Raw genomic sequence first — 57,671 nt, 5'->3', positions numbered from 1 at the left:
GCATCACAACGCTGATGACACGAACTATCCTCACCATACTTTCCCAGGTTTTTAACAAACCCATTGAACAACTGATCTAACTGCTCTTTCGCTGTATATTGCAGCATGGTGCTTACCTTGTCCTTATTTAAATCAAATACATTATCGAGATCAATAGTAATCTCGCTAATATTTTTATCACTCATAAACACTCCATGCCATTAAATTATATTGAAATAATAAAGAAGATACTCTGATTTTACGGCCGAAGTTATTACACTCAGATAATTGAAAGTCAATAAAAGCAGGATAAGTAGTAGGCGATATTACTAACCGGATGACAGCAATGTGATGGAATTAAAAAAGCCGGGAATTCCCGGCTTTGAGAGAGAACGGATAAATAAACCGCTCCTGATGTTTGAACTTTACGCCTCCAGCGCCTTGGTAATCTTCTCAAACAGATCGCCCGACAGGTTTTCCAGCCCTTTGAGGGTTTCCAGCGCCTGGCGCATCAGCGCCTGACGGGCCGAATCGTAGCGTTTGAGGCGAATCAGCGGTTCAATCAGGCGTGAGGCCACCTGCGGGTTGCGGGTGTTCAGCTCGGTGAGCATCTCGGTGAGGAACTGATAACCGCTGCCGTCTTTGGCGTGGAACGCCGACGGATTACCCGCACAGAACGATCCTATCAGCGAGCGCAGCCGGTTCGGGTTGTTCAGGCTAAAAGAGCGGTGGTTAAGCAGTTCACGCACCCGGTCCAACACATCACTGGCCGGGCTACCGGCCTGCAGGACGAACCATTTGTCCATCACCAGACCATCCTGATGCCAGCGTTCATCAAAAGCCGCCAGCAGTTTATCCCGGCACGGTAACTGCGCCTCTACCGAGGCCGCCATTGCCGCCAGCGAATCCGTCATGTTGTCGGCCCCGGCAAATTGCGCCGCCACCAGCTTGTCGGCCTGTTCTCTCTCGGCAAATGCCAGATAGTGCAGGCACACATTGCGCAGCGCGCGTTTCGCCATGTCCTGCTGGTCAACACGGTAGGATGCCGGCTTGTTGGCACGATATACCGCCAGCAATTCGTCCGCCATTTCCTGCGCCAGCGTCTGCGTCAGCGCATGACGAACCGCAGCAATGGCGTCCGGATCGATCACGTCAAACAGTTCGGCCATCTCGTTTTCGCCCGGCAACGACAGAATCTGCGAGGCCAGCATCGGGTCCAGTTGGTCATCCAACAGCACGCCGCGGAACGCGTCCACCACATGCATCGGCAACGACAACGGCTGTTGCTGCTGATGGCGCGCCACATTCAGGCGAATATAGTTTGCCAACAGGCTCTGGGCGGCATCCCAGCGGGAAAACGCATTGCTGGCATGGCGCATCAGGAACGTCAGTTGCTCATCGCTCCAGGGGTAATTCAGTTTGACCGGCGCGGAGAACTCACGCAGTAGCGACGGCACCGGCTGGCAGGGAACGTCATCAAACACGAACGTTTGCTCGGCTTCGGTCACGTTCAGTACCGATGCCAGCTTCTGGCCTTTCTGACGCAGCGGGATCACCCGCCCTTCGCCGTCGTACAGTTCCACATCCAGCGGAATATGCAGCGGCAATTTGGGTTGTTTATCGGCGCCGACCGGCGTCATCTGGCTGACATGCAGGCTGTACCGGCGGGTTTCGGCGTCGTAATCGTCGCGCACCGTCACCACCGGCGTGCCGGACTGGCTATACCAGCGGCGGAACTGAGACAGATCGACGCTGGAAGCGTCCTCCATCGCCTGCACAAAGTCATCACAGGTAGCGGCACTGCCGTCATGACGATCAAAATAGAGCCGCATTCCGGCCTGGAATTTCTCTTCGCCCAACAGCGTATGCATCATGCGAATCACTTCCGACCCTTTTTCATACACCGTCAGAGTATAGAAGTTATTCATTTCGATAACCTGATCCGGGCGGATCGGGTGGGACATCGGGCTGGCGTCTTCAGCGAACTGCGCGCCGCGCATCACCCGAACGTTGTCGATACGATTGGCCGGGCGAGAACCGATATCGGAGCTGAATTCCTGGTCGCGGAATACCGTCAGCCCTTCTTTCAAACTCAGTTGGAACCAGTCGCGACAGGTCACGCGGTTACCGGTCCAGTTATGGAAATACTCGTGGGCGATCACCGCTTCGATACCGAGATAGTCTTTGTCGGTGGCGGTTTCGGCTTTAGCCAACACATACTTGGAGTTGAAAATGTTCAGCCCTTTGTTTTCCATCGCCCCCATGTTGAAGAAATCCACCGCCACGATCATATAAATGTCGAGGTCGTATTCCAGACCAAAACGGGTTTCATCCCACTTCATGGCGTTTTTCAGCGAAGTCATCGCCCAGTCGGCACGATCGAGATTACCGCGGTCGACAAACAGCTCGAGCGCAACCTCACGGCCGGAACGGGTAATAAAGCTGTCGCGCAGCACATCAAAATCACCGGCTACCAGCGCAAACAGGTAGCAGGGTTTCGGGAACGGGTCCTGCCATTCTACCCAGTGACGCCCGTTGTCCGCCTCGCCTTGGCCGATACGGTTACCGTTGGAAAGCAGGTACGGGTAATGCGCTTTGTCGGCGGTAATGCGGGTCGTGAAACGCGCCAGAACATCCGGCCGGTCAAGATAGTAGGTAATATGGCGGAACCCTTCGGCCTCACACTGCGTACACAGTGCTTCTCCCGACTGGTACAACCCTTCCAGCGCACTGTTGGCCGCCGGGTTGATTTCCGTTTCAATCCGCAGAGTGAATTTTTCCGGCAGCCCGGTCAGCTCCAGACCGTCTTCCAGTAAGCGATGTGCCTGCCAGTCTTGTCCATCGACCTGAACGCTCAGCAATGTCAGCCCTTCGCCGTCCAGTTTCAGCGCTGCGCCCTTTTCCCCTTGCAGCACGACCTGACTGACGGCGACCACCCGGGTCTGTTCCGGATGCAGATCAAAATCCAGTGCGATATCGGTAATGGTGTAATCCGGCGCGCGGTAATCGTGCCGGTATTTGACTTGTGGTTGTTGACTCATGACTGATTACCTTAATGACAGCAGTAATGATGGCGGTACGGCATGATGCGGTAGAGTATCCGCGTCGCCTTTTATCTACTAAGGGCGGAAGATCCGTGATTAACACACCGAAGGTTATCGAATTTCCGTCACGCCGTAACACTCGCCGGACGACGATATCCGTCTTTATCTAAATTCACACAGTAAACAAGGGTAAACAGCACCCGTTCATACCCGCTTTTCTCTGCGAGTAGCCGGGCCGCCGCATAATACGACTGATACCGTCTACTTTGTGCGCAGTTCCGTTATTCAACAGGCTGTTACGTCTATTAAAGGGGAGTGACTGTCGGAATGCAAACTTTCCTGCCGGCGCGTCGCTGCCACGGCGGCGGGACAATTTTTCCGGCATTTTTGTTTAGTATAAAAAACATTATAATTCAATTACTCATGGTAAACAGCACGTAAAAACAGCTACTTTTTTGTCACAATCGCACGATTGAATCTCGCCTTCATCCGCCCAATATGGTGTGATAAGTCCCATTGAACAGACAGTTGGCTCTCGCTGTCGATGACCATGACGGTCACTTGTAATTAGCTTGTAAATCGTATTAAACGAGGATGCGGTAACGCATTATGACTTTACACACAGCCCCCATACTAACCTCATTGCTGGATACCGACGCCTACAAATTGCATATGCAGCAGGCGGTATTTCACCACTACTATGATGTCCATGTGGCGGCGGAGTTTCGCTGTCGCGGCGACGAGTTGTTAGGGCACTACGCGGATGAGATTCGGGCGCAGGTGGAAGCCATGAGCCGCTTGTCGCTGCATGACGATGAACATGCCTACCTCGCCTCTCTGCCGTTTTTCAAAGCCGATTACCTGGACTGGCTGAAAAGCTTCCGTTTTGATCCCTCGCAAATCCGCATCGGCAATCATCAGGGCAAACTGGATATCCGCATCACCGGGCCATGGCGTGAAGTGATTTTGTGGGAAGTTCCGCTGCTTGCCGTCATCAGTGAAGTGGTTCATCGTGCCCGTACACCCGGCGTACATGTCGAGGCCGCTATCGACCGGTTACAGACAACACTGGCCCACTTTCGCCGGCAAAGTGCCGATGTCGATCTCAGCCGTTTTAAACTGATGGATTTTGGTACTCGTCGCCGTTTCTCTCACGACGTTCAGCACCAGATCGTCCGCACCCTGAAAGCGGACTTCCCTTATCTGATCGGCAGCAGTAACTATGATCTGGCGCGCCGCCTGCAACTGACGCCGGTTGGAACGCAGGCGCACGAATGGTTTCAGGCTCATCAGCAAATCAGCCCTACGCTTGCCAACAGCCAACGCGCCGCGCTGGATGCCTGGCTGCTGGAATACCCCGATCAACTCGGCATCGCCCTGACCGACTGCATCACTATGGATGCCTTCCTGCGCGACTTTGACCGGCATTTCGCCCGTCACTATCAGGGGTTGCGCCATGATTCCGGCGATCCGATCGAATGGGGCGAAAAAGCCATCGCGCATTATCATGCGCTGGATATCGACCCAATGGGCAAAACGCTGGTATTTTCCGATAACCTTAACCTGGAAAAAGCACTGCATCTTTACCGCCACTTCGGCCAACGCATTAATGTTGTCTTCGGTATCGGCACCCGGCTGACCTGCGATATTCCCAACGTGAAGCCACTGAATATCGTCATCAAATTGGTGGAATGCAACGGCAAACCGGTCGCTAAACTGTCGGACAGCCCGGGGAAAACCATTTGTCAGGATCAGGCATTCGTCAGCGAACTGCGCAAGGCGTTTGATCTGCCACTCGTGAAAAAAGCCTCCTGAGTCGTCCCCATCCCACACGACTGACTACTCTTTAAGCCAGCAGCACCGGAATCGCATAAAACTTGCAAGGTTCCGGTGATTTCTACTTGTGTCCTGCCCGACGACAAGTAACATAACGAAACGCCCATTTATGGGCAGTGACAGTTACCCATTAAATTTCACCAATAGAGAGAATGTTATGAGCGTAGTGCCTGTAGTCGACGTACTGCAAGGCCGTGTCGCCGTTGACAGTGACGTCACCGTGCGCGGCTGGGTACGTACCCGGAGAGACTCTAAAGCCGGTATTTCCTTTATTGCCGTCTATGACGGTTCCTGCTTTGATTCGCTACAGGCTGTCGTCAATAATAATCTTGCCAATTACCAAAGCGATGTGCTGCGTCTGACTACCGGCTGCTCAGTGGAAGTCACCGGCAAGGTGGTGGAATCTCCCGGCGAAGGCCAAAGTTTTGAACTGCAGGCAACCGAGCTCAAGGTGGTCGGTTGGGTGGAAGACCCAGACACCTATCCGATGGCCGCCAAGCGCCACAGTATCGAATACCTGCGTGAAGTGGCGCACCTGCGCCCGCGCACCAACCTGATCGGCGCCGTCGCCCGAGTGCGTCATACGCTGGCCCAGGCTATCCATCGTTTCTTTCATCAGAGCGGTTTCTATTGGGTATCCACCCCGCTTATTACCGCCTCCGATACCGAAGGCGCCGGTGAAATGTTCCGGGTATCCACGCTGGATCTGGAAAACCTGCCGCGTGACGATCAGGGCAAAGTCGATTTCAGTGAAGACTTCTTCGGTAAAGAAGCGTTTCTGACCGTATCCGGCCAGCTTAACGGCGAAACCTACGCCTGCGCGCTGTCTAAAATCTATACTTTCGGCCCCACCTTCCGCGCGGAAAACTCCAATACCAGCCGCCATCTGGCAGAGTTCTGGATGATCGAACCGGAAGTCGCGTTCGCCACGCTGGACGATATTGCCGCGCTGGCGGAAAACCTGCTGAAGTTTGTGTTCAAGGCCGTGTTGGAAGAGCGTGCCGACGACATGAAATTCTTTGCTGAACGTGTAGATAAAGACGCCGTCAGCCGTCTGGAGCGTTTTGTCAGTTCTGATTTCGCCCAGGTTGACTACACCGATGCCATCACCATTCTGGAAAACTGCGGGCAGACTTTCGAAAACCCGGTGTCCTGGGGTATCGACCTGTCTTCCGAGCACGAACGCTATCTGGCTGAGAAGCACTTCCAGGCCCCTGTCGTCGTCAAAAACTACCCGAAAGACATTAAAGCCTTTTATATGCGCATGAACAGCGACGGTAAAACCGTGGCGGCGATGGACGTGCTGGCGCCGGGGATTGGCGAAATCATCGGTGGCTCTCAGCGCGAAGAGCGTCTGGAACAACTGGACACCCGTCTGGAAGAAATGGGGCTCAGTAAAGAGGACTACTGGTGGTATCGCGACCTGCGTCGTTACGGCACCATCCCTCATTCAGGTTTCGGCCTCGGTTTTGAACGTTTGATTGCTTATGTAACCGGTGTACAAAATGTGCGCGATGTTATTCCGTTCCCGCGCACACCACGCAGCGCCACCTTCTAAGCAAAAAATAACATAAGAAAAACAGATATATGTAGTAAGAAGGGCACCTTATTGGTGCCCTTCTTATTTTGTTTTAGACGTTGCTCACAAAGTTCCCTGATTTTTACAAATTGAAACACATATTTTCCAATGGTTACTCGAATTAGAAATTAGTATCATTTAAAGGGTAGATTAACGCGCGGGTGAATGGAAAACTGCGTGCAGACACAGGAAGACAACTGTATTCGCAATAAAGTTCCGTTAAGGTTTTTTTACTGTGATCCAGATGTCTTAATAACACCAATGAGGGTAATTAATAATGATGAAGCGCAACGTTCTTGCAGTGGTAATCCCTGCTCTGTTGGCTGCCGGCGCAGCTAACGCGGCTGAAGTGTACAACAAAGACGGCAACAAGCTGGACCTGACCGGTAAAGTTGTTGGCCTGCACTACTTTAGTAACGACAAAGATAACGATGGTGACCAGAGCTATGTGCGTCTGGGTTTCAAAGGCGAAACCAAGATCAACGACGATCTGACTGGTTATGGCCGTTTCGAGTACAACTTTAATGCAAATCGTACAGAAGAAATTGAACAACGCCATAATCCATCTACTCAGGCGGGTAATACGCGTTATGCTTATGCTGGCTTAAAACTCGGTGATTTTGGTTCCATTGATTACGGTCGTAATCGTGCTATTGGTTATGATGGTATTTCTTACACCGACGTATTGCCTGAGTGGGGTGGTGACCAGTCCAACACTGATACAATCACTGGCCGTAATGCTGGCGTAGCAACCTACCGTAACAAAGACTTCTTCGGTTTAGTTCAAGGTTGGGACTTTGGTCTGCAATATCAAGGTAAACATGAAGACTCTACAAGACGTTCCAAACAAACCGGTGATGGCTGGGGTGTCTCTTCTTCTTATACCTCTCCTGTTGGTGTTGGTGTAATTGCTTCTTATGAATCTGTAGACCGTACAAATCTTCAGCTCGCTGATAGTCATGGTAGCAAGGCTGATGTTTGGGCTACTGGCCTGAAATATGATGCAAACAATGTTTATGTAGCTGTGACTTATGGCGAAGCTCGTAACCTGAGTGTTATCGATAGCGCTGCGACTTCTTTTGCTCCAGCAACAAGCACTGCTGATAAGACTAAAATCTTTGAAGCTGTTGCACAATATACGTTTGACTTCGGTTTGACACCTTCATTAGGCTACGTTACAGCTAAAGCGAAGGATGATTCAAACGGCAACAATGATTACATCACTAAATATGTTAGCTTGGGTGCAAACTATGCATTCAACAAAAACATGGCGGTTTATACCGAATATGATATCAATCTGTTAGATAGCAACAACAAATACAGTCTCGCTAACGATGACCGCGTTGCTGTTGGTATTGTTTACCAGTTCTAATCTAAACAGGCTGGCTATTGTTGCATGATTTTATTGTAGCAATATCATCTATACCGTCGATTAATGTATTTTGGTCGGCGGTTTTTTCTTGAACGCCTGAAATAGCCTTCATATTTATTATACATAGGCATGACGTAACAAAAATCCCCCCGTTTGAATACATTTCATCGTCCATCTAAACTATTACCGCCACATGGCAGAAAAATTTATTTTTTATTAAATTAAAACAATAAATTACTACTCCAATTATAAGCCACAACCCACATTAATGAGCAAAACTCCATCACTTACATGTCGAATATATTGCTTTTTTATTTCATTTTTATAAAAAGCAATATGATATTAACTTTTGGATACGCGTTTTTTTTAAATGTTTCTATTTGATCATGTCAGTAGCATATTCATTGTAGATAAACCCTATACCTGATGAAACACTGCCTGCGGACACAGAACGACACCTGCTTAGACGAGAAGTTCCTTACAGATTTTTCTGTAATACCAGCGCAGGTGATATAACACAACGAGGGTATTGATAATGATGAAGCATAATATTCTGGCAGTGGTAATCCCGGCGCTGTTGGCCGTTGGTGCAGCTAACTCGGCTGAGATCTATAACAAAGATGGCAACAAGCTGAATCTTAACGGTAAGATTGACGGCTTACATTACTTCTCCAAAGATAATACCGGTAACAACAATGGTGACCAAAGCTATGTTCGCCTTGGCTTCACTGGTGAAACCAAGATCAACAGTGATGTGACCGGTTACGGTCGTTTTGAATATCAGTTTAACGCCAATCGCAGCGAAGAAAGAGAAAGCCTAAATAACAGTGCCGCTGGTCAGACTCGTTACGCTTATGCAGGCCTGAAACTTGCCGATTTCGGCTCTATCGACTATGGCCGTAACCGCAACGTATCTTACGACGGTATGTCCTACACCGACGTACTGCCGGAATGGGGTGGTGACTCATCTTACACTGATGGCTTTACAGGCCGTAACTCTGGTGTTGCCAACTATCGAAATAAAAACTTCTTTGGTCTGGTTGACGGTCTGAATTTTGGTCTGAGCTATCAGTCTGCTCATTCTGATTCGAGCAGTATTAGAAAAGATACTGGTGCTGGCTGGGCCATGTCGACCTCCTATAATTCACCACTTGGCATAGGTATTACTGGATCTTATGGTCACGCTAACCGTACAACCACTCAGACAACTGATGGTCATGGCCCCGATACTGAAATGTGGGCAACTGGTCTGAAATATGATACCAACAACATCTATATAGCTGCTACCTACGGTGAATATCGTAACATGACCTATATCAACAGCTATAAATTTAACCTCGGTGCATCCACTATGCCGACATCTAACGCCTTTGACAAAACCAAGGTGTTTGAAGCGGTTGCCCAGTACAACTTCGACTTCGGCTTAAAGCCATCTATCGCTTACGTATCAGCTAAAGTAGAAAATGATACTGCAGCCACCGCCATGGCTAACACTAGCGGTTACTTGGACAAGTACGTCAGTCTGGGTCTAACCTATTCCTTCAATAAAAATTTCTCGACTTATACAGAGTATGACATCAACCTGATGGATAGCGATAACATCTACCGACAAGCAACCAACGACCGCGTTGCCGTAGGTATGGTCTACCAGTTCTAATTGCTTTTGCTTTATTGAGTACCTGTGTCAAGCCGGGAACCCTCTCTCCCGGCTTTTTACATTCATGAATACTTACCACGTACCGCTTTTATCACACCGCTCTGCCATGCCGCCCTGCCCCAACCTTTCTCATAAGGTATTTGTACCATCACTTTATCTTCTGCCATTATTTCCGTTTCTTTTGATGCAAACGGTTGGCAAAGCCAGACGCTGGCGTTAACCTGCTATTTCTGTTTATTCTCTGTCATGGATTACTTCGCAATGTTTGAAAAAATCTCTGCCGCACCTGCCGATCCGATTCTGGGTCTGGCTGATTTGTTTCGCGCTGATGAGCGTCCTCACAAGATCAATCTGGGAATCGGGGTCTATAAGGATGAAACCGGTAAAACCCCTGTACTCACCAGCGTAAAAAAAGCAGAACAACTGTTACTGGAAACAGAAACCACTAAAAACTACCTGAGCATTGACGGCATCCCGGAATTCGCCCGCTGCACTCAGGAGTTGTTGTTCGGCAAGCAGAGTGAAATCATTGCGAATAAACGCGCACGGACCGCACAGACGCCGGGCGGCACCGGTGGTTTGCGTGTGGCGGCCGACTTCATCGCCAGCCAGACCAGCGCCAAACGCATTTGGGTCAGCAACCCGAGTTGGCCGAACCACAAAAATGTTTTCTCGGCCGTCGGCCTCGAAGTCTGTGATTACACGTACTATGATGCCGTTAACCACAAGCTGGATTTTGACGGGTTGCTGAGCAGCCTCAGCGAGGCTCAGGCTGGTGATGTGGTCCTGTTCCACGGCTGTTGTCATAATCCGACCGGTATTGATCCGACCAAAGAACAGTGGGAACAGCTGGCCGCACTGGCGCTGGATAAAGGCTGGTTACCGCTGTTTGACTTTGCCTATCAAGGTTTTGCCCGCGGTTTGGATGAAGATGCCGAAGGTCTGCGTATTTTCGCCGCCAAACACCAGGAACTCATCGTCGCCAGTTCTTACTCCAAGAACTTTGGCCTGTACAACGAGCGTGTCGGCGCCTGCACTATCGTAGCGGCAGACGCAGCAGTTGCAGATACGGCATTCAGCCAGGTCAAAGCGGGGATCCGTGCCAACTACTCCAACCCACCGTCACACGGTGCGGCCGTGGTGGCGACGGTGCTGTCCAATGAATCGCTGCGTAATATCTGGGAACAGGAATTAACCGCGATGCGTGAGCGCATTCAACGTATGCGTCATTTGTTCGTCAGTACCTTGCAGGAAAAAGGCGCGAATCAGGATTTTTCCTTCATCATCAACCAGAATGGCATGTTCTCCTTCAGCGGGTTGAATAAGGACCAGGTACTGCGTCTGCGCAATGAATTTGGTATTTACGCCGTGAACTCAGGCCGAATCAACGTAGCAGGTATGACACCGGAAAATATGGCGCCGCTGTGCGAAGCCATTGTCGCCGTACTGTAATGTGGATGACGCCCGCGGCCTTTTAATGTCACCATAGAAAGGTCAGCGCACCGGTTTAATGCCAGTCAGTCAGAGCCTATCCCACCAGGCTCTTAATCCTGACTGGCAATCCTGACTGGCATTGTTTTGTTCGTTTTTTACATTCTACGTCTGCGCTACACCACGCTGTCAGTATTCACCGATATGTTACGAGGTCTGGGCGCGTCCTAACGAGGAATCATCCTCTTGGGCGCTTACTTTGAGTGCCCGACTTACCCGCCCCTGTGCGGGTCGATGCCTTGCCTGTGTTTGCCGGCATGGCTTGAGCCGGTTTGGCATTGCCTGGCCCACGCGGGGTTTGACCATTACCGCGCTGATAATTGATATCACTATGTCGGGTCAGCGCCGGCCTTGCACCCTTGCCGGAGGCCCGAGCCGTACGTTCGCCGCGGCTTTCTGCCGGGACCAGACACTCGGTGCCGGAACCAATCAGATAGCCTTTGCCCATGCCCAGCAACGCTTCACGAATAATCGGCCAGCCTGCCGGATCGTGGTAGCGCAGAATCGCCTTGTGCAGACGGCGGCGGCGCTCGCCCTTGGCCACAAACACGTCGCCATCGGTCCGGCTCAGTTTGGAAAGTGGGTTTTTCTCGGTGTAATACATGGTGGTCGCGTTGGCGAGCGGCGATGGATAGAAGTTTTGCACCTGATCGAGCTTGAAGCGGTTTGACTTGAGCCACAGGGCCAGGTTCACCATGTCGTCATCGGTGGTGCCAGGGTGCGCAGCAATAAAATACGGGATAAGGTACTGCTCTTTGCCCGCCTCTTTCGAGAACTTGTCAAACAGCGCCTTGAACTTGTAGTAAGTCCCCATACCCGGCTTCATCATCATCGCGAGCGGGCCCTCTTCGGTGTGCTCCGGCGCAATCTTGAGATACCCCCCCACATGATACCTGGCGAGCTCACGCACATAGCGCGGATCTTCCACCGCAAGGTCATAGCGCACGCCGGAGGCGATCAGGATCTTCTTGATGCCTTTGAGGTCGCGCGCCTTGCGATAAAGATTGATGGTCGGCGTGTGGTCAGTGTTCATATGCGGGCAGATGCCCGGCCAAACGCAGGAAGCACGGCGACAGGTTTGCTCTGCTCTCGGGCTTTTGCAGCGCAGCTTGTACATATTGGCGGTCGGGCCGCCGAGATCGGAGATGACGCCGGTAAAACCCGGCACTTTGTCGCGGATCTCTTCGATTTCCGTCAAGATCGACGCTTCCGAACGGCTCTGGATAATACGCCCTTCGTGCTCGGTGATGGAACAGAACGAGCAGCCGCCAAAACAACCACGCATGATGTTGACCGAGGTCTTGATCATGTCATAGGCCGGGATCTTCTCCTTACCGTAAGCCGGGTGCGGCACCCGCTGGTACGGCAGGCCAAACACCCCGTCCATTTCGTCGGTTTCGAGCGGGAATGCCGGCGGATTAACCCAGATGATGCGATCGCCGTGTGCCTGAGCCAGCGCCCGGGCGCAACCAGGGTTGGTCTCGTGGTGCAGGATGCGCGACGCATGGGCATAGAGCACCTTGTCTTCTTTGACCCGCTCAAAAGCCGGCAACTTGACGTAGGTTTTCTCCCAGGGCTTGGGTTTGGCCGGCTGAACCCGCACCGGTCTGGCTTCTTGTGCGGCCGGTGCGGCGTCGCTGGCATCGTCCGAGCAGGGTGCCCCTTCCATGTAAGGATTGGGGATAGGGTCGATACGGCCAATCTGATCGAGCTTGCTCGAGTCGACTCCGCTCCAGCCCGGCAGCGGCTCGCGGCGGATGACGGCGGTGCCGCGAATGTCCTGCATGGTTTCGATGCTTTCGCCTGCGGCGATACGATGCGCCACGTCGATAAGCGGTCGCTCGGCGTTGCCGTAAATCAGAAGGTCGGCTTTGGCATCAAACAGGATGGAGCGGCGAATCGTTTCGGACCAATAGTCATAATGGGCGATACGGCGAAGCGAAGCCTCAATGCCGCCGATGATGACCGGTATCTCCTTGTAGGCCTCCTTGCAGCGCTGGGTATAGACCAGCGTTGCGCGATCGGGCCTTTTGCCGGCGACGTTGCCGGGGGTATAAGCATCATCGTGGCGCAGCTTTTTATCCGAGGTGTAGCGATTGATCATCGAGTCCATATTGCCTGCCGTTACCCCAAAAAAGAGGTTAGGCTTGCCCAGACGCATAAAGTCCGCTTTGGAGGACCAATCCGGCTGCGCGATGATACCGACCCGAAAGCCCTGGGATTCGAGCATACGGCCAATCACTGCCATCCCAAAACTCGGGTGATCCACGTAAGCATCACCGGTTACCAGAATGATGTCGCAACTGTCCCAGCCGAGCTTGTCCATCTCGTTGCGCGACATGGGCAGAAAGGGCGCGGTACCATAGCATTCAGCCCAATAGCGGGGATAGGAAAAGAGCGGGGTTATCGGTTGCATTTTGACCACCTGGAAAATTCTGGTCGCGCATTATACCGGCTGGCAAGGGTTGCGGCGATGGCTTTTTATCCCTGTACATCGTGGAAATTAGCGAAACGGGAGCAACAGGCGGAATCGCTTGTTTTGTCAGTTATAAAGAGGGTGGGTTTCCCAGTGTCTGCGAGAGAATCCACAAAAATACTATTTCCACAAAAACACAGCATGAGAAAACGGACAAAAAATAATGCCAGTCAGGTTCACTGGCTGGCATTAGGCAGACTCGCAGGCCTTTTTATTGCGTTGATACGCAAATCACTCGGTATCACGCACAAACGGATTGGTACGACGCTCTTCACCGAAGGTAGACATCGGCCCGTGGCCCGGAATAAACGCGATATCATCACCGAGAGGAAATAACTTATTGCGGATGGATGCTATCAGTGCCTGGTGATCGCCCTGCGGGAAATCGCTACGTCCCACGCCGCCACGAAAAATGACATCCCCGACCTGAGCGAAACGCGATAACTTATCCACGAACACCACATGCCCCGGTGTATGCCCAGGGCAATGCAGAACAGACAACTCTGACTCGCCAAGGGTGATGGTATCGCCGTCCTCCAGCCAACGCGTCGGCGTCAACGGCGGGCAATCACTCAAACCAAACATGCGGCTCTGGGCCGGTAATCCGTCAAGCCAGAACGCGTCGGCACGTTGCGGGCCGACAATCGGCGCCTGGAAGTGCTCAGCCAGCGCCACCGCAGCGCCCACATGGTCCAGATGACCATGCGTCAACAAAATCTGGGTTATCGTCACCCCCGCCTGCGCAACGGCCTGTTTGATTTTGTCTGCTTCGCCGCCAGGATCGACAATAGCGGCCTGCAAGGTTTTCTCGCACCATAACAGGGTGCAATTTTGACCGAAGGCCGTAACAGGAATAATTTGGTACTTCATACCACTCCGTCTTTACTCCAAATCCTTATTCGAGGGAAAACACTCCGCCCCGCCTATCTATCCCCTGTATTACCAGGTACGGATCGCGCCGGTATCGATGTGCACGAAATTGCTCTGCGGATAATAGCCAACGCCACCGGCACGCATTTTTACCGCTGCTTTGCGTATATTCGCCAGTTGGACGCCTTCAATATGGAAATCCATGGCCTTACCCAAGGTATGATAGCTCTGTTTCGCCACGCCCTTACTGTGCGACCGCAGATCTTCATTGGTGCTGTAAGAACGGTAACCCGAGATCAGCTGTACCGGCTTGGTCGTACCTAACATCACCTGCAGGCGGTAGAGCTGATCAAACAGCGAGGGGTCGATGGTTTTAACTTTATTTGCCCGATAATCACGGAAAAAGTGGTTCAACCGGGAGAGTTCTTCTTTGTTATAGCGACGGCCATCAAAGAATTCGACTTTAATGCGTTCACCGGTGTTGAGATTGTTTAATGTCAGAATGCGCGGACGAGCCGTAGATAATGAAGCGAATGACTGACCCGGCAAGAGTGCTATCCCTAACGCTGCGCCGCCGAGCGCCAGCCATTTGCGTCGATGATTATCAATGTATTCCATAAAGATCGCGTACCCTGGGCTAAAAAAGCGAAGAGAAAAACAACAAATGAAGCGGTACGTAAAAGCACCGCTTTGCACCTTAACTGCCTGAGAGTAGCCCGTCAACCCACGTGATTGAGGCTATTATGCGCCGCCGCCGCGGTTTTCGCTCTGCCCGCTTATCGACGTAATCCGGGAATTGCCCGGATTACGGATAGTTACTGTAATAATAATCCGGCTCGGGACAATGCCAGCGCACCGGTTTTTACCGTATCATCATAATTGTAAATATCTGTGCGGAACTGTGGCTTACCGTCATCGGCCACCCAGGCGGTGAGATAATAGAAATTCACCGGCACGCGTTGGCGCACAGCGACATAGGTGGTATTCCCCTGCTCCAGCGTTGACGAGATACGAGCATTGTTCCAGCCGGCATCCTGCAACAATAATGCCGCCAGCTCCGACGCTTTATTGACGCGCACGCATCCCGAACTCAACGCCCGAATATCTTTCTGGAACAGATTGTGGTTCGGCGTGTCATGCAGATAGATAGAGTCCGTATTAGGCATATTGAACTTGTAGCGCCCCAGAGAATTACTGTCTCCCGGTGCCTGACGCAAACGATATGGGAAGTTACCGGCCGACATCATCGGCCAGTCGATCATTGACGGGTCAATGGGCTGGGCGCTGTCGGTCCAGCCTGATAACACGGTGTAACCGTGGCGCTGCAAATACCCCGGGTCTTGAATCACTTTAGGAATAATATCCTGACGGGTCAGCGTGGTGGGCACATTCCAGGGCGGATTCATCACCACATTGCTGAGCGAACTGCTCATCAGCGGCGTTTTTCGTTTAGGCTGGCCGACAATCACCCGCGACGACAGGATCTCCGCGCCATTCTGGTAATAGCTAAGCGAATAATTGGGGATGTTCACCACAATGCCGCTGCTGACTTTATCCGGCACCAGGCGCAGGCGCTGGATATTCAACGCCAGCAACGCCGCGCGCATCTGCGAAGACACATTGAGCCAGTCCCGCGTGCGTTTGCCAATGACACCGTCGTCTTGCAGACCTTGTGAATGCTGAAAACGTTTTACGGCCTCCACCATTTCGCCGTCATAACGCAATGCGGCTGTATTGCCGGCGGCCGTCGCATCGTTAAACAGCGGCATAGCCGCGCTATCCTGACTCAGCATTCCGGTTCGCAACAAAATTTCTTGCAATACCGGCAGCGCATTACTTTCATCGCCGGGGCGTAATGAATCCGCCAACACCAGTTTCGGCCAGGGGCGATTATCCGTCAGCATGTTTTTCAATGCCGTGTGCATTTTTTCATACTGAGAATGACGAGGCGCCAGTGAGGCAATAAACGCCGCACCATTGCCGGAGGTTATCGCCTGCTGCCACTGTTCAATCATCGCCGCCGACGGCGCCGCCAGCTTATAAGGAACGCTGCCATACAGCCAGTTGCCGCCGTTTTTTTCTACCCCGGCAACAAATTGGAGATAGCCCAACATGGCATCTGATAACACCACATCGCGGGAAAAACCGCTTAATTTTGGATCGGTCAGCCAGGTCACCCAGGTGTTAAATTGCGGTTGTACCCCAGAGAGCGCCACTTCCGCCAGTTGTTGCTGAAAAGCTTTAACTAACTGGGTATCACTCCACATCGGCCGACTATGTTGGCGCGCATAAAGTGTGGTCAACTCGCCGAGATAATAAGGCGTAATACCGGCAGGCAAACCGCTTGTAACAGAGGAGTGATTTTTTATCGACGCCGACGCCGCCACACTGCCGGGCGCCGCCGATGAAGCCGCCTGAACAGAAAACGAACTCAACACGCTACCCAGCCAAATCGAACCGGCTACGCCCAAAAGCAGTTTTTGTGTATTTCGTTTAACTACCAACATCCATTTATCCCCTGTACATAAAATGACACTGCTTTTATTACACCGTGTTTTATCTACCGGCCTGTTTCTGTCGGCCAATACGGTTTTCGCACCCGGTATTTCAAATACCGCTCTGCGCGTTACAACAAATCTGCGCGTTACAACAAACGGCAATCATTACGCCCCGGAGTTATCCATCCTGTCGTGCGGCTCTACATCACGAAAAATGGTGGGATGCAACGCTGGCTTATTCTGATTTTACGGCGCGACAGGGGAAATAACGAGACCTGATGCACCGGTAATTTAAATATCATACCGTCAGTTATCACGTTTTTCTTCACTCATGTTGCATACCGGGCACGCGCAATCTAGCTTGAACAGGAGATAGCCAGATGTTTTCCCCAGTCTGGCGGCAAACCGGCCAAATCAGCCCTTTCGGGTTGATCATCATACGGCTGACACAAGGTTTGATGCAGGCGGGCAAGCAAACCGACATCCCCCGTCTCAGCCCGTTCAATCGCCTGTTGCGCCAGATAGTTACGCAAGATATAACGCGGGTTGGCCAGCTTCATCTGTTGCTGACGCGCAGCATCGTCGGTGCTTTCCAGCATCAGCCGTTGGCGATACAAACTGAACCATTCATCAAACGCCGCCCTATCGATAAACACGTCCCGTAATGGTGAGTGGCGGCTATGCTGTTCCGTTTCCGACAACAACCGAAAAATATGGCTATAGTCGGCTTGTTCCCGCGTCATCAGTTGTAATAATCCGACTAACACATCATTGTCTTGCGCCAGCGGCGTAGTAAACCCCAGTTTGGCGCGCATCAATTCGCCGAACCGTTGCATCAACGCCGGCTCATAGCGATTCAGCGCTTGCTGTAGCTTATCTGCGGATATCAATCCCGAGAGGGTCTGTGCCAAGCGATGTAAATTCCACAAAGCCACCGCCGGCTGATTATCAAACGCGTAACGTCCCTGATGGTCTGAATGATTGCAGATATAACCGGGCTGATAGTCATCCATGAATCCGAACGGGCCGTAATCAATCGTCAGGCCAAGAATAGACATATTGTCGGTATTCATGACGCCGTGTGCAAAGCCCACCGCTTGCCAGTGGGCAATCAGCCTTGCGGTCCGCTCCACAACATCGTTGAACCACAGATAAAAGCGATCAATCTCCTGCTGCCAGTGCGGCCAATGGCAGGCAATCACGTACTCGGCCAACTGACGAACTTTTTCAGGCTCACGACGATAATAAAAATGCTCGAAATGACCGAAACGGACATGGCTGTCCGCGACCCGCAATAACATCGCCCCCCGCTCCTCTTGTTCACGCTGAACGGGGTGGTCGCTGGCGACGATCGTCAAGGCTCGCGTGGTGGGAATATTAAGATGATGTAACGCTTCAGAAGCCAGAAACTCACGCACAACAGAACGCAGCACCGCCCGCCCGTCACCCATACGTGAATAAGGGGTCAATCCCGCCCCTTTGAGATGCCAGTCTTGTGTTCGACCATCGGCCAGTTGCTGCTGTCCAAGTAAAATCCCGCGTCCGTCTCCCAATTGCCCGGCCCAGACGCCGAACTGATGGCCGCTGTATACCTGAGCCAACGGCGCCATTCCCGGCAATGTTTTTTCCCCGCTCCAGATACGGCGGTTATCCCCCTCAAAGTAGTCAGCGGATAACCCCAGCGTCTCGGCCAAGGGGGCGTTGTAATAAAGCAAACGCGCCCCGTGTAATGGCGTGGGCGTCAGTTCGGTATAAAAACCCGGCAATTGTTGATGATAGTGGTTATTGAACAGCAGGTGATGTGGCATAACTCCCCCTTTTCTCCTCAGTGTAGAACTGCATCAGGAGAATTAACACGGAGTAACCACAGGGGCATTAACCGATATTCCTTGCCTACCTCAGCTTGCAGGTTAAGTTGCGTTGTTCAACACGCGAGCGTGTTGCCCTGCAACTCGAATTATTTTGGGTGTAGCAACAATCAGCCAGAAAAACATACCGTGCACGCGGCACAAAAACAGCAGGCACCGACGGTTGTCGAGCGCCTGTATCAGCCAACCCTTAACTGTAACAAGCCACCGGAATTAACACAGTCTCCAGCGATTCCGGAGACAAAGACGGCCATAATTGCCCCTGAACGGCATTAATATCAAGCTCGAGCGCCCTCTCAAAACCGGCAACCGTATCCACCCCTTTCGCGACTACATTCAGTGAAGGGCACTGTTTTTTCATCGCATGTAACATGGGGTTAATAATAGAAACCGAGACAGGTCGCGTTAATAGTTTACCGATAAATGCTGCGTCCATTTTTACGCTGGAAATAACGCCATCATAAAATGGCTTCATATTTACGTTACCGGCACCAAAATTATCCAACCACAAATGAAAAGATTGGCTTAATTTCATCAGCAGAGCATTATCTCGCCCACACGATATATCGGGGAAATTTTCATTGATTTCAAGTTGCAGAAAAGAGAGTGAGCGGAATTCACGCCCCAGCGACGTATCGTCAACCAGAAATTCCGTCAATGTATGATCGATTTTCAACACAACGGCGATACGATGATTGATAAACCATGCTGATTTATCCTTCAAGATCGCCAGTTGCTCTCTCAGCAGCGTTTGCTTCTGCCGATGACTCAACACCCCCAGGAGAATATTCTGGGGTATGGACAGCCCGGCTTCGCTCTGAAAGCGGCCGTTCATCTCCAGTGCTAGTAACCGTGAATCAAGGCGATAAATCGGAGAAAAATGGTACTGACTGACATAGTCAACTTCAAGTTGGATACGCATAGTGTTATAGCCAGAGTTAAAAGATTAAACCCGCCGTAACGAGCCGTCAGGCAGGAAAACATGCCTGACCAGATCCTATTCGCTGCTACCACTCCTGACACATTAAGAGAAATTAATAATAATCAAACGAAGTGCGTACTTTATCGACTCAGCCCGCCAGCATCCGTAAGAAAATATAATAAATTGCTCTCATCCTTTTTCACGCGAATACCATTTGGTTACTGCCAAAACCAACGCTAATCTATAATTTGCCTCTACCGGAAAACAATCCGTTTTTCATTTTTCAGACAAAGCCCTAATACAGATTTCAAATTATTAACGAATGCTTTCCGACAACCAGACAATTAATGTGTTTATTTCGTGATGATGTTGAGGGTAATCCGTCTGTAATTGCTCGCCGACTGTGACCAATGCAACAGGCCGCAGTCAGGCGGCCAAAAATCAGATACGGCGGGCCTGCCAGTAGGCCCGTTTCCAGTAAACGTTGTTTAGCGACGAGCGCATCACCCCGCGGCTGGTCGAAGCATGAATAAACTGGTCATGGCTATCATAGATGCCGACATGCAGCCCATTCTCACCGCTACCGGTACGGAAAAAGACCAGATCGCCCGGCAGCAGGTCACCACGATCGACACGCGTGCCGACTGCCGTCTGCTCCTCGGTCGAACGCGGCAACGTCAGGCCGAATCTATCTCGAAACGTCAGATAAACGAAACCAGAGCAATCAATGCCATCGTGATCCAGCCCGCCATAGCGGTATGGTGTACCATGCCACTGTGCCAGTTGCTCATGCAGTTGCGCGCTCACCTCACTGGTATCACCCAAGCGGGTACTTTGCGGCACATGGCTACTACACCCTGCCAGAAACAATGCCACCAGTATTAGCCAGACTCTCCAGAACCTCATGCGCTTATACTCACCATTGACGGGATCGCCCCACAAAACCGAATTACGTCATATTATCATTTACGCTTTGACGTTAATCGCCAGAAAACAGAGAGTTTTTCTGCCATAACGCCAGATTACGGTGAATATCGCCGCTATATCGCAGGCATACAGTCGGTAACAACGCATCACCCGTCCGCTGCGTTATCCTCTATGGGGCATTATTCCTGTTGCGCCAGCATCCAGTGCCGCCCTTCCAGCACATAATCCGTAAATGCCACGCCAAACACCGCAGATAGCCTATCCGGTTGCATCACATCGGCGACCGTTCCCTGCGCCGCCACCTCACCAGCGGACATCAGCCAGACACGATCGGCATGATGCAAGGTATGATTCAAGTCATGGCCTGAAGCTATCACCGTCAGCCCCGCCCGACATAACTCCGCCAGCAATGAATCCAGCGCAACACGTTGGGCAATATCCAGACTGGCGACGGGTTCATCCAGCAGTAATAACCGGGCTGACGGATTCAGTGTCGGCCAGGCCTGCAACAACACCGCCGCCAGCCTGACGCGCTGCCATTCGCCGCCGGATAGCCGGGTCAGCGGGCGTCGCAATTTATCCGCCAACGATAGCCGCTCCGTCAGCCGCTGCACAACCGTATCCACCGCATGAGCATCACCAGATGAGGGTTGATGCAACTGCAAATACTGAAACACCGGCATCAGCGCCAGTGCGCGGTGATGTTGCGGCAGATACGCCCGCACCCTCGCCAGCTCACCCGCCGCCCAGTCCGCTATCGGCCGCCCAAGCAGCTGCGCCTCGCCTTCCCCCGGCTGCAAACCGGCCATCAATGCCAGCAACGTACTCTTACCCGCGCCATTAGGACCAATAATATGAACCTGTTCACCGGGATAACAGTTAAGACACACCGAAGATAGCCGCCCGGCGACACTGACATTTCGCAGACTGAGTAAGGGTTGAGCCGTCACGATTACTGCGCCAGCGCCTGTTCAACGGCTTTGATAATCACGCTGTCATCCGGCGTCATATCAGGTGAAAAGCGCGCTATCACCTCACCACGGCGATTAATCAAAAATTTTTCAAAATTCCACAGAATATCGCCAGGATGTACGGGCGCCTGGCCTTTGCTGACGCGGCGCTCATAAAATTCACTCCCCTGCGGCCGCAACGCTTGCGGTTGTGACTGAATCAATGCCTGATACAAGGGGTGGCGATCACTGCCGTTGACCGCTATTTTGCCAAACATCGGAAACTGTACGCCGAAAGTCCCGCGGCAAAACGCGCTTATCTCCTCGTTGCTGCCCGGCTCTTGCCCGGCAAATTCATTGGAAGGAAAACCCAATACGGCAAACCCGCGATCACGATACGTTTCGTACAGATTTTCCAGGGCTTCATATTGCCGGGTCAGCCCACACTGCGAAGCGACATTCACTACCAGCAGCACGTTATTACGCCAGTTTTCCAGTGTTGTCTGACGGCCATCGATGGTTTGCAGGGGAATTGCGTAGATGTCATTGCTCATTGTCTGTTCCTGTTATTCAAACTACTTATCATTGTCGAACTGCCTATCGTCGCGAACCGGCGTGTCCGCCGGTCGACGTTGTTAGCAGGTCGATGTTGTTAGCCGGTCGACGTATGCACCTGAATGATTGCGCCTTATCGCTGTATCCTCGTAGGAATCACACCTGATGGCGCAACAACAGCCAGATAAACCAGGGAGCCCCCAGTGTGGCGGTCACTACACCGACCGGCAGTTCTGCCGTCGCCAGCACAGTGCGCGCCAGCGTATCCGCCAGCATCAGCACAACAGCACCGGCCAGGCCGCATCCGGTTAATAGATAGCGCTGATCGGTCAACCCGCACAAGCGCAAAATATGCGGGATAACCAGGCCGACAAAACCGATCACGCCGGCCAGCGCCACACTAAGGCCAACCAGCGCGCCCATTGCCAGAACCAGCGCATTGCGCCAGTACAACACCGCAACCCCTAACTGCCGGGCCGCCGATTCGCCCAACGCCAGTTGGTTGAGCACGCCGCCACAGCGCGCCAGCCACACCAGTAGAGGTAATATCAGCAGCATTAACCCGCCGTAGCGCCAATCCACACCGCTGAATCCGCCCATCATCCAATACATTAACTGGCGCAGATCAACGCTGGTACTGAAATAGACCGCCCAAGTCATCAAGGCGCTGCAAATAATGCCGAGGGCGACGCCAATAAGCAGTAACCTGGCGTTAGAAACCCCGGCCCGGGAAAAGTGCAGCAACAGCAACGTCACCAGCAACGCACCGGCAATAGCGCATACACTGAGGCTCCAGACCGGCAACGCGCCTTGCCCGAGCAACACCGCAACGACCAGCGCCACGCCCGCACCGTTGGAGACGCCAAGCAGCCCCGGCTCAGCCAACGGGTTATCGAATACGGCCTGCATAACCGCGCCGCCCATTGCCAACCCTGCCCCCACCAGCATCACCGCCAGCGTACGCGGCAGCCTGAGCTGCCAGATAAAGAGTGAAGACTCAGGATCCAACCAATGCGTCGGCCCAATCCAGCGTTCGCCGGCACACAGACTCACCACAATACCGGATACCAGCAACAGCCAGAGAACCAGCAGGCGCTGGCGATCTCGCTGTTGCTGACGTTGTTTCAGTTGGGTATAGCCTAACGGGGTTAATTGCATGAGAAAGCCTGCAATAAAAAAGTCGGATAATGACTCATGATGCGTATATCCACAGTGATATCAAGCTGATGCGGGAAAATTCCGCTAAAGAATGGAAGACGGCTCGAAAAATCCGCCGCAAAGAACGGCGACGAATACCCATCGAGGTAAGGTATGAAATGTGATTACCCCATCCAATTTGATTATTTTTCGATCTATCAAATCTCAACTACCCTAATAGAAGACCATCACCGATCATCCCACGAGGTAATATTATGCTGGTATCTTTTTTGCGCAGGCTGTATCGCGCCCGACGTAAAGACAAACACCGAGATAGCGCCGCCACCCACACCTGCGTCGAATGCGAATACAGCTTCTACAACCACGAAGCCTGCCTGCCGTTCGACCAGCTCGAAGAGTGTTTACGCGCCCGTCGTGATGCGCTGATGCAGGAACGCCCGCCGGTAGCCGAATCGATGCCCAGCATCATTCATCCACGCCGGGCGGGCAAATCATCAGATTCAGGTTGACGTCGCGGCATACCGCGCAAGCCAGTTGTGGACAAACTCCACCACAACCTTACTGGCGGGGCCATAAATATGCTCATCGAACTGGCTTTGGATTTGGCTTGGCTCCAGATTCAGTTCCACGGTATGCGCGCCGTGTACGTGGGCTTCGTGAACAAAACCCGCGGCCGGATAGACATGGCCCGATGTTCCGATAGCGATGAAAAAATTCGCTTCCGACAACGCATGATAGATGCGGTCCATCCCCAGCGGCATCTCGCCGAACCACACCACATGGGGGCGCAACGGCGCCGGAAACTGGCAGCAATGGCAGCGGTCATCCACGGACACATCATCCGTCCACTCAAATACCTGCCCGCTGTGGCTGCAACGGACTTTCAGCAACTCGCCGTGCATGTGAATGATGCGCTTGTTGCCGGCACGCTCATGTAAATTGTCGATATTCTGGGTGACTAACAGAAAATGATCGCCGAGCGCCGCTTCCAGCTCCGCCAACGCCAGATGCGCCGCGTTAGGCACAATCTCCGGTTGCTGCAACTGGCGACGACGCTGATTGTAAAAGTTCTGCACCGTTTGCGGATCGCGATGAAACCCTTCCGGTGTGGCGACATCTTCCACCCGATGCTCTTCCCATAGCCCATCCGAAGCACGGAACGTGCGAATACCGGACTCAGCAGAAATCCCTGCTCCGGTAAGTACAACAACACGTGGTTTATTCACGTTTTTGACCACCAGATAATCAAGATGAAAAATGCGGGCACACAAACGCTGATGACGGAGGCGTTTTCGCTGCCGAAAACGGTGTAATCGCTGACGCGAGTGCATGTCTGCTCCTTAGCATGTTTTAAGCGCACCTCGGCAACCCACCGAGGCTTTGCTCCAGGCCCGCGCTGACCGCGGGGTATCAGTGTGCCGCCCTCAGAGTTCGGGCGGTAACGGCTGATTTATCAAGTGTAGCAATGCTGCGCCGCGCACGCCGCCCGCATCGCCATGGCGCGCTTTTTCAATGCGCGGAACACGCGCCACCGGTAACAAACTGCCGGGCAGCCGCTGAGGCAACTGCCGGTAAATTTCATCGAAATTCGACAAACCGCCGCCAAAAACAATCAGATGCGGGTCAACCAACGTTAACAGATTCCCCAGGCACACGGCCAGCAAAGCCAGATAACGCTCCACATGTTGCTGCGCCTGGGGTTCGCCGGCATAGAATGCCGCGATAATCTCCGGGGCTGATAGCGTGCAATGGTAAAAATGCGTGTATAGCCATTCGAACCCGCGCCCGGAAAGGTAGTTTTCGACACAACCACGACGGCCGCAGCCGCATGTTACCCGAGGAATGGACTCACCGAGAATATCCAGCGCATCGACCGGCAAACGGAAGTGCCCCAACTCGCCGGCAACGCCGTTCTTCCCGTGTACTACCTGGCCATTCACTACCAGACCGCCCCCCATGCCGGTGCCGAGAATAATCCCCAACACCACCGGGTAAACGCGAAATTCATCGTCCCAGGCTTCTGATAGCGCAAAACAATTGGCGTCATTACTGAGGCGCACTTCACGTGCCAATAACCGGCTGAGGTCGGCGCGCAACGGGCGCCCCAGGGCAGCAGGCAGATTGGCGGCAAACAAGGTGCCGTCATCCGCGCTTTCCATCCCCGGCACGCCAACACCGACCGAGCCGCGACCGCCGATCAGCGCATCGGCCTCTTGCGTTAAGCTCAGCAATGCCTGCAACAGGCAGTCATAATCGTCCCGGGGGGTGGCAATGCGTTTTTGCCAGATGCGCCGTAGCCCGGCGTCGAACACCGCCAGCTCTGTCTTGGTACCGCCAATGTCAAAACCGTAATACATAGGCGCGCCCTCAGCTTCATTCAGACAAGAGAACGGCGCCACGGCGTCCTCGCCATGACGCCGTGGATTACTGGCCGCTCAATATCCGGGCCGGGTCGATACGGCTGGCGCGGCGAGCCGGATACCAGCTGGCTATCAAACTCAACACCAGTGAGGTGCCCAACACGATGACCACATCCAGCATATGCAGTTCCGAGGGCAGAAAATCGATGAAATAAATATCGCCGGACAAAAAATGGTGACCCGTCAACGTTTCGAGACTACGGATAATCGGCGTCAATTGCAGTGTCAACACAATCCCCACCACGGTGCCGACTACGCTGCCGAGCAACCCGGCCAGTAACCCGTACCAGACAAAAATCGCACGGATCAGGCCATCGCCCGCTCCCAGTGTGCGCAATACCGCGATATCGCTGCTTTTGTCCTTCACCGCCATCACCAGCGTGGAAACGATGTTGAAACAGGCCACGCCAATCACCAGCACCATCGCCAGATACATAATGGTACGGATCATCTGAATATCGCGATACATGTAGCCGTAAGTGCCGATCCAACTACGGATATAGACAAAGCGGTTAGTCGCTTCACCCGCGTCATGCACCAGCTTCTGAGCGGCGAACACATCCTGGGCTTTGATGGCGATCCCCGTAATGCCATCGCCCAAATCCAGATACTGCTGCGCATCCGCCAGCGGCACCAGCGCCAGGCTGTGATCCAACTGACCGCTTAACTGCAATATCCCCGCCACCTGCAAGCGGATTCGCTTCGGCTGCAACAGCTTCATCTGCGGGTCGCTGTTGGGGATCATCACCGTTACCCAGTCGCCGCTTTTCACGCCCAGCGTGTCTGCCACGCCCTTACCGATAATCACTTGCTGCGTACCGGCATGAAAGCGCGACCAGGCGTTATCCTGCACGAACTGCGGCAACGCGCTGAGTTTCAGTTCCTGTTGCGGGTCCACGCCTTTGAACTGAATCGCCTTCAGGCTGGCGCCGTTCTCCAGCAACCCGGTAAAACTGACGTACGGCGCCGCCGCGGCAACGCCGGGCACTTGTTCAACCTTCGGCAGCAGCGGCTGCCAGTTTTTGAACGGCTGCTCGCCGGCTTCAATCTCGCCATGCGGAACGACAGCCAAAATACGGTTGTTGAGTTCGCGCTCGAAACCGTTCATCGCACTCAGGCCGACGATCAATACCGCCACGCCCAGCGCAATGCCGAGGGTGGAGATGACCGAAATCAACGACACCATACCGCTGCGACGACGGCCGCGGCTAAAACGCAACCCAACCAGCAGCGAAAGCGGAGGAAAGGTCATTGCGACGCCCCCATCAGGGTTAACTCCTGCTGCAACTGGCCGTCGCGCATTTCCAACTGCCGGCCGAGACGGCCGGCCAGACGCAGGTCATGCGTCACCACCAAAAATGCCGTCCCCTGACGGACGTTCAGCTCGCCCAACAGTTCAAAAATCGCATCGGTAGTACGCTGATCAAGGTTGCCGGTCGGTTCGTCCGCCAGCACCAGCGATGGGTTATTCACCAGCGCACGGGCAATCGCCACACGCTGGCGCTCGCCGCCGGACAGTTCCGAGGAGCGGTGCTGACTGCGCTGCGCCAGGCCGACCGCCGCCAGCATGGTCTGCGCCCGCTCTTTGGCCTCTTTCGGCGCCACATTGCCGATCAGCAGCGGCATCGCCACATTTTCCAGCGCGCTGAAATCCGGCAGCAGATGATGAAACTGATAGATAAACCCCAGTTCGCGGTTACGCAGCGCAGCTTTCGCCGCCGCCGACAGTTGATTCAACGTCTTACCCTGAAACACCACCTCGCCGGAGGTCGGCGCATCCAGCCCGCCCAGCAAATGCAACAAGGTACTTTTACCTGAGCCGGAACTGCCGACAATCGCCATCATTTCGCCTTTCTGCATGTCGAACGACACATCACGCAGCACATCGGTAGACAGGTTGCCTTCCTGGTAGCGTTTACACAGCTGACGGCACTGTAATAAAGGTGAATTACTCATAACGTAAAGCCTCTGCGGGATGGGTGGCGGCCGCGCGCCAGGAAGGATAAAGCGTGGAAAGCAGCGCCAGCAGCATCGCCACCAGCGCAATCGCGATCACCTGCAACGGCTGAATCTGTACCGGCAGCGCGCCACCGTCAATCAACAACCCCAGCATCGGTATCAGGGTGTTCAACTGGCTGGCCAGCACCATACCCAGTATCGCGCCGACCAACGCCCCCACCACACCGGCGCCGCCGCCCTGAACCATAAAGACCGCCATGATCTGCCGCTGGGTGAGTCCTTGCGTCTGCAAAATCGCGACTTCTCCCTGTTTTTCCATCACCAGCAAACCCAGTGAAGTAATGATATTGAACGCGGCGACAGCCACAATCAGGCTCAATAACAGCCCCATCATGTTTTTCTCCATCCGGACCGCCTGGAACAACTCGCCTTTGCGCTCACGCCAGTCTTTCCATGCCGTCCCTGCCGGCAACGCCTGCTGACTCAGCGTATCCACCGTCAGCGGTTGGTCAAGCCACAGCCGCCAGCCGGTGATGCCGCCGGGCGCATAGCGCATCAGGCGCGACGCATCCTGCTGGTTAACCAACAGTTGATAACCATCCACTTCGCTGTGGGCGTAAAACGTCCCGGCGACGGTAAACAACCGTTGGCTCGGCACACGTCCCATCGGCGTCAACTGGCTGGCGCCGGTCACCATCAATCGCACGTGATCGCCCGGCTTGACGCCGAGCTGGTTGGCCAGTTGCTCACCGAGAATCACCTGATATTGACTCGGCTGCAGTTGCTGTAGCGACGCCGCCTTGGTCAAATAACTCGCCAGCGGTTCCTGCTCGTCCGGATTGATACCGAGCATCACCCCCACCGCCACGCTGCGGGCGCTTTGCAGCACGACATCGCCGGTCGTGAGCGGCGCGATACGGTTCACGCCCTTCAGCGCAGAGAGCGAAGAGGCCGGTAACGTCTGTGGATTAAGGGAGCCTTGCGGCGTCGTGATCAGGGCCTGAGGCATCAGCCCCAGAATGCTGTTTTCCAGTTCCCGCTCAAAACCGTTCATTACCGACAGCACGGTAACCAACGCCATCACGCCGAGGGTGATACCAATAGCGGATAACCAGGAAACAAACCGCCCAAAGCGGTCCGCGGCCCGCCCTCGCATATAACGCAGGCCAATAAAAAGTGCGACAGGTTGATACATGAAATCCGTCTGGATGAGGTTGCTAAAGCAAAGTGAACAAGGATAATAAAGGGTAGTATCGCTTTATGGAACCCTAAGCCCCTCTCTTCCCGACTTTTTCTTAGTGGATATCGAGACCTGATAATCGGATGATGCCTGAACAATATCGCTATACCTTGCCTGGCAAAGCCGGCGAACAACGCCTGCTTGGTCAGCTTACCGGCGCGGCTTGCGCCGTCGAATGCGCAGAAATCGTTGAACGTCATGCCGGACTGGTGGTGCTGATTACGCCCGACATGCAGAACGCCCTGCGGTTGCGTGACGAAATTCAGCAGTTTACCGGGCAACCGGTCATCACGCTGCCCGATTGGGAAACCCTCCCTTACGACAGCTTCTCACCTCACCAGGAAATTATCTCCGCCCGTTTATCCACGCTCTACCAGCTTCCCTCGCTGACGCGCGGCACCTTGATCCTGCCGGTCAATACCCTGATGCAGAAAGTGTGCCCGCACGCGTTTTTGCACGGCCATGCGTTGATGCTGAAAAAAGGGCAACGCCTGTCGCGCGATACGCTACGCAACCAACTGGAGCAGGCCGGTTACCGTAGCGTAGACCAGGTGATGGAGCACGGTGAATTTGCTACCCGCGGCGCACTGCTCGATCTGTTCCCGATGGGGAGCGAAGAGCCGTTCCGTATCGATTTTTTCGACGATGAAATCGACAGCTTGCGGTTGTTCGACGCGGATACCCAACGCACGTTGAATGAAGTCGAACACATTTATCTGTTGCCGGCGCGGGAATTTCCAACCGACAAAAACGCCATCGAGCTGTTTCGCAGCCAATGGCGCGAGCAGTTCGACGTCCGGCGCGACGCCGAGCACATCTACCAGCAAGTGAGCAAAGGAACCCTGCCCGCCGGCATCGAGTATTGGCAGCCGCTGTTTTTCAGCCAGCCGCTGCCGGCGCTGTTCAGCTATTTGCCGTCCGGTACGTTGCTGGTCAATACCGGCGACATTCAGCAGGGTGCGGAGCGTTTCTGGCAGGATGTTCAGCAGCGCCACGCCAGCCGCGGCGTCGACCCGATGCGCCCATTGTTGCCGCCGGACGCGCTGTGGTTATCCGTTGAGGGCTTTTTTGCCGAACTCAAACACTGGCCGCGGGTACAACTGCGCCAGGATACGCTGCCGGACAAAGCCGCCAACCTGAATCTGGGCTATCAGCCGTTGCCTGACCTGGCGGTCCAGCATCAGCACAAATCGCCGCTGGATACGCTGCGCCGGTTCGTCGAGCAATTTAGCGGGCAGGTGGTGTTTTCCGTGGAGAGCGAAGGTCGCCGGGAAACCTTGCAAGAGTTACTGTCCCGCATCAAGTTATCGCCAACGCCGGTAAAACGCCTTGAACAAGCCGCGTCGTCGGGTTGCTATTTGATGATAGGCGCCAGCGAGCACGGTTTTATTGATACCCTGCGTCAACGCGCGCTGATCTGCGAAAGCGACCTGTTGGGCGAACGCGTCAGCCGCCGCCGTCAGGACAGCCGCCGCACCATCAATACCGATACGTTGATTCGCAATCTGGCGGAATTGCGCCCAGGCCAACCGGTGGTACACCTTGAACACGGCGTCGGCCGTTACGCCGGGCTGACCACGCTGGAGGCCGGCGGCATCAAGGCGGAATACCTGATTCTGCATTACGCCGGCGAAGACAAGCTGTACGTACCGGTATCCTCATTACACCTTATCAGCCGTTATGCCGGCGGTGCGCAAGACAGCGCACCGCTGCACAAGTTAGGCGGCGACGCCTGGACGCGGGCACGGCAGAAAGCGGCGGAAAAAGTCCGCGACGTCGCGGCCGAGTTGCTGGATGTTTATGCCCAGCGCGCTGCTCATATCGGTTTTGCGTTCAAACACGATAGGGAACAGTACCAATTGTTCTGTCAGGGCTTCCCGTTCGATACCACGCCGGATCAAGCGCAGGCCATCAATGCGGTACTGAGCGATATGTGCCGCCCGCTGGCGATGGACCGATTGGTGTGCGGCGATGTCGGTTTCGGCAAAACCGAAGTGGCGATGCGCGCCGCGTTTCTGGCGGTAGAGAACCACAAGCAGGTGGCGGTACTGGTGCCGACGACCTTGCTGGCGCAGCAGCACTTCGACAATTTTCGCGACCGTTTCGCCAACTGGCCGGTGCGCATTGACATGCTATCCCGCTTTCGCAGCCAGAAAGAACAGGCTCAGGTGCTGGAACAAACGCAGGACGGCAAAGTGGATATCCTGATCGGCACGCATAAATTACTGCAAAGCGATGTCCGCTGGCGGGATTTGGGATTGCTGATCGTCGATGAAGAACACCGATTCGGCGTGCGTCACAAAGAGCGCATCAAAGCGATGCGCGCCAACGTCGATATTCTGACGCTCACCGCCACCCCGATTCCACGCACCCTGAACATGGCGATGAGCGGCATCCGTGATTTGTCGATCATCGCCACGCCGCCGGCGCGCCGCCTGGCGGTGAAAACCTTTGTGCGCGAGTACGATAGTCTGGTGGTGCGCGAGGCGATTCTGCGTGAAATTCTGCGCGGCGGCCAGGTGTACTACCTCTACAACGACGTCGAAAATATTGACAAGGCCACCCAGCGACTGAGCGAACTGGTGCCGGAAGCACGCATCGCCATTGGTCACGGCCAAATGCGTGAGCGCGAGCTGGAGCGGGTGATGAACGACTTCCACCACCAGCGCTTCAATGTACTGGTGTGTACCACCATTATTGAAACAGGTATCGATATTCCCAACGCGAATACCATTATCATCGAACGCGCCGACCATTTCGGCCTGGCGCAGTTGCACCAGTTGCGCGGCCGCGTCGGGCGTTCCCACCATCAGGCTTACGCGTACCTGCTGACCCCAAATCCCAAAGCGATGAGCAGCGATGCGCACAAACGCCTGGAGGCTATCGCTTCACTGGAAGATTTGGGCGCAGGGTTTGCCCTCGCCACCCACGATTTGGAAATTCGCGGCGCCGGCGAATTGCTGGGGGAAGACCAGAGCGGCCAGATGGAAAGCGTCGGCTTTTCGCTATACATGGACTTGCTGGAAAGCGCGGTGGAATCGCTCAAAGCCGGTCGGGAACCGTCGCTGGAAGACTTGATCAGCAGCCAGACCGACGTCGAGCTACGCCTGCCGGCGCTGTTGCCGGACGATTTTATTCCCGACGTCAACACCCGCCTGTCGTTCTACAAGCGTATCGCCAGCGCCAAAAACGATGGTGAACTGGATGACCTGAAAGCGGAACTGATCGACCGTTTCGGCAAGCTGCCGGATGCCGCTCGTCACTTGTTGCTGGTGGCGGCACTGCGTCAACAGGCACAAGTGCTGGGTATCAAGCGGGTTGAAGGGAATGACAAAGGGGGGTTCATCGAATTCAGCCAGCATAATCGCGTCGACCCGACGTACCTGATCGGTCTGTTGCAACGCGATGCTAAAGTATATCGATTGGATGGCCCTACCCGATTGAAATTCATCAAGGATCTGGCGGGATATCCGCAACGGCTGACGTTTATCACCCAGTTGTTGGAAGAGATGACGAAACACACCAGTGCCGCCTGATTATATTTTCTGCCCTAAATTGTGATGGCCAGACTAAAATCAAAGGAATAACCGCCGATATACCCTAAATAATTCGAGTTGCAGGAAGGCGGCAAGAGAGTGAATCCCGATGAGCTTACTCCGGTAAGTGATTCGGGTGAACGAACGCAGCCAACACACCTGCAACTTGAAGTATGACGGGTATATATTCCGATTAATTAACGTTGCAGAAAAAAACGTCTTGCGTTTTGAACAACACGCCATGTTACAAACGCCGTTCAGAGGCTTGTAACATGGCAACCGGGAAATCTTCGGCGCTTATTGTCATGAAGCACCGGAGAAAAGCGACGGCACAGCCTAAAACTGTGCCGAGCGCGGTTTGCCTTGCGCCCCAACGGGCGAGGCCCATGGATGGTCAGGTTATATCGCCAACATACCTGTAACATTGACGATGACGGATAGAGAACAACTATAAGGTCAGAGCAAGGGCCATACCAATGAATAAACTAATCGCTTTATTGACCTTTGTAGCGATGTTCGCCATGGGCTTATGGGCAATTTACTATCAGGACTATCGTGCTGATCGTCAGGGCGCTTACGCCAATGCGGAAAGAGCGGTCAAAAATATCGAAGAAATTCTCGACGAGGCCAAAAATGCGGTGGAAGACAGCAAACCGCTACTGGCCCTTTCCTGCACGCCTGAAGTGATCCGGCAGTTGAATATGACGGCGGCGGTTGCCAGCCATCTGCGTACCGTGAGTCTGATCAAACGTGACGTGGTGTACTGTTCATCGTTATACGGCGTGGATAATCGCCCTGCCGCGCTGGAACGTTTCCATATGCGTGAGCTGGCGCTGCTGGCGGGCAATTCCGTCACGCCGGACAGAACCCTGATTATGTATCTCGGCAACACAGCATTCGGCAGCGTCGGCGTGGCGATACACGGTCAGCACCTGACCAGTGTGCTGGATCTCCTCAGTAAGCGACGCAACCTTTATTTATTAGTCGGCAACACCTGGATATCCCGCGAGAATCAAGTATCGACATTTAATCCCACAGATCTACCCAATTTCGTTATCATCCCTTCAGGTCATTACCATTTTTCTATTCTGTACTCTCTCAACGAAAAGTATTCTCTTGCCGATTTTTGGTATAAAGAAAAAATGACGTTTCTGATAGTCTTTCTTATTGCCCTTGGCTCCGGATTCTTGGCTTACAAATATTCGACGCGTATTAATTCGCCTTATGATGGTATTCGGCGCGCGATTGAAAACCAGGAAGTATTGCCCTATTACCAGCCGGTTATCTCCACAGTGTCGCGGGAAATTTACGGTGTAGAAGTGCTGGCCCGCTGGCATCACCCGAAAAGCGGTTTTATTTCTCCCGATATTTTTATTCCGCTGTGCGAACAAAGCGGGCTGATCATTCCGATGACGCGTTCGCTGATGAGTAGTGTGGTGCGTGATTTAACGCCCCATCTCAACACCCTGCCGGACAATTTGCATATTGCCATCAATATCAGCGCCCAGCACTGCCAGTCCGACGATTTCATTACCGACTGTCAGAATTTTATCGCTGCTTTCGGCGATAAAAACGTGCATTTGATGATCGAAATTACCGAGCGGGAAAAAGTCGATATTACGCCGGAAACCATCGGCTTCTTTAAGAAGCTTAGCGATGCCGGTGTGTTGATCGCGCTGGACGATTTCGGCACCGGTTATTCCAATTTCGACTACCTCAGAAAACTGCATGTCAATGTCATTAAAATCGACCAGTCGTTTGTCAGTATGATTGATGAGAATGATCCGCAATCCAGCACGTTGGTGAACTGTGTTATCGATCTGGCGCAACAGATGAAGCTGATGACGATCGCCGAAGGGGTGGAAACCGAATTTCAAACCGAATTCTTGTCCCGCAAACACATCAATTTCATGCAAGGGTATTTCTTCTCCAGACCACTGCCGTTTGATGAACTGGCGCAAACCTGGCTCAACAAACGCTGAGCCAGGTTTGGCGGGGCGATGCCTTGAGTCTGTTGGACGAGGTGCTTAGCGACAAGCGATTTTTATCCGTCTTATCTCTTTACAACCCCCTGAGCAAGCGGTAAATTCCCGCCCCTTCTCTACTGGCATGGGGATAACAATCATGTTTGTCGGCTTTGACTACGGTACGGCCAACTGTTCGCTGGCCGTTATGGAACACGGAACGCCACGCTTGTTGCAACTGGAGCAACAATCGTCTTATTTGCAATCGATGCTATGCGCGCCCAGCCGCGAAGCCGTCAGCGAATGGTTGTGGCGGCATCATCAGGTAGCGACGGAGGGAGAAAACGCCCGTCTGTTGCAACGCGCCATCAGCCACAATCGCGAAGAAGATATTCAGGTGCAGCCAGACAGCGTGCGATTCGGATTGGCCGCGCTGGCGCACTATATGGATGACCCGGAAGACGTCTGGTTCGTTAAATCGCCGAAATCATTTCTCGGCGCCAGCGGATTAAAGCCGCAACAAATTGCGCTGTTTGAAGATCTGGTCTGCGCCATGATGCTGCATATTCGCCGGCAGGCGGAACAACAACTCGACCAGCCGATTGAACAAGCGGTCATCGGGCGGCCGATCAACTTTCAGGGAATGGGCGGCGAAGAGTCCAACCGTCAGGCGCAAGGGATCCTGGAACGGGCCGCGCAGCGCGCCGGGTTTCGTCAGGTGGCGTTTCAGTTTGAACCGGTCGCCGCGGGGCTGGATTTTGAGGCCACACTGCAACAGGAAAAGCGGGTGCTGGTGGTGGATATCGGCGGCGGCACCACCGACTGTTCGATGCTGTTGATGGGCCCTGACTGGCGCAATCGCCGCGAGCGTGCGGAAAGTTTACTGGGCCACAGCGGCTGCCGGGTCGGCGGTAACGATCTGGATATCATGCTGGCATTCCGGGAGTTCTGCCCGTTGCTGGGCATGAACGGCAACACCGAAAAAGGCACGGCGCTGCCGATATTACCCTGGTGGAATGCGGTCGCCGTCAACGATGTACCGGCGCAGGCGGAGTTCTACAGCAGCGCCTGCGGCACCTTGTTGCGCGGGTTGATCCGCGATGCGCGCGAGCCCCACAGGGTGGAGCGCCTGCTGACCGTATGGCGTCAACGGCTTAGCTATCGGCTGGTGCGGCTGGCGGAAGAGCAGAAAATCGCGTTGTCGCAATCAGATACTTCGCTGGCTTGTCTGCCGTTTATCACGCCCGGTCTGGAAACCCACGTCAGCGTCAGCCAACTGGAAGAGGCTATCGTCCAGCCGCTGGACCACATCAAACAGCAACTGATTCAGGCGCAACAAAACAGCCAGACACGGCCGGACGTGATTTATCTGACCGGCGGCAGCGCCCGCTCGCCGTTATTGCGTGCTGCCATCAGCCAGTGTCTGCCTGACGTTCCTATCGAAAGCGGCGACGATTTCGGTTCCGTGACCGCGGGCCTGACTCGCTGGGCGCAGACGCTGTTCCGTTAAACACTGTTCCTTTAAGCATAAGTCACCAGGCTAACGCCTCAGGAAACCGCTGTCGTCAGACGTTCAAACCAGTGCTGGCTGTCGTAGCCGTCCGCCAGCACAATGCCAAAATGTTGTTGCAGACAATCCAGATAATCGCGATGACTGCCGATAAGACGCTCACTTTTCTGGCCCTGTCGGGTTACGATTAGGCGGTTATCCGACAGTGTTAACCGCCCTTCCGAGGTGACGCGAGTACACAGCGACTTGGTGGTGAACGGCGATAACGGCGAGGTTTGATGGTAGTGCGCCATCCCGGCGTACTCCGTTAGTTGGTGAGATTGCAGCGTAAACTTGTATTGCGTCTTCCATGCTTTGCCGGGCTGTTGCTGCTGTAATTGCTGTTCTCCCGCTTCCGTCGCCACCCGGTAACGGGCAAAAGCCTCGTCGGACACCGTCCCCGACAGCGGCACCGGCACGCAAAATGAATCGCCAAAACTGATATCGGCAATCACCGCCGACTGCGGTAATTCCACTTTTAAAAATAGATGGTCAAAAGGCTGCCCATAGTGGCCGTCCTCGTTCCACACCTGGCCGGCCAACAGCTGTACCTCAAACCCTAACGCCTGCAGCAATAAATAAAAACCGTAGTTGAGCTCGTAACAAAAACCGCCGCGCCGATCCTCCACGATTTTACGATAAATAGCCGATTGATTAAGGTGTATCGGTTTTCCGAATACCACATCCAGGTTTTCAAACGGAATATGCATGAGGTGGGCGAGATGAAGTGTGCGCAGTTGTAAAGCCGGTTCAGCAGGCAATGCACTGACGCCAATGCGCTGCAAATAGCGTTGAACTTCCGAATGATTCAGCATATGTCTTCCCGGTGCCTGAATAAAAGCCGATACCTTTCATACGTCAAGTTGCCGGTGTGTAGGCGGCATTGGCAATATGCCGTCGATAATACCCCTTCGCTGCCTATTGATAAACGGGGCGTCCTATTCGGCTGATAATAAAGGCGATAACGGTCACGAAGCGGCGTAGCCGACAAGGATGCGCCGCGCGTCCCGCTAACCGTGGGAAGACAACCGATACTGCGTGGTGCGCTCGCCGTTGATATAGAGTGCTCGCCGCTCATCAGGCGGCAACTGTACCGTCAATTGTTGCCAGGCCGGGATAAATGCCCCTTCGGCGCGAAAGGTCACGTCGATGCGTTGCGCACTGCAACAGACTTCCCAGCGCAGCCATAATGCCTGTCCGTCACGCCAGCGGTGTGTTTCGCCGTCATCCTCAAACAGCACCCCTTGCCGGATGCCGTTGCCTGTCTGCGGGAACAGCAGCATGGTGCGCTGATCGTCGCTGGCCGGGCAGACAAAATCGGTACGCACCGACAACGGTATCATGGCGCCGGCGCGGACCAGCAGCGGCAATCGTTCCAGCGGCGCATCCAGCGTCACTGTTTGGCCGCCGCTGAACCAGTCGCCACGATAAAAATCATACCAGCCGTCGTCATTATCCGGCAGGTAGACCTCCCGCTGGCGCTGCCCCGGTTCCACCACGCTCGCCACCAACAGATCCCTGCCGAGCAGGAAGTCATCGGTTTCCTCGAAGGTTTGCGGGTCATGTTCATGATCGAGAAACGTCGGGCGCAGCATCGGCTCGTCATCGGCGTGGGCCTGCCAGAGCAAGGTATACAGATAAGGGAGCAGCCGATAACGCAATTGGATGGCATCACGGATGATCGGCGTCACCGCCGGGTACATCCAGGGTTCATTAACCGTGGCGTCGTCATTCCACGAATGAATAGTAAAGCGTGGATGCATCACGCCGTTTTGCACCCAGCGGACAAACAGCTCGGCATCCGGTTTATTGCCGGCAAACCCCCCCACGTCATGCCCCACGTTATACAAACCAGACAGACTCATACCGACGCCCATGCGGGTGTTATAACGCAACGTCTGCCAACTGGTGCGGTTGTCCCCGCTCCAGGTTTGTACATAACGTTGCATCCCGGCGCTGCCGGATCGTGAAATCAGATAGGGCCGCAGTGCGGGTGCAAAGCGCTGCTGCGCTTCCATTGACGCCCGCATCATCAGCAACGGCATCAACGGGCGAATATGCTTGATGGCAATCGGCTGACCGAAGCCATGACAGCGCGCCTCACCATCCCACACCTCGAATTCATTGTTATCGTTCCAGGTAGAATCGATGCCTTTTTCCAGCAATTGTCGGGTGACGTTTTCCTGCCACCAGTTGACGGTATCCGGATTGGTGAAATCCAGATGAGAACCCTCATCGTCCCAAAAACTGGAGCGTTCCGGGCTATCCGACTCCGAATCACGCACAAACAAGCCTTTCGCAGCCACTTCCTGGTAACGGGGATGGTCTTGCAACAGGCAAGGTTTGATATTGGCGGCCAGATGCAACCCTGCGTCATGGAACGCCTGGCTCATCTGCTCCGGCTGCGGCACTTTGTCGTAGTTCCAGTTGAACACGTAACGCTTGTTGCCGATTGAGGTATAACCGGACGAAAGCTGGAACGAATCGCACGGGATCGTATGCTGCCGACACAACGCAATAAAGGACAACAGTTGCCGTTGGGCATCCGGCGCATCGGTGTAATGCATGGTGGAACCGCTATAGCCGAGGCTCCATTTTGGGCCGAAGCAGGTTTTACCGGTGAGCCGAACAAACGCTTTGGTCACATCGAGGATCGCCGGGCCGAACAGAAAATAGTAATCCAGATCCCCGGCTTCAGCCTGATAGCGCCGGTAAGCCTGATGGTAATTGTCAATTTCGTTGCCCAGATCCAGCCAGGTGGAGCTGAGATTGTCATAAAACACGCCATAGCTGGCACCCGGCTGGTTCACAATGGTAAACGGCAGGTGCTTATACAGCGGGTCGGTGCTGTATGCGTTATAGCCCATCGCATCCAGATTACGAAACTCAAAACGACGACCGGCGCGGTTGAGATCCCCGGCTTTTTCCCCCAGCCCGTAGCAACGCTCCTGCACCGCGCGCCGCTGGTAGTGCGCCACGCCATCGCCGTGCCGATTGAGCAGGTAGGCACCGGTCGAGCGGTCGGACGCCAGCGGTTGCCACTGCCCGTGCACATCGCGGTATTCCCAAGACAGCCACAACGGCTGGTGTACCGTCACCCGTAACTGCGCAGTGCTTATCTGCAACGCATCGCCTTGCCAGGATAAGGTATACCCCGGTAAGGCAAAGCCGTCGCTGCTCTCGCGCACTCGCCCCTGCCAGGGAACATCCTGCTGCGGTGCGATGCTCCAGGTACGGTTCAACCGCAGTGCATCATCCTGCTTAATCAACACCCGCATCAATCCCGGCGCCAGCACGTACAACATAAAACGATGTGCGCCGTCCACCAGCAGTTCAACCCGATCCTCGGCCTGATGGTGCAATACCCAATGTTTCAATGTTTTCATAACATCACTCGTCTATTCAGAAATTCTGTCAATGTGCGCGCTGACGACGCTCGGCAATGAACGCCACCAAAAACAGCGCGCCAAACAAATCAAAAAAGCCCATCGCCACAAACAGCGGATTGAAGCCAATCTTGTCGGCGGTCACACCAATCAGCAGCGAGAACAGGAAGCTGGCAATCCAGGCGCTGGCGCCGCGCATACCGTTAACGGTCGCCATCTGGCCTTTGTCGAACGAATCCACCACCACGGCGCTCAACATGCAGGAGATGATTTGATGGCCAAAACCACCGATGGAAATCAGGATGATGGCCAGATAAGGATTTTGGGTCACGCTGACCAGTGCGAGCGACAGCATCAAAAAGGCGCCGGTCACCGAGCTGCCCACCACAGAATTAATCCGTGAACAACCAAACCAGCGGGAGTAGAGCCTGGTCAGGTAACCACTGGCGATACTGCCGAAGTCAGCAGCCAAAAACGGCAGCCAGGCAAACATGGCGATCTGTTTCAGATCCATACCGCGCTCTTTCGCCAGATACAGCGGCACCCAGAAACTCAACACCGCCCAGGCTGGTTCGGCCATAAACGCCGGAATGGCGATACCGTAGAAACGGCGATTTTTCAGCACCGTTTTCATGGCGGTGAAAAAGGGTTGCTTCACCGGTGCCGGTTCGTTGTCCTGACGGATAAACACCAGCTCTTCTTTACTCAGGTGCGGGTGCTTTTCCGGGTCATGGTAAAACAACCACCACAACACCACCCAGAGCATGGCCAGCACCCCGGCAAAGATGAATGCGCCCTGCCAGCCCAACAGTGAATGAGCAACGACGATGATCGGCGGTGCCAGCATGGCACCGATGGAAAACCCAACACCGGCCCAACCGGCAGCAACAGGCCGCTCCTGGCGCGGGAACCACTCGCCGATGGTTTTGGCGTTGGCCGGCGTGGCCGCCGCTTCTGCGCCGCCCATCATGAAACGCAAGATAGCAAGCTGCACCCAACTACCGGCACCGGCATGTAACAGGCACATCAGCGCCCAGATGACCGCACAAATCATAAAGCCCATTTTTAGGCCGATGACGTCGATCAGCCATCCACACAGCGGCTGAAATATCGTATAGGCCAACTGGAACGCACCGACAATCCAGGAATATTGCTCGGTGGTGATATTCAATACGGTTTTTAATTCAGGCGCCAAAATACCCAGAGAATTACGGGTAATGTAATTAACGGTGACGCCAAACAGAAATAACGCCAGTACCCACCAACGCAATTGTTTAAATTTTCGTTTTTCATTCACAACGGGAGAGGAATTAACGTCGAGACTCATGGTGATCTCCTTGCAGCAGACGAAAGTGAATGCCTGTCGGCACACACCACCCTGATGTTCTAATAATCAGATTTTTATAAGGTTTTTATGTCTTTAAGCGCATTCCCCCGGCGTAATACGGCCAGAAGAATCACGGCGTAGTCAGCGTAGGAAAATAAAAAAGCCGGAGATACTCACTTTTTTGCAACTATTTTCATGGTAGCGTCGGCATCTGCCGTTTTTGGTCATTTTCATACCGAAAACCGCCTATTTTTCGGTCATGAAAATATTTTCATCACTCAAGTTGAGCAGGATCACAAAATGACAAAAAACCTCAGGATCCGCGATATTGCTCTGCAAACCGGTTTTTCCGTCAGCACGGTTTCGCGGGTACTGGCGGGCAAGTCGAATACCAGCGAGGCGGCGCGTATTGGCATTCTGACGGCGGCCCGGCAATACGGCGTGATGGATCACCTGGCCGCCGGCCGTTTACTGCTCAATAGCCTGACGGTGTTTGCACCGGAGCGCGCGTTTAACAGCCGGGCGGACATTTTTTATCACAAGGTGCTGCAAGGAGTGCTCGATTCGCTGGACTCGCACGATGTCCGCCTGCGTTACTGTGGACTGGCGGAAAACGACAGCGATGCGTCGCTGTTTCTGGAAAAGATGTCATCACCGGAAACCGAAGGCGCCATTTTATTGGGTATCGATGATTCGTATATCCATGCCCTGGCGGCGGAGTTGAATAAGCCTTGTGTCTTGGTGAACTGTCTTGATCACAAGATGAAATTATCGGGCGTGTCGCCCGCACATCAGCTCATCGGCGAGTTTGCCGCCAACTATCTGATTGAACAGGGGCACCGGCAGATTCTCACCGTATTGTGCCTGCGACGCTACACGATGGAGTGGCGGCTGGCAGGGATCCGCGATGCTTATCAACAGCACAACCTGCCCTTTATTGATGACCTTCACTTGCTGACCCCTCACGGTTTCGGCAGTGTGGAAACGGAAAAGGCGGTCAGCGATTTTCTGGCCGCCTGCCCACAAGAACATTACCCTACCGCCATACTGGCGGGCGGCGATTTTATGGCGGTGGGGGCAGTCAATGCGCTGCATAAAGCCCGATTACGCGTACCGCAGGATATCTCGCTGATGAGCATGGATGGCGCCAATCTGGCGTCGATACAGGATATTCCGCTCACTTCGGTGCTGATTCCGCGCGAAGAACTGGGGCGGGAAGCCGTCAGGTTATTACAGCTTCAGTTGATGCAACCTGAACGAGGGAGCGGCAACATTCTGCTCAACGGTACACTGGTGGTGAGGGATTCGGTGAAACGCATTCGGCCCAGTCAACGCCATTCGCCGGTGCAGGACACCGACTTATATGATACTTAAGTCAAACTGACGGTATTAACCGTATCAGGCCCGCGGTCGGCTGCATGACTACGCGGGCCCGTGGGCCTGTTGTATTAACTTGACTGATTGATAATCAACTGGCCGTTGCGATCGAGCGGGATACGTGTACCGGGATCGCGATCCATTCGGATTTTGCCTTCCTGATCGCCGATTTTGTAGGTGACATCATAGCCCAGCACTTTCTGCGATTTGTCATACACCGTCTGGCAGCGCTGCTGCGTAGAGGTGGTGGTATCGCCGTCCTGCATTTTTCCCTGCACCTGATTACCGGCATAGCCACCGGCCAGCGCACCGGCGACCGTGGCTACATCGTTCCCTCGCCCTTTGCCGAACTGGTGCCCCAGTACACCGCCGGCAACCGCCCCCAGCAGCGACCCGGCGATACGATTCTCGTCCTGTACCGGCTGACGATGCGTCACCGTGACGTTACGGCATTCCTGGCGTGGTGTTTTTACAGTTTCTTTAATGGGGGTAGCCGCCAGCACCTGGGCAAACTGCGGTCTGGATGCAAACACATCCAGACTGGCAACGGCCGCTACGCCCAGAGCAGCAGCCATACCGATACCCACACCCGCTAACATTGACTTGTTCACAGGAGACCTCCTGAATAAATAATCACGCATCTTCCATCTCACCCGCTGCGTCTTTAACGGCACATGACAAGGTGATGATTGACCCGAAACCCACTACCGGGGCGCGGTGTGCGCGCTACACCGCCCGATGTGATGAAGTCTGCCTAATCCCCCCAGCACTCTCAATCGGATTACTACCTCAAAAAGGTTGCAGAGATAACAAAACTGTCACGTTTGAGAGTTTTCCTACCTTTAGTTGGCGTTAGAGCAATATTTTATTCTGAAATAAACGCAATGCGGAAAATCACGGCCGCCAGGCGGGGCGAGAATAGAACATTGCCCGCCAGACGGCGGGCAATCAGGATGCAACGACGGGTAATATCGCCTTAGTGCAGTTTAAGACGCGGGCGAATAACCCGATTGATGCTGCCGACCAGCATCATCAGGCCCGTTTTGAGATAGCCATGCAGAGCAATCTGGTGCATACGGTACAGCGAAATATAAACGAAACGCGCAATGCGCCCTTCCACCATCACCGAACCGCGCATCAGGTTACCCATCAGGCTGCCGACGGTGCTGAATTTAGACAAGGACACCAGCGAACCGTGGTCTTTGTAAACATAGGGTTTCAGCGGCTGATCGTTCAGCAACGCCAGAATGTTGCTGTAACAACGTGACGCCATCTGATGCGCCGCCTGAGCGCGCGGCGGTACAAAGCCACCGTCCGGCTGGGGGCAGGAAGCGCAATCGCCGATGGCGAAAATCGCCGGGTCGCGCGTAGTCTGTAACGTCGGTTCCACCACCAATTGGTTAATACGGTTGGTTTCCAAACCGGCGATGTCTTTCATGGCGTCAGCGGCTTTAATGCCGGCGGCCCACACCATCAGGTCGGCGTCGATAAATTCACCGTCTTTGGTATTCAGGCCGCCCTGCTCGGCGCTGGTTACCATAGTTTGGGTCAACACGCGAACCCCGAGTTGGGTCAGCTCATGGTGCGCGGCGGCGGAAATACGCGGCGGCAATGCCGGCAGAATACGCTCGCCCGCCTCTACCAACGTTACGTTCAGTGCCTGATTGCTGAGGCTGTCAAAACCGTAGCTGTGCAATTGCTTGACCGCATTATGCAACTCGGCCGACAGTTCCACACCGGTGGCGCCACCGCCGACAATCGCAATATTGACCTTCTCTTGTTCGCCCTGAGACGCGGAGAATTTGAGGAACAGGTTGAGCATTTCGTTATGAAAACGGCGGGCCTGTTTCGGGCTATCCAGGAAAATACAGTGATCTTTGACACCGGCGGTGCCGAAGTCGTTAGAGGTACTGCCCAGCGCCACCACCAGAATGTCATACGACAGCGAGCGGGCCGCCACCAGCAATTCTCCCTGGTCGTCGCGGATTTCAGCCAACTGGATGGTGCGCTGTTCACGGTCAATGTCGATCAGGGAACCCAGTTGGAAGTTGAAATGATGGTTACGGGCATGTGCCAGATAGCTCAGTGCATCCATATCGTCATCCAGCGAGCCGGTCGCCACTTCGTGCAACAGCGGTTTCCACAGATGGCTGTGATTACGATCCACCAGTGTGATTTCCGCTTTATTTTTGCGGCCCAGCTTGCGCCCCAGGCTGGTGGCCAGTTCCAGTCCCCCGGCGCCACCGCCGACAATCACGATTTTCTTGATTGGCAATGATGTCAAAATGACCCCCTGAAAATTTGTGAACCAACAGTTAATAAAAGGTAAATAAACAATATCCTTGAATTACATATGGTTATGTCACAACAAATTGGATATCTGTGATGAGGATAACACGTAAGGTCATTTGGTCATACCAAAATTGATTTATATCAATTTACTTTAATTACAGATGTCGGTCTGAAAAGTTAGACGTTGATAAACCAAGGGGTTAGCATAAAAGTGCAGCGGAGGGGGAATACGCCGCCGGCCCCGAGATACGGGCCGGACAGCCATGAAAAGCAGGGAGGAGGCGATCAGCCCAGCGACTTAAAGGCCTTGATGCGTTGCAAATGCGAAGAAATATCACGGAACTTGTGGCCTTCAGTCTCGTTCCAGATTATCTCGTAATATTCACCCAGCAAATGGGCGCTACGCTGGTTGTCCAGCCTGTCATCATGCCGCGACAGCACGGCCATGCAGCGATCGCGGTTTTTTTCACGGAAATTCTCCACGCACTTGGTGGCGATATCGGCGTATTCTTCCGGGCGATCGATTTTACCGGCCATATTTTCTTGCGGGAACAGATTGGGGTTGAACATCACCTGGCGAATATCGCACAGAAAACCGATGCGTTCAGCCCAAAATCCCCCCAGCCCGACGCCGCAAATCAGCGGGCGATTATCTGTATTCAATTGCAGCATCTTGTCGACTTCCCGAAGCAAATGCTGCATGTCATGGCGCGGATGCAGGGTGCTGTAGCTCACCAGTCGGACATCCGGGTCGATGAACTGCAACTGCAGCACTTTCTCATGATTACCCGGACTGCTTGAATCAAAACCGTGCAAATAGATGATCATCTGTGCCTTCCTTCCAGCCTTGTTTAACGGGTGACTCAACCGGCGGCTTTATGTGCCTGCCAGCGCTCACTCAGTGCCGTCAACTGCGACGTCGCCTGCTTCCAGCGCGACGAATTCAGCAGTTCCCGACGCGTGATCACGCCCCGATGATAAAGCGTCTCCAGACCCGGTACTTTGACCGGAGACAGATTATCCAATACGCTGATTGCCCCCTGCCGCTGATTGCAGACCAGAATCATATCGCAGCCGGCATCCAGCGCCGCCTGGGCGCGCTCGGCATAACCGCCCATCACCGCGGCCCCCTCCATCGACAGGTCATCCGAGAAGATGATACCGCCGAATCCCAGTTCCTGACGCAGTACCTGCCGCAGCCAGTACGGCGACCCACTGGCCGGACGAGGATCGGCATCGCTATAAATCACATGCGCCGGCATAACGGCATCTAACCGTTGCCGGGCAATCAACTCCCGGAAGACCCGCATATCCCGCTCACGAATCTGCGCCAGCGGGCGTTCGTCTCGCGGAGTTTCCTTATGGGAATCCGCCGTTACCGCACCGTGTCCGGGGAAATGCTTGCCCGTCGCCTTCATCCCTGCCGTGCGCATACCGGTGATAAAACGTTCCGCCACGGCCAGCAAGGTATCCGGGTCGTCGTGGAAAGCACGATCGCCGATTGCGGCGCTCTGGTGGCCCACATCCAGCACCGGTGCAAAACTGATATCAATATCCAGGGCAGTCATCTCCGCCGCCATTATCCAGCCGGCTTCTTCAGCCAGTTGCTGCGCCAGCGCCAGCGGGTTCAACGCAGCAAACGACTGCGCAGCCGGCAGCGCGGTAAAACCGTTACGGAACCGCTGTACCCGGCCACCTTCCTGATCGACCGCCACCACCAGCCGTTCACGCGAGGCACAACGTAGTTGACGCACCAATTCCGCCAGTTGGTCGGCATCGTGAAAATTACGGCTGAACAGGATCACGCCGCCTACCAGCGGGTGCGCCAGCACCTCGCGATCTTCCGCGTCCAGCTCATAGCCAGCCACATCTAACATTAACGGACCCACAAAAACCTCTTTTGTTAATTGCACATCGCTCTGGTTGTCAAACCGCTTACACGGCCGTCCCGGCGGCACCATTCTGTCGTATCACGCACTATTTCACGATTCCGTCGTATCACGCACTGTCGCACCACGCAGCGCATCGGCCGTCTGCCGGTAATACGCTTCGCCGGTCTGTCGCCAACGGACTTCGAACCACATCAACACCAGATAATCCGCCCAATATTGCCAGCGCGCCACCTGTCGCCGCAATGATGCCGGGCACATGCCGCGCCAGTGCCGGCAGTAAGCGTGTAAAAAATCCTGTTGCTGTGCGTCATTGAGTTCACCGCTCCGAAACAGCAACGCCAGCTCCAGCGCGATATCGCCATCCGCCGCATATTCCCAGTCAATCAGCCGCCAGCCGTTATCGGTACGCAGCAGATTGCCGGGATGTACATCCAGATGCAGCGGCGCAATCAATAGCGGCGGCGGCAACGGTTTATCGATAAGTCGCCGGCAGGCGCGCTGCAGCCTCGGCGCACGTCGGGTCGGGTCCATATTCTGCCAGTGGCGCGCTATCAGGCGTTTCAAGGGTAGCGGATAGCCATAACGCGGCAGATGGTGCAGGCGCGCCATTAACGCCGCCAACTGCCCTTGCGCCAGCGCCGCCGAAAATTGCGCGGCATCGGCGGGTTCGCCCGCCAACCATGGCACCAATAACCAGCCATCACGCCAGCACACCGGATGAGGCGCCAACGACTGCCCGCGCAATTTACGCAGCACATGAAACTCACGCTGCCGGGACGTCCCCAACTGTCGCCCCTGCGGCGTTTCTCCACGCGCCAGCCACAGCCCGGCCGGAGAATGTACGCGCCAGCTCTGGTGGCTCAGCCCGGAGACCGGCTGTAAATGAAAACCGGCGGTTGCTACCGCCGGCAGAACCTGCTGTAGCAGCGCGCTTAGCGCATCACTGCTGGCGAACCGTACCATTGCCGGACCAGACAATCTCGCCGGTCTGCACCAGCATCAGTTGCATCGACAAATCCGGTGATTTCACGTCTCCGCTGGCATCGGCATACAGCACATATTGCGCACCGACATACCGGGCCAGCCCCACCGCTTTACTACGCGATTCCAGACTATCCTCTTCCGATAACCCCAACGACTGCCGGGCCACCCCCAACTGCTCACGCGAGACCATGGTAAACTGCCCGGCTGCCGTCAGCGCGTTGTACAGCGCCGTCGTCGCCTGAGCGGTCTGCAGCGAGCCGTTGGTGTTATTTTTAAGCTTGTTCACCAGCAGAATGCTGCCTTTGGCGATGCCGTCGGTTTTCACCATCTGACCCACCAACGGCGTCACCGCGGCAGACCAGTTCAATACCGGCACCTGAATTTTCGGCGGCGTCGGCAACGGTTGACTTTCCGACGGTGGCAACGACGGTTTTACCGGTGTAGGCGGCACGGCCGGCTCGATGGCGGCGGGTTGTTCCGTTTGCTGCACCTGACTGCTACAGCCTGCCATCACCAGCGCCATCAGCACGACGCCAAGATATTTTTTCATGTCTGTCCTCTCAATCACGCATCAGAGAAAAAGATAAAGCCGCACCTGGCTGGCCGCCGGATTGACATGCGTGGACACAAGGGAGATATCCGTATGGGCAGGGATCGCGACCGTCTGGCTAACATCCAGCGGCGACACATCCAACCCTTGCTGATCATACCAGTAAAAGCGATAGTGCAGCGTCACCGGCTTTCCCGATGTATTGCCGACACGAGCCGATGCCTGCTGACCTGCACTGCCACGCGACAGCGACGGACGAGAAGCGCTAATGCCGGCCGCCACTATCGAAGCGTCCAGCACCAGCGTCTGTTTGGAATTAATGCTCAGGCCGGCCGTCCTGCTGCATCCGGTAAGCGACATTCCCAGCAGCAAAACGACCAATACGCCCGATAAAAATACGCGCATCACCGCATCAACCGGCCAGCAACGGCCCCAACGGGCGACCGCCCAGCAGATGCATATGGATGTGATACACTTCCTGCCCGCCGTGACGATTGCAGTTAATGATCAGACGGTAACCGTCATCCGCAATACCTTCCTGACGGGCAAGGCTGCCCGCAACGGTGATCATGCGGCCCAGCGCGGCTTCGTGCTCTGGCGCGGTGTCATTCACGGTGGGAATCAGCACATTCGGCACAATCAGAATGTGGGTGGGAGTTCGTGGCGCAATGTCGCGAAAGGCCGTCACCAGCTCGTCCTGATAGATGATATCGGCGGGGATTTCCCGACGAATGATTTTACTGAAAAGGGTTTCTTCAGCCATAACACAGTTCCTTCAAAAACGTGCGCTCTTGCGCGATGCGGCTTGCAGTATGAGTGATAAATCCAATACTTTTCAACTCTCTTTGTCGGCGTTTGCCGTGCTTTGTCACCGGCGTTACACCGCGAAAAACGACGCCGACATTCCCAGCGAACATCCGGCATCGGTAATTTTCCGCCACTCCCCCTCGGAAATGGCGATGCCGTCGGCCAGTCGTTGCCGGCGGGCTTGTTGCTCCGGTTCCCCGGCAACCAGAATCGGTGCGGCCGGGTCCGACACCCGCGACGCACGAACGTACGCCAACATGGCATCATACTCCTGTTGCAGCCACGCCATCCCCACCAGTTTCGTCGGGTCAATCAGGATTGTCGTCATATTGTTCACGATGGCGCCTTCACGCGGATTACCCGGATGAATAGTGCCGCCGCCGGAAAGAATGCCCGCCAGTAACTCGGCGGCCAGAATCAGACCACCGCCCTTGTGACGCGCAATCGGCAACAATGCGCCGGTGGGCTCACCTTCCCACATCACCCGAGGATCGGCGCTCGGGCGACCGTCACGATCCAGCATTACCGGCTCATCAAAGGTTTTCCCTGCCAGCCAGGCGACGCGCGTTTTACCCAGCGCCACCATGCTGGTGGCGAAATCCAGAATAAAATCAGGGTTGTTATCACTGCCCGGAAACGCAATACAAATCGGATTGGTGCCAAAACGGGCATCGCTGCCGGAAAACGGCGCCACTAACGGCGCGATATCACTGACATTAACGAAATGGACAGAAATCAGGCCAGCCTGCGCCGCCATTTCGCCGTAGGTTCCGATCCGCCCCAAATGACAGGTTGACGACAGCGTCATCAGGCAAACGCCGGTGGTTTTTACCCGAGCGATCGCCGCCTGCATCGCTTCACGGCCGGTACGCTGCCCAAACCCGCGATCGCCGGCAAACTGTAATACTGCCCCGCCATCCTGCACCAGACGGGCCGGCGTGTTGGGGTGCATGGTGCCTGCGGCGATAAAATTGACGTATTCCGGCAACATGCCGACGCCATGACTGTCATGCCCTTTGAGGTTCGCACCGACAAGATGGTGCGCCACACACTCGGCTTCATCGTGATCACATCCCGCATGGCGTAACAGTTCATAGGCTATCTGCGTTAAACGCTCAGCTGAAATCTGCATCCTGTTCCCTCGAAAAAAGTGATGTTGTGATACGCCGCTGATGGACGATGTTGTTATTTCAACGATATTGTTATTTCAACGATGTTGTTATTCCAACGATATGATTATTCAGTGCGGCGGTGATTATCGCGCCGTCGCCATGACAACGGAGGTATCGCGCACGACAGCGTCAATTATCCTACTGCCGAACTTCCTGCGAAGGGAAACGATTCTGCCTTGCCGTCGGAATTCAGGATGTAAAAAAGGGGCCTTAGCCCCTTTTCGTCAACTCCCGGTCATCCGTCGCGAGTGACGGAGATATCAGTGGTTACGGATGTAATCATCCATATCGGTTTTCAGGTTGTCGGACCGGGTACCGAAGATAGCCTGAACACCAGAACCCGCAACGACCACGCCCGCCGCACCCAGCTTCTTCAGCTCGGCCTGGTCAACCTTGGCTACATCGCTCACGCTAACACGCAGACGAGTGATGCAGGCATCCAGATTGGTGATGTTGTCTTTACCACCGAACGCAGACACCAGAGACGCCGCCATTTCAGAACTCCCCTGGGTAGTCTGTTCAGCCGCAGACTCTTCACGACCCGGCGTTTTCAGATCCAGTTTGGCGATCAGCACGCGGAATATCGTGTAGTACACCGCGGCGTAGCACAGACCAACAATCGGGAACAGCCACAGTTTGCTGCCGTTGCCGCTCAGCACGATGAAGTCGATCAGACCGTGAGAGAAGCTGGTGCCGTCGCGCATACCGAGCAGGATACAGATCGGAAACGCCAGACCGGCCAGCACGGCGTGGATGACATACAGAATCGGTGCCACGAAGATGAAGGAGAACTCGATAGGCTCGGTAATACCGGTCAGGAATGCGGTCAGCGCAGCGGAGATCATGATACCGCCTACTTTGGCGCGGTTCTCCGGTTTAGCCGAATGCCAGATAGCCAATGCGGCGGCCGGCAAGCCATACATCTTGAACAGGAAACCGCCGGACAGCTTGCCCGCAGTCGGGTCGCCTGCCATGTAACGCGGAATATCGCCGTGGAACACCTGACCGGCGGCGTTGGTGAATTCCCCAACCTGCATCTGGAAAGGTACGTTCCAGATATGGTGCAGACCGAACGGCACCAGGCTACGTTCAACAATACCGTAGATACCGAACGCCAGCACCGGGTTCTGGTAAGCAGCCCAGTGAGAGAAAGCCTGAATCGCGCTCCCTACCGGCGGCCAAATGAACGACAGCACAACACCGGTGATGATGGCGGTCAAACCGGAAATAATCGGTACGAAACGTTTACCGGCAAAGAAGCCCAGATATTCCGGCAGCCGAATGCGGTAAAAACGGTTGAACATGTAAGCGGCAATCGCACCGGCGATAATCCCCCCCAACACGCCGGTATCGGCCATGTGGTTAGCGGCGATATCTGCCGGCGACATATGCAGCACCAGCGGCGCGACCACAGCCATGGTTTTCACCATGATGCCGTAAGCCACCACCGCAGCCAGCGCAGATACGCCGTCATTATTGGTAAAGCCCAGCGCCACGCCAATGGCGAAAATCAGCGGCATATTGGCGAAAACCGAATCGCCCGCCTGCGCCATCACGCTGGAAACCACTGCCGGCAGCCAGCTGAAGTTGGCCGACCCGACGCCCAGCAAAATACCGGCGATAGGCAGCACGGACACGGGCAGCATCAGCGATTTACCTACTTTTTGCAGGTTTGCAAATGCATTCTTGAACATAATAGAGAGTGCTCCTGAGTAAATAGTGCTTCTACTTCTGATAGTTCGCATGAAGGTGGGGAGGTCATCCTTCACGCGGTCGGGATGTGATATGCATCCTCATTAATTTTTACGCAGAGTAAAATAAATGTTGCACCAAATGTTTGATAGCAGTCACGTTTCAACTCATGGGAAACCCACGTTACTATCAGAAGTCTTATGGTTTGTGATCTAACGCTAAAAATAACCCCAGCCACAGTGCCGATGAAACGGAAAATAGCAGGGGTTATTCGCGATTAATTACGAAGCAAAAAAAAACTCGCGTATTCTCAACCAGGATCAGGCCACGGTCAACCGTGCTGCATCAATATGGAATAACCGAGCAAAATTTTCGGTGGTGGTGGATGCCAGCTGTTCGAGACTGACATTTTTGAGGATAGCCAGATATTCAGCCACATCACGCACATAAGCCGGCTGGTTTTCCTTGCCGCGGTAGGGAACCGGCGCCAGCCATGGAGAATCCGTTTCGATCAGCAACCGATCTAACGGTACGTAACGCGCAACATCGCGTAATGCATCCGCATTACGGAAGGTCACAATCCCGGAAAAAGAAATATAGAACCCCAGATCCAGCAGTTTCTCCGCGGTTTCCCGATCTTCGGTAAAACAGTGCAGCACACCGCCGCATTCATCCGCTTTTTCTTCCCGCAGAATAGCCAGCGTATCTTCACGGGCGGAACGCGTATGCACAATCACCGGCTTGTTCAACGCACGACCGACGCGGATGTGCTCACGAAACGACGCCTGCTGCTGAGGGATGGTCTCCTGCTGATAATAATAATCCAACCCGGTTTCCCCCAATGCGACGACGGACGGCAACGCAGCCAGCGTACGTAACTCGTCAACATCGTACGGCGTTTCCTGGCTGAGCGGATGCACGCCGCAGGAAAAGGCCACATTAGCACGCTCGCCAATCAGTTCGGTCATGGCGCGAAATCCCGGCAACGTGGTGGCGACCGCCAGAAAAAAGCCCACATCGCGCTCAAGGGCTTTGTTTAGCACGTCAGAGACATCTTTGTGCAACGACTGATAATCCAGACCATCAAGATGGCAGTGGGAATCAACTAACAACATAATCAGGAATTCCGGTATTCAGGAAAAAGATGACGGCACCGGCAGTGTGGGAGACGACAATAGCCTCTCCCACGCCAGCAACAGCTCCGTTAATAACAACTCACGGTTTACACCCGTCACCGCTAACAATTGGTGTCTGCAGTGCAACCAACGCCGCAGGCTATGGTGCAGGCGAGTATCTCCAAGCTGGGATGCCAATTGTGCTATCAGCAGCGCCTGATCCTGGTTGGTGCGTTGCTCAGCAGCCTGATAACGCCATTTCAGCGCATCCATAAACAGCGTGCTGATCCAGTGGATCCGACGATCGGCATCATCATGATTCAGCACGGATAGCAATGCCAACGCATCGCCAGATTGCAAGCTTTGACTTAACTGCCGGCAGACCATTTGCCGTGCCGCCCAGCACTCTGGTTGCAGCAAGGCGTCAGCCGCCAGCGGCGCTCCCGCCGACAGCCGCAACGCCGTCCGTAGCGCAAGGTCATCATCATGCCCGCGTGTACGCAGCCACTGCATCCCTTGCGGCTCGGTCGGCACATCCAGGTACAGATGCAGGCAACGGCTGCGCAGCGTCGCCAACAACTGGCCCGGTTCGCGGCAGCCCAACAGGAAATAAGTTTGCGCCGGCGGCTCTTCCAGCGTTTTCAACAGCGCATTGGCCGCCGCCTCCGTCAGGCTTTCTGCCCGCGGTAGCCAGATAACCTTGGCGCCGCCCTGACGTGAACGCTGGTACACCTGTTCCAGCACCTCACGCACCGCATCAACGCCCAGACTCTGTTTGCCTTTTTCGGGGATGAGCGTATGCCAATCCGGATGCGTACCGGCGTTCATCAATTCACAGGCGTGGCAACGCCCGCAACTTTTGGCGCCTTCCGGCTGCCGGCACAATAACCAACGGCTGAATGCATACGCCAGCGAAGCATCGCCCATGCCATCGATCGCATACAGCAACAACGCATGATGACCGCGTTTCGCCTGATGCGACGCCAGCAACTGACGGTAAGGCGCGTTCAGCCAGGAGTACCACTCCATTAACGACTCACTCCCCTCGCCCGTGCTGCCGCTGCAGCCAATCGGACAGAGCCTGACGAATATCGGCGTTAACCTGAGCCAATTCGCGGGAGGCATCAATCGTCACGATAGCGGCATCGGCCGCCGCCAACTGCCGGTAACGAGCACGGGTGCGCTCAAAAAACGCCAGCGACTCTTGTTCGATGCGATCCAGCTCGCCGCGCTGGCGCGCGCGTTTAAGCCCCAGCTCTGGCGGGATATCCAGATACAGCGTCAGGTCAGGACGAAAGTCGCCCAGCACGGTATCCCGCAGCGAGGTCATCAGGTGTGGGTCGATCCCGCGTCCACCGCCCTGATAAGCCTGAGAAGAGAGATCATGCCGATCACCCACTACCCAGGCGCCGCGCGCCAGTGCCGGACGGATCACGTTCTCCACCAGTTGCACGCGCGCGGCGTACAACATCAGCAACTCCGCTTTATCTGTTAATGTTTCCCCTGCCACGCCTTGTTTGATAAGCGTACGTAATTTCTCCGCCAACGGCGTACCACCGGGTTCGCGGGTAAAAACGACATCATGAATGCCAAACGACCGCAATGTTTCCACGACGACGGCATGAGCGCTGGTTTTGCCCGCACCTTCCAGGCCTTCAATCACGATAAATTTACTGTTATTCATTCTTTTCCTTTCCGGCGGCGGCAGCCTGCGCGGAACGATATACCTGCACGGCGCGATTATGATCGTTCAAATTAGACGTAAATGTGTGCCCACCTTTACCATCGGCCACAAAATAGAGATAGTGGGTTTTCGCCGGATGCGCCGCCGCCTCAAGAGACGCTTTTCCCGGCATGGCGATCGGTGTGGGCGGCAGCCCGCTAATCACATAAGTATTGTACGGCGTAGGGGCATCCAACGCACTGCGGGTAATGACGCCGTTATAGCTCTCACCCATGCCATAGATCACCGTCGGATCGGTCTGCAACCGCATCCCGGTTCGCAGTCGGTTAATAAATACCGATGCAACCAATGGCCGTTCATCATTCACTGCGGTTTCTTTTTCAATCAATGATGCCATAACCAGCAGCTCTTCCGGGGTTTTATAAGGCAATCCCTCATCACGGGCACTCCAGACGTCATTAAGCATTTTTGCCATCCGCTGATGTGCTCGCTGCAAGATAGACTTATCACTCATCCCCGCCGTGTGAAGATAAGTATCCGGGTAAAACCAGCCTTCAGGATTCGGCTTGTCTTTCAACCCTACGGCATCGGCGATCGCCTGCGGGGTTTTATCTTCCAGCGTATGCCTGAGATAAGGCGCCGACTTCAACGTTTCCTGCCAGTCCTTTAAACGTGTGCCTTCTACAAATCGCACCGCGAACTGCGCTTCCTTGCCGCTGGCCAACAACGCCAGCATGTCGCGCACCGTCATGGCAGGCATCAACCGATAAGTTCCCGCTTTGAACGTCGCCAGTTCCGGCTCCAGATACAGCAGCCCCGAAAACCACCAACTCTCGCTTATCACCTGCTGTTCTACCAGCAGCGCTTGTAAACCTTCACGATTCGTGCCGGCAGGGAGAGTAAAAATGGTTTCCTGTTTGATAGCCAGCGGCGAAGCAGCAAAGTGCTGTACTTGCTTCCACCTGCCCCAGACTACGATGACCAGCAGAACAATAACCCCAAGAACCCACTTTGTTCTCTTCATAACACATCATGACTCACAGTTAGGGCTCAGAAAGTCATATAACTCTCGTGAGCGATAACGCCAGGTATGCGCCTGATTCACGGGTATCACCGGCATCAGCGCATTACATACCAGCACTTCATCGGCATCCGCCAGTACGTCCAGTGATGCGGACACCACATGGAGCTCAAACACGGAGACCTGCAACAACGCCATAATATGTCGGCGCGCCACACCGTCAACGCCGGAAAGCGCGACATCCGGCGTAAACACCCGCTTTCCCTGGCGCCAGAATAAATTAGCCGCACAGCATTCCACCAGCGCCCCGGAAGTGTCAAGCACCAGCGCCTCATCCGCACCGGAGCGTTCAAGATGCATACGAATCAGCACTTGCTCCAGCCGATTAAGGTGTTTGATTCCCGCCAGCCATGCATTCTGCGCCAGCGGTACCGGGCTGAGCGCTAATTGGATACCATCCTGACGCCACCTGGCATAATGCGACGGATAAGGCGCCTGCATGACGATACGCACCGGTTGTTGGCACCCTGCCGGGCTGTAGCCGCGGCCGCCGTTACCCCGGCTGATGATGACTTTTACCACACCCTCGACACAGCCCGCGGCGGCCTGTCGCATCTCTTCACGCAACAGTGACCAGTCGACATCAGGCAGCAGCAACTTTTCCGCACCTTGCTGCAAGCGTTGAATATGACGTTCGAGCCAGACGATTTGGCCTTCCACCACTCTTGCCGTGGTAAAACAGCCATCACCAAACTGCACACTGCGATCCGATACCGGCAGTTGCTGCTCCGCTTTTCCGTCAATCCACCACATATTCGCCTCCCCAGCCAGAGTGCAAGCCTGTCAATCATTGGTGTGTCCGGCAAGCAGCAATATCCTATTTGACAGACAAAAAAAAGCCCGGCAGAACCGGGCTCATTATTAAAACATCACATCAAACTTTACGGAACACCACAGAACCGTTGGTTCCGCCGAAGCCAAAGGAGTTACACAGCGTGTATTCCATGCCGGCAACCTGACGCGCTTCGTGTGCCACAAAATCCAGATCACAACCCTCATCCGGATTATCCAGGTTGATGGTTGGCGGAACGGCATTATCACGCAGCGCCAGAATACAGAAGATTGACTCTACCGCACCCGCAGCACCCAGCAAGTGACCGATCATAGATTTGGTTGAACTGACCAACACCCGAGTATCCGCACCGAAAACCGATTTCACCGCGTGAGCTTCAGCCTTATCGCCTGCCGGCGTTGAAGTTCCGTGCGCGTTGATATATCCGATTTTTTCTGTCGTGATACCGGCATCACGCAAGGCATTTTCCATCGCCAGGGCCGCTCCGGCACCGTTTTCCGGCGGAGACGTCATGTGGTAGGCATCGCTGCTCATGCCGAAACCGACGATTTCGGCATAGATTTTCGCTCCGCGCTTTTTAGCGTGTTCATACTCTTCCAGTACCAGAATGCCGGCACCGTCGCCCAAGACAAAACCGTCGCGATCTTTATCCCACGGACGGCTTGCCGCCTGTGGATTGTCATTACGGGTCGATAAAGCCCGCGCCGCGCCGAACCCGCCGACGCCCAGCGGCGTACTGGCCTTTTCAGCCCCGCCGGCCAGCATAACATCGGCATCGTTATACGCGATAATGCGCGCAGCGTGGCCGATGTTATGCACACCGGAAGTACAGGCGGTGGCAATCGAAATGGTAGGCCCGCGCAGACCGAACATGATGCTCAGGTGCCCGGCGACCATATTCACAATGGTTGACGGTACGAAAAACGGACTGATTTTACGCGGACCACCATGCATCAGCGCGCCATGGTTTTCCTCGATCAGCCCCAGACCACCAATACCCGACCCGATAGCAGCCCCGATACGACCCGCATTAGCTTCCGTTACCTCAAGGCCTGAGTCCTGCATGGCCTGAATGCCTGCTGCAATTCCGTATTGAATGAAGGCGTCCATCTTGCGCGCTTCTTTGCGCGAAATGAAATCTTCACTGTTAAAGTCCTTTACTAAGCCAGCAAAACGCGTTGCATAGGCACTAGTATCGAAATGATCAATCAGGCTGATACCACTCTGACCGGCAAGAAGAGCATTCCAGGTTGACGCTACTGTATTGCCGACAGGAGATAACATGCCCAGACCAGTCACAACTACTCGACGCTTAGACACGCTTATCCTCCAGGGAGGGAAAAAAATGATACTGAGGTAGAAGAAAACTTAGGCGGTCGAGCGACCGCCTAGATATGTTCGATTACTGCTGGTTAGCCTGAATGAAATCAATGGCTGCCTGAACAGTCGTGATTTTTTCAGCTTCTTCGTCTGGAATTTCGGTATCGAATTCTTCTTCCAATGCCATTACCAGTTCAACAGTGTCAAGAGAATCAGCGCCCAGGTCATCAACGAAAGAGGCATTGTTCACGACTTCTTCCGGCTTAACACCCAGCTGTTCAACGATGATTTTCTTAACGCGTTCTTCGATAGTGCTCATACTCTTAAATTTCCTATCAAAACTCGCTTT

47 protein-coding genes (1 of these 47 only partly in view) are annotated in these 57,671 nt (G+C 54.4%); 10 read left to right on the top strand and 37 right to left on the bottom strand.

Going from position 1 to position 57,671, the window contains the following annotated elements; translation table 11 throughout:
• Positions 1–185, bottom strand: partial view of a P-loop NTPase fold protein gene (locus FDP13_RS06695; RefSeq protein ID WP_143839070.1) — the 5' end (the start) only. Its footprint begins 2,620 nt before the window's first position; only the first 185 of its 2,805 coding nucleotides appear in the window; it begins with the start codon at positions 183–185; its stop codon lies off the left edge, out of view.
• 219 nt (positions 186–404) lie between these two features.
• Complete coding sequence (pepN, locus tag FDP13_RS06690; RefSeq protein WP_143839069.1) at positions 405–3,020, bottom strand: aminopeptidase N; 2,616 nt, start codon at positions 3,018–3,020, stop codon at positions 405–407.
• 612 nt (positions 3,021–3,632) lie between these two features.
• On the opposite strand from pepN, the gene pncB reads away from it, so the two are divergent.
• The 5 genes from pncB (at position 3,633) to FDP13_RS06665 (ending at position 10,919) form a co-directional block, all read left to right on the top strand.
• The gene (gene pncB, locus FDP13_RS06685) at positions 3,633–4,838 is read left to right on the top strand and encodes a nicotinate phosphoribosyltransferase (protein ID WP_143839068.1); all 1,206 of its coding nucleotides are present in this window, start codon (positions 3,633–3,635) and stop codon (positions 4,836–4,838) included.
• 178 nt (positions 4,839–5,016) lie between these two features.
• Positions 5,017–6,417, top strand: coding sequence for an asparagine--tRNA ligase (gene asnS, locus FDP13_RS06680; RefSeq protein ID WP_033576241.1), 1,401 nt, complete (start codon positions 5,017–5,019; stop codon positions 6,415–6,417).
• A gap of 298 nt (positions 6,418–6,715) precedes the next feature.
• The gene (locus FDP13_RS06675) at positions 6,716–7,810 is read left to right on the top strand and encodes a porin (protein ID WP_033576242.1); all 1,095 of its coding nucleotides are present in this window, start codon (positions 6,716–6,718) and stop codon (positions 7,808–7,810) included.
• Between the two features lie 535 nt (positions 7,811–8,345).
• Entirely contained in the window at positions 8,346–9,467 is a 1,122-nt protein-coding gene (locus tag FDP13_RS06670) for a porin (protein ID WP_033576243.1), read from the top strand.
• A 261-nt stretch (positions 9,468–9,728) separates the two neighbouring features.
• A complete protein-coding gene (locus FDP13_RS06665; protein WP_143839067.1) occupies positions 9,729–10,919 on the top strand; it encodes an amino acid aminotransferase in 1,191 nt (396 codons plus the stop codon).
• A gap of 217 nt (positions 10,920–11,136) precedes the next feature.
• Here the strand turns inward: FDP13_RS06665 and FDP13_RS06660 are convergent, their stop codons facing one another.
• The 10 genes from FDP13_RS06660 to btuC form a co-directional block, all read right to left on the bottom strand.
• Positions 11,137–13,374: a YgiQ family radical SAM protein gene (locus tag FDP13_RS06660; RefSeq protein WP_143839066.1), complete on the bottom strand. Its 2,238-nt coding sequence runs from the start codon at positions 13,372–13,374 to the stop codon at positions 11,137–11,139.
• Between the two features lie 291 nt (positions 13,375–13,665).
• Positions 13,666–14,304: an MBL fold metallo-hydrolase gene (locus FDP13_RS06655; protein ID WP_027711735.1), complete on the bottom strand. Its 639-nt coding sequence runs from the start codon at positions 14,302–14,304 to the stop codon at positions 13,666–13,668.
• 69 nt (positions 14,305–14,373) lie between these two features.
• Complete coding sequence (locus FDP13_RS06650; protein WP_012769384.1) at positions 14,374–14,922, bottom strand: YcbK family protein; 549 nt, start codon at positions 14,920–14,922, stop codon at positions 14,374–14,376.
• Positions 14,923–15,119: 197 nt separating this feature from the next.
• Positions 15,120–16,811 carry a L,D-transpeptidase gene (gene ldtD / locus FDP13_RS06645; protein WP_143839065.1) on the bottom strand — a complete coding sequence of 564 codons (1,692 nt, stop codon included), beginning with the start codon at positions 16,809–16,811 and terminating at the stop codon, positions 15,120–15,122.
• A gap of 347 nt (positions 16,812–17,158) precedes the next feature.
• Positions 17,159–18,610, bottom strand: a complete 1,452-nt coding sequence (locus tag FDP13_RS06640) for a protein adenylyltransferase SelO (RefSeq protein WP_143839064.1) — start codon at positions 18,608–18,610, stop codon at positions 17,159–17,161.
• Positions 18,611–18,860: 250 nt separating this feature from the next.
• Positions 18,861–19,592, bottom strand: coding sequence for an EAL domain-containing protein (locus FDP13_RS06635; protein WP_143839063.1), 732 nt, complete (start codon positions 19,590–19,592; stop codon positions 18,861–18,863).
• A gap of 441 nt (positions 19,593–20,033) precedes the next feature.
• Entirely contained in the window at positions 20,034–20,498 is a 465-nt protein-coding gene (locus FDP13_RS06630) for an NlpC/P60 family protein (RefSeq protein ID WP_012769380.1), read from the bottom strand.
• 200 nt (positions 20,499–20,698) lie between these two features.
• Complete coding sequence (btuD, locus tag FDP13_RS06625) at positions 20,699–21,469, bottom strand: vitamin B12 ABC transporter ATP-binding protein BtuD (protein WP_143839062.1); 771 nt, start codon at positions 21,467–21,469, stop codon at positions 20,699–20,701.
• Positions 21,470–21,471: 2 nt separating this feature from the next.
• The gene (locus tag FDP13_RS06620) at positions 21,472–22,023 is read right to left on the bottom strand and encodes a glutathione peroxidase (RefSeq protein WP_033576249.1); all 552 of its coding nucleotides are present in this window, start codon (positions 22,021–22,023) and stop codon (positions 21,472–21,474) included.
• A gap of 157 nt (positions 22,024–22,180) precedes the next feature.
• Complete coding sequence (gene btuC / locus FDP13_RS06615; protein ID WP_143839061.1) at positions 22,181–23,182, bottom strand: vitamin B12 ABC transporter permease BtuC; 1,002 nt, start codon at positions 23,180–23,182, stop codon at positions 22,181–22,183.
• Between the two features lie 254 nt (positions 23,183–23,436).
• On the opposite strand from btuC, the gene FDP13_RS06610 reads away from it, so the two are divergent.
• Positions 23,437–23,691 (top strand): hypothetical protein, encoded by a 255-nt coding sequence (locus FDP13_RS06610; protein ID WP_012769376.1) that lies wholly within the window; start codon positions 23,437–23,439, stop codon positions 23,689–23,691.
• On the opposite strand, the gene cobB is transcribed toward FDP13_RS06610, so the two are convergent.
• From cobB to lolC, 5 genes are all read right to left on the bottom strand, one after another.
• Positions 23,683–24,513, bottom strand: coding sequence for a Sir2 family NAD+-dependent deacetylase (gene cobB / locus FDP13_RS06605; protein WP_012769375.1), 831 nt, complete (start codon positions 24,511–24,513; stop codon positions 23,683–23,685). The two genes, FDP13_RS06610 and cobB, sit on opposite strands and share 9 nt — an antisense overlap.
• Positions 24,514–24,606: 93 nt before the next feature.
• Positions 24,607–25,539: an N-acetylglucosamine kinase gene (gene nagK, locus FDP13_RS06600; RefSeq protein WP_143839060.1), complete on the bottom strand. Its 933-nt coding sequence runs from the start codon at positions 25,537–25,539 to the stop codon at positions 24,607–24,609.
• A 67-nt stretch (positions 25,540–25,606) separates the two neighbouring features.
• Positions 25,607–26,854 carry a lipoprotein-releasing ABC transporter permease subunit LolE gene (gene lolE, locus FDP13_RS06595; RefSeq protein ID WP_012769373.1) on the bottom strand — a complete coding sequence of 416 codons (1,248 nt, stop codon included), beginning with the start codon at positions 26,852–26,854 and terminating at the stop codon, positions 25,607–25,609.
• A complete protein-coding gene (lolD, locus tag FDP13_RS06590; RefSeq protein WP_012769372.1) occupies positions 26,851–27,558 on the bottom strand; it encodes a lipoprotein-releasing ABC transporter ATP-binding protein LolD in 708 nt (235 codons plus the stop codon). Before lolD ends, lolE begins: the two co-directional genes overlap by 4 nt.
• Positions 27,551–28,756, bottom strand: coding sequence for a lipoprotein-releasing ABC transporter permease subunit LolC (gene lolC, locus FDP13_RS06585; protein ID WP_143839059.1), 1,206 nt, complete (start codon positions 28,754–28,756; stop codon positions 27,551–27,553). Before lolC ends, lolD begins: the two co-directional genes overlap by 8 nt.
• A gap of 128 nt (positions 28,757–28,884) precedes the next feature.
• Between lolC and mfd the strand changes: the two genes are divergently transcribed.
• The 3 genes from mfd to yegD all read left to right on the top strand — a co-directional run bounded on the left by mfd (position 28,885) and on the right by yegD (position 35,811).
• Positions 28,885–32,337, top strand: a complete 3,453-nt coding sequence (mfd, locus tag FDP13_RS06580) for a transcription-repair coupling factor (RefSeq protein ID WP_199886312.1) — start codon at positions 28,885–28,887, stop codon at positions 32,335–32,337.
• A gap of 476 nt (positions 32,338–32,813) precedes the next feature.
• Positions 32,814–34,319 (top strand): cyclic diguanylate phosphodiesterase, encoded by a 1,506-nt coding sequence (locus FDP13_RS06575; RefSeq protein WP_143839058.1) that lies wholly within the window; start codon positions 32,814–32,816, stop codon positions 34,317–34,319.
• A 142-nt stretch (positions 34,320–34,461) separates the two neighbouring features.
• Positions 34,462–35,811 carry a molecular chaperone gene (gene yegD, locus FDP13_RS06570; protein ID WP_143839057.1) on the top strand — a complete coding sequence of 450 codons (1,350 nt, stop codon included), beginning with the start codon at positions 34,462–34,464 and terminating at the stop codon, positions 35,809–35,811.
• A 38-nt stretch (positions 35,812–35,849) separates the two neighbouring features.
• Here the strand turns inward: yegD and FDP13_RS06565 are convergent, their stop codons facing one another.
• From FDP13_RS06565 to FDP13_RS06555, 3 genes are all read right to left on the bottom strand, one after another.
• Positions 35,850–36,665: an arylamine N-acetyltransferase gene (locus tag FDP13_RS06565; RefSeq protein ID WP_143839056.1), complete on the bottom strand. Its 816-nt coding sequence runs from the start codon at positions 36,663–36,665 to the stop codon at positions 35,850–35,852.
• 195 nt (positions 36,666–36,860) lie between these two features.
• A complete protein-coding gene (locus FDP13_RS06560; RefSeq protein WP_143839055.1) occupies positions 36,861–39,236 on the bottom strand; it encodes a TIM-barrel domain-containing protein in 2,376 nt (791 codons plus the stop codon).
• 28 nt (positions 39,237–39,264) lie between these two features.
• On the bottom strand, positions 39,265–40,563 hold the full coding sequence (locus FDP13_RS06555) for an MFS transporter (protein WP_012769365.1): 1,299 nt from the start codon (positions 40,561–40,563) through the stop codon (positions 39,265–39,267).
• A 300-nt stretch (positions 40,564–40,863) separates the two neighbouring features.
• On the opposite strand from FDP13_RS06555, the gene FDP13_RS06550 reads away from it, so the two are divergent.
• Positions 40,864–41,937 carry a LacI family DNA-binding transcriptional regulator gene (locus tag FDP13_RS06550; RefSeq protein ID WP_143839054.1) on the top strand — a complete coding sequence of 358 codons (1,074 nt, stop codon included), beginning with the start codon at positions 40,864–40,866 and terminating at the stop codon, positions 41,935–41,937.
• 74 nt (positions 41,938–42,011) lie between these two features.
• Here FDP13_RS06550 and FDP13_RS06545 read toward each other — a convergent pair whose 3' ends face one another.
• The 17 genes from FDP13_RS06545 to acpP all read right to left on the bottom strand — a co-directional run bounded on the left by FDP13_RS06545 (position 42,012) and on the right by acpP (position 57,641).
• Complete coding sequence (locus tag FDP13_RS06545) at positions 42,012–42,551, bottom strand: glycine zipper 2TM domain-containing protein (protein ID WP_143839053.1); 540 nt, start codon at positions 42,549–42,551, stop codon at positions 42,012–42,014.
• Positions 42,552–42,916: 365 nt separating this feature from the next.
• Entirely contained in the window at positions 42,917–44,224 is a 1,308-nt protein-coding gene (locus tag FDP13_RS06540; RefSeq protein WP_143839052.1) for an NAD(P)/FAD-dependent oxidoreductase, read from the bottom strand.
• A 293-nt stretch (positions 44,225–44,517) separates the two neighbouring features.
• Entirely contained in the window at positions 44,518–45,060 is a 543-nt protein-coding gene (gene ycfP / locus FDP13_RS06535) for an alpha/beta hydrolase YcfP (RefSeq protein WP_012769361.1), read from the bottom strand.
• A 35-nt stretch (positions 45,061–45,095) separates the two neighbouring features.
• Positions 45,096–46,121: a beta-N-acetylhexosaminidase gene (nagZ, locus tag FDP13_RS06530; RefSeq protein ID WP_143839051.1), complete on the bottom strand. Its 1,026-nt coding sequence runs from the start codon at positions 46,119–46,121 to the stop codon at positions 45,096–45,098.
• 93 nt (positions 46,122–46,214) lie between these two features.
• Positions 46,215–47,087, bottom strand: coding sequence for a phosphotransferase (locus tag FDP13_RS06525; protein ID WP_143839050.1), 873 nt, complete (start codon positions 47,085–47,087; stop codon positions 46,215–46,217).
• A complete protein-coding gene (gene lpoB / locus FDP13_RS06520; RefSeq protein ID WP_033576256.1) occupies positions 47,065–47,658 on the bottom strand; it encodes a penicillin-binding protein activator LpoB in 594 nt (197 codons plus the stop codon). Before lpoB ends, FDP13_RS06525 begins: the two co-directional genes overlap by 23 nt.
• Before the next feature lie 21 nt (positions 47,659–47,679).
• On the bottom strand, positions 47,680–48,063 hold the full coding sequence (locus FDP13_RS06515) for a YcfL family protein (protein ID WP_027711709.1): 384 nt from the start codon (positions 48,061–48,063) through the stop codon (positions 47,680–47,682).
• Between the two features lie 7 nt (positions 48,064–48,070).
• On the bottom strand, positions 48,071–48,421 hold the full coding sequence (gene hinT / locus FDP13_RS06510) for a purine nucleoside phosphoramidase (protein WP_012769356.1): 351 nt from the start codon (positions 48,419–48,421) through the stop codon (positions 48,071–48,073).
• Between the two features lie 114 nt (positions 48,422–48,535).
• A complete protein-coding gene (locus FDP13_RS06505) occupies positions 48,536–49,597 on the bottom strand; it encodes a malate/lactate/ureidoglycolate dehydrogenase (protein WP_143839049.1) in 1,062 nt (353 codons plus the stop codon).
• A gap of 300 nt (positions 49,598–49,897) precedes the next feature.
• Positions 49,898–51,331, bottom strand: coding sequence for a PTS glucose transporter subunit IIBC (ptsG, locus tag FDP13_RS06500; RefSeq protein ID WP_012769354.1), 1,434 nt, complete (start codon positions 51,329–51,331; stop codon positions 49,898–49,900).
• 318 nt (positions 51,332–51,649) lie between these two features.
• Complete coding sequence (locus FDP13_RS06495) at positions 51,650–52,444, bottom strand: metal-dependent hydrolase (protein ID WP_033576260.1); 795 nt, start codon at positions 52,442–52,444, stop codon at positions 51,650–51,652.
• An 18-nt stretch (positions 52,445–52,462) separates the two neighbouring features.
• Positions 52,463–53,473 carry a DNA polymerase III subunit delta' gene (gene holB, locus FDP13_RS06490; RefSeq protein WP_033576261.1) on the bottom strand — a complete coding sequence of 337 codons (1,011 nt, stop codon included), beginning with the start codon at positions 53,471–53,473 and terminating at the stop codon, positions 52,463–52,465.
• Between the two features lie 7 nt (positions 53,474–53,480).
• Complete coding sequence (tmk, locus tag FDP13_RS06485) at positions 53,481–54,128, bottom strand: dTMP kinase (RefSeq protein WP_143839048.1); 648 nt, start codon at positions 54,126–54,128, stop codon at positions 53,481–53,483.
• Positions 54,121–55,152 carry an endolytic transglycosylase MltG gene (gene mltG / locus FDP13_RS06480; RefSeq protein WP_143839047.1) on the bottom strand — a complete coding sequence of 344 codons (1,032 nt, stop codon included), beginning with the start codon at positions 55,150–55,152 and terminating at the stop codon, positions 54,121–54,123. Before mltG ends, tmk begins: the two co-directional genes overlap by 8 nt.
• Positions 55,153–55,158: 6 nt before the next feature.
• Positions 55,159–55,962, bottom strand: a complete 804-nt coding sequence (pabC, locus tag FDP13_RS06475; RefSeq protein ID WP_143839046.1) for an aminodeoxychorismate lyase — start codon at positions 55,960–55,962, stop codon at positions 55,159–55,161.
• Between the two features lie 121 nt (positions 55,963–56,083).
• Positions 56,084–57,322 (bottom strand): beta-ketoacyl-ACP synthase II, encoded by a 1,239-nt coding sequence (gene fabF, locus FDP13_RS06470; protein WP_012769348.1) that lies wholly within the window; start codon positions 57,320–57,322, stop codon positions 56,084–56,086.
• 82 nt (positions 57,323–57,404) lie between these two features.
• Positions 57,405–57,641 (bottom strand): acyl carrier protein, encoded by a 237-nt coding sequence (gene acpP / locus FDP13_RS06465; RefSeq protein ID WP_012765204.1) that lies wholly within the window; start codon positions 57,639–57,641, stop codon positions 57,405–57,407.
• Positions 57,642–57,671: the final 30 nt, after the last annotated feature.

It is taken from the genome of Dickeya sp. ws52 (assembly GCF_007210685.1).
Classification (GTDB): Bacteria; Pseudomonadota; Gammaproteobacteria; order Enterobacterales; family Enterobacteriaceae; genus Dickeya; species Dickeya chrysanthemi.
Note: the sequence above shows the minus strand (reverse complement) of the source record. Positions and strands in the feature narration are given on the sequence as shown.

Excerpts from the sequence above, each read along its gene's own strand:
- nagK (WP_143839060.1), bottom strand. The coding sequence starts at position 25,539 with ATGTATTACGGTTTTGACATTGGCGGTACCAAGACAGAGCTGGCGGTG.
- cobB (WP_012769375.1), bottom strand. The coding sequence starts at position 24,513 with ATGCACTCGCGTCAGCGATTACACCGTTTTCGGCAGCGAAAACGCCTC.
- FDP13_RS06560 (WP_143839055.1), bottom strand. The coding sequence starts at position 39,236 with ATGAAAACATTGAAACATTGGGTATTGCACCATCAGGCCGAGGATCGG.
- btuC (WP_143839061.1), bottom strand. The coding sequence starts at position 23,182 with ATGCAATTAACCCCGTTAGGCTATACCCAACTGAAACAACGTCAGCAA.
- holB (WP_033576261.1), bottom strand. The coding sequence starts at position 53,473 with ATGGAGTGGTACTCCTGGCTGAACGCGCCTTACCGTCAGTTGCTGGCG.
- lolE (WP_012769373.1), bottom strand. The coding sequence starts at position 26,854 with ATGACCTTTCCTCCGCTTTCGCTGCTGGTTGGGTTGCGTTTTAGCCGC.
- FDP13_RS06565 (WP_143839056.1), bottom strand. The coding sequence starts at position 36,665 with ATGCTGAATCATTCGGAAGTTCAACGCTATTTGCAGCGCATTGGCGTC.
- lolC (WP_143839059.1), bottom strand. The coding sequence starts at position 28,756 with ATGTATCAACCTGTCGCACTTTTTATTGGCCTGCGTTATATGCGAGGG.
- FDP13_RS06620 (WP_033576249.1), bottom strand. The coding sequence starts at position 22,023 with ATGAGCAATGACATCTACGCAATTCCCCTGCAAACCATCGATGGCCGT.
- asnS (WP_033576241.1), top strand. The coding sequence starts at position 5,017 with ATGAGCGTAGTGCCTGTAGTCGACGTACTGCAAGGCCGTGTCGCCGTT.
- mltG (WP_143839047.1), bottom strand. The coding sequence starts at position 55,152 with ATGAAGAGAACAAAGTGGGTTCTTGGGGTTATTGTTCTGCTGGTCATC.
- yegD (WP_143839057.1), top strand. The coding sequence starts at position 34,462 with ATGTTTGTCGGCTTTGACTACGGTACGGCCAACTGTTCGCTGGCCGTT.
- FDP13_RS06675 (WP_033576242.1), top strand. The coding sequence starts at position 6,716 with ATGATGAAGCGCAACGTTCTTGCAGTGGTAATCCCTGCTCTGTTGGCT.
- FDP13_RS06550 (WP_143839054.1), top strand. The coding sequence starts at position 40,864 with ATGACAAAAAACCTCAGGATCCGCGATATTGCTCTGCAAACCGGTTTT.
- FDP13_RS06655 (WP_027711735.1), bottom strand. The coding sequence starts at position 14,304 with ATGAAGTACCAAATTATTCCTGTTACGGCCTTCGGTCAAAATTGCACC.
- hinT (WP_012769356.1), bottom strand. The coding sequence starts at position 48,421 with ATGGCTGAAGAAACCCTTTTCAGTAAAATCATTCGTCGGGAAATCCCC.
- FDP13_RS06495 (WP_033576260.1), bottom strand. The coding sequence starts at position 52,444 with ATGTTGTTAGTTGATTCCCACTGCCATCTTGATGGTCTGGATTATCAG.
- FDP13_RS06505 (WP_143839049.1), bottom strand. The coding sequence starts at position 49,597 with ATGCAGATTTCAGCTGAGCGTTTAACGCAGATAGCCTATGAACTGTTA.
- FDP13_RS06525 (WP_143839050.1), bottom strand. The coding sequence starts at position 47,087 with ATGGTACGGTTCGCCAGCAGTGATGCGCTAAGCGCGCTGCTACAGCAG.
- pepN (WP_143839069.1), bottom strand. The coding sequence starts at position 3,020 with ATGAGTCAACAACCACAAGTCAAATACCGGCACGATTACCGCGCGCCG.
- pabC (WP_143839046.1), bottom strand. The coding sequence starts at position 55,962 with ATGTGGTGGATTGACGGAAAAGCGGAGCAGCAACTGCCGGTATCGGAT.
- ycfP (WP_012769361.1), bottom strand. The coding sequence starts at position 45,060 with ATGATCATCTATTTGCACGGTTTTGATTCAAGCAGTCCGGGTAATCAT.
- FDP13_RS06670 (WP_033576243.1), top strand. The coding sequence starts at position 8,346 with ATGATGAAGCATAATATTCTGGCAGTGGTAATCCCGGCGCTGTTGGCC.
- lolD (WP_012769372.1), bottom strand. The coding sequence starts at position 27,558 with ATGAGTAATTCACCTTTATTACAGTGCCGTCAGCTGTGTAAACGCTAC.
- lpoB (WP_033576256.1), bottom strand. The coding sequence starts at position 47,658 with ATGAAAAAATATCTTGGCGTCGTGCTGATGGCGCTGGTGATGGCAGGC.
- FDP13_RS06610 (WP_012769376.1), top strand. The coding sequence starts at position 23,437 with ATGCTGGTATCTTTTTTGCGCAGGCTGTATCGCGCCCGACGTAAAGAC.
- tmk (WP_143839048.1), bottom strand. The coding sequence starts at position 54,128 with ATGAATAACAGTAAATTTATCGTGATTGAAGGCCTGGAAGGTGCGGGC.
- FDP13_RS06635 (WP_143839063.1), bottom strand. The coding sequence starts at position 19,592 with ATGCGTATCCAACTTGAAGTTGACTATGTCAGTCAGTACCATTTTTCT.
- FDP13_RS06630 (WP_012769380.1), bottom strand. The coding sequence starts at position 20,498 with ATGAGGTTCTGGAGAGTCTGGCTAATACTGGTGGCATTGTTTCTGGCA.
- mfd (WP_199886312.1), top strand. The coding sequence starts at position 28,885 with ATGATGCCTGAACAATATCGCTATACCTTGCCTGGCAAAGCCGGCGAA.
- ptsG (WP_012769354.1), bottom strand. The coding sequence starts at position 51,331 with ATGTTCAAGAATGCATTTGCAAACCTGCAAAAAGTAGGTAAATCGCTG.
- FDP13_RS06660 (WP_143839066.1), bottom strand. The coding sequence starts at position 13,374 with ATGCAACCGATAACCCCGCTCTTTTCCTATCCCCGCTATTGGGCTGAA.
- ldtD (WP_143839065.1), bottom strand. The coding sequence starts at position 16,811 with ATGTTGGTAGTTAAACGAAATACACAAAAACTGCTTTTGGGCGTAGCC.
- FDP13_RS06665 (WP_143839067.1), top strand. The coding sequence starts at position 9,729 with ATGTTTGAAAAAATCTCTGCCGCACCTGCCGATCCGATTCTGGGTCTG.
- FDP13_RS06515 (WP_027711709.1), bottom strand. The coding sequence starts at position 48,063 with ATGCGCGTATTTTTATCGGGCGTATTGGTCGTTTTGCTGCTGGGAATG.
- FDP13_RS06575 (WP_143839058.1), top strand. The coding sequence starts at position 32,814 with ATGAATAAACTAATCGCTTTATTGACCTTTGTAGCGATGTTCGCCATG.
- FDP13_RS06555 (WP_012769365.1), bottom strand. The coding sequence starts at position 40,563 with ATGAGTCTCGACGTTAATTCCTCTCCCGTTGTGAATGAAAAACGAAAA.
- pncB (WP_143839068.1), top strand. The coding sequence starts at position 3,633 with ATGACTTTACACACAGCCCCCATACTAACCTCATTGCTGGATACCGAC.
- FDP13_RS06650 (WP_012769384.1), bottom strand. The coding sequence starts at position 14,922 with ATGGAATACATTGATAATCATCGACGCAAATGGCTGGCGCTCGGCGGC.
- acpP (WP_012765204.1), bottom strand. The coding sequence starts at position 57,641 with ATGAGCACTATCGAAGAACGCGTTAAGAAAATCATCGTTGAACAGCTG.
- FDP13_RS06640 (WP_143839064.1), bottom strand. The coding sequence starts at position 18,610 with ATGCCACATCACCTGCTGTTCAATAACCACTATCATCAACAATTGCCG.